The organism is Pseudomonas sp. REP124, assembly GCF_020164475.1.
Lineage (GTDB): Bacteria > Pseudomonadota > Gammaproteobacteria > Pseudomonadales > Pseudomonadaceae > Aquipseudomonas.
This window is the reverse complement of sequence record NZ_JAIQWX010000018.1, coordinates 1-56945: the sequence shown is the minus strand read 5'-3', so window position 1 is coordinate 56945 and position 56945 is coordinate 1. Positions and strand designations below refer to the sequence as shown.

Genomic DNA, 56945 nt, shown 5'->3' with positions numbered 1-56945 from the left:
AATGGCCTCTACCACCGTCAGGCATTGAGCAATGAAGACAAGGATTTCATTGGCGCCTTCAAGCCCGATGACGGACAAACCACCTACAACCTGCTCGACCAGCAAGGGCGAATCATTACCCTCGACCAATTCAGCAACGACAAGCCTCAGATCAGGATTCAGACCAGAGGTGGAAAAACCTTGAGCGTGCGGGGCAAAACCAGGGTCGGCGGCCTCGTCTGCACGGAGTCGCACCGCTCGGAGCCCCTGGATTTCCGACTTAATATCATCAGTCGCGGCGCGGCTTGATCATCTTGGCAAGGAGCCAATCATGAGCACGGATCGACAGAAATCGTTCATCGCGAACCTGAGCGTCGACGATAGACAACTGCATTTTCTCGAAGCCTTCAACGGCGGACCGGTCTATGTAGCGAAGCCCTTGTTCAGTGGAGGAGTTTTCACAGGACGGCCACCAAGAATAGATCACTCCCACTTCCTGGCACTTCGCACCCACACTTCAGCCGACCCCATTGACTTACTAACGATATATTTCAGGCATACCTCTCACGGCTATACCCTCTACATAAGAACGCCAGGACAATATTACGGAAAATGCCTTGGCAGTGATAAAGGCAAGATTGGCGCACTTCGCTCGGAAGAGTCATCAACATTTAACTTAATCAACAAAGACCACTGCCCGATCAACCTCGACTGCATTGAGGAAGATACGACAACCATCTTTCTACAAGTCAAGAACTCGGGATTGATTCACGCTCACAACGTCCATGATTCCGGACACACTTATATAGGGGACAAAGGTGGAACACCCTTGTCCTTCAAACTGAACATTCTTCAAAGAAACGCACCTTACATCAATCATCCTGACGAAGTCTGATGCGTCAGGTTTCAGCCTCCGGCGGGCAATGAGCGACGCTCTCGCCCGCCTCCGCCCTGCTCAATCCGCCGCGACTCTCGCGAACCCCTCACGGATCTTCTCTTCCGGCAAATCATCGGCGATGAACACGATCACGCTTTCCCGCGGCTCGCCTTCGGCCCATTCGGTATCCCAATCGAAACCGTACAGCTTCAGCACGCCCTGAAACACCATGCGGCGCGGTTCGCCCAGGATGTTCAACACGCCCTTGTAGCGCAGCAGCTGCTTGCCATGATCCTCCAGCAACTCGTTCATGAACTCGCTGAGCTTGTCGATATCCAGCGGCTTGTCGGTGCGCAGCACCAGGCTGGAAATGCGGTCGATGGAAGGCGCCGCACTGACCGGACGCAAGCTCACTCCGCCGCCCAGGTCGGCATTGAGATTGAAACCGCGCACATCGAGCATTTCCGCCAGATCGATCTGGCCGTGATCTACCACGCGAATGGGCGCGCGGCGGTTGATGCGGGTCAGGCGCTCGCTCAGGGCATTGAACGCCGACTCGTCCACCAGGTCGCGCTTGCTCACCAGCAAACGGTCGGCGAAACCGATCTGCGCCTGGGCGATAGTTTGGGTCAGGTGCTGCTCGGCATGCGCCGCGTCCACCAGGGTGATGATGCCATCGAGGATGTAACGCTCACGCAGCTCTTCGTCGATAAAGAAGGTTTGCGCCACCGGCGCCGGGTCGGCAAGCCCGGTGCATTCGATCACCAGACGGTCGAAGGCAATTTCACCGCTGTCCAGGCGTTCGAGCAGCAGGTACAGGGCCTTGGTCAGGTCGGTGTGGATGGTGCAGCAGACGCAGCCGTTGGACAGCGTCATCACTTGCACCGGTTCTTCGCCCAGCAACTGGGTGTCGATGCCGGCGTCGCTGAATTCGTTTTCGATCACGGCAATCTTCAGGCCGTGCTCGGCCTTGAGCAGATGGCGCAACAGCGTGGTCTTGCCGGCGCCGAGGAAGCCGCTGAGGATCGTGACCGGGATGGGAGAGGACACGGTGAATCTCCTGTCGCATGAAATTTAAAGACAAACACAAAACAAATGTGGGAGCGGGCTTGCTCGCGAAGAGGTCGTGTCAGTCGACATGAATGCTGAATGACACACCGCTTTCGCGAGCAAGCCCGCTCCCACAGGGTATTGCGTCAACCTTCGCGCTGAATCAACAGCACTTCGGCCCACCCTTGCCACCGTAACGGGCTTCCTGGCGCTCCCGGAAGAACGCCTCATAGCTCATCACCGGTTTATCCGGGTGTTTGTTTTGCATGTGCTCGACGTAGTTGTCGTAGTCGGGCATGCCGACCATCAGGCGCGCGGCCTGACCGAGGTACTTACCGAGGCGACTCAAGTCATTGAACATGCTGCACTCCTCGATCACGCATCCGGCAGTGCCTGGAATGGTGCTTCTTTATCCGTACGCTCTTTTTTACCCCAGGAGGCAATGCCGACCTTGAGTGCATAGAACAGGATGCTGAAGACCACGAACAGGAACAGTGCAGTGAGCGTAGCGTTGGTGTAAGCGTTGAAAATCACGTGCTGCATCTGCGTGATGTCCTTGGCCGGGGCGAGGATCTGGCCGTTGGCCAAAGCATCGCTGTATTTCTTGGCCAGCGACAGGAAGCCGATCGCCGGGTTGGCGTCGAACAGCTTGATGAAACCGGCCGTGGTGGTGCAGATCAGCAGCCATACCGCTGGCAGCATGGTCACCCAGACATAACGCTGGCGCTTCATTTTGATCAGGACCACGGTGCCGAGCATCAGTGCGATACCCGCCAGCATCTGGTTGGAGATACCGAACAGCGGCCACAAGGTGTTGATACCACCCAGCGGATCGATTACGCCCTGATACAGCAACCAGCCCCACATGGCCACGCAGCCAGCGGTGGCGATAAGGTTGGCGGTCCAGGATTCGGTACGTTTGAGCGCCGGTACGAATGAGCCCAGCAGATCCTGCAGCATGAAACGACCGGCACGGGTACCGGCGTCGACCGCAGTCAGGATGAACAGCGCTTCAAACAGGATCGCGAAGTGGTACCAGAACGCCATGGTGTTTTCACCAGGCAGCACACTGTGCAGGATCTGCGCGATACCGACCGCCAGGGTCGGCGCACCGCCGGCACGGGCCAGGATGGTGGTTTCACCGATGTCATGGGCCACGGCCTGCAGTGCTTCGGGGGTGATTGCAAAGCCCCAGTTGCTGACCGCCGCTGCCACCGAGGCGACATCGCTGCCGACCACTGCCGCCGGACTGTTCATGGCGAAGTACACGCCTGGCTCGATCACCGAAGCGGCGACCATCGCCATGATCGCCACGAAGGACTCCATGAGCATGCCGCCGTAACCGATGTAACGGGCGTTCACTTCGTTATCGAGCAGTTTTGGCGTGGTACCGGAAGAGATCAGCGCGTGGAAGCCGGACACGGCGCCACAGGCGATGGTGATGAACAGGAACGGGAACAGACCGCCCTTCCACACAGGGCCAGTGCCGTCGACGAACTGGGTCAGGGCCGGCATTTTCAGCTCGGGCATGGTGACCAGAATGCCGATCGCCAGGGCGACGATGGTGCCGATCTTCAGGAAGGTCGACAGGTAGTCACGCGGTGCCAGGATCAGCCAAACCGGCAACACTGCAGCAACGAAACCGTAGCCGATCAGCATCCAGGTGATCTGAATACCGGTGAAGGTAAAGGCCTTGGCCCAGACCGGGTCAGCGGCGATCTGCCCGCCCAGCCAGATCGAGCCCAGCAGCAACAGCACGCCGATGATCGAGATTTCGCCGATGCGACCCGGGCGGATGTAGCGCATGTAGATGCCCATGAACATCGCGATCGGGATGGTCGCCATCACCGTGAAAATACCCCACGGGCTTTCCGCCAGGGCTTTCACAACGATCAGCGCCAGCACCGCGAGGATGATGATCATGATCAGGAAGCAGCCGAACAGCGCGATGGTGCCGGGGATGCGGCCCATTTCTTCACGAACCATGTCGCCAAGCGAACGGCCGTTACGGCGAGTGGAGAGGAACAGAACCATGAAGTCCTGCACCGCGCCAGCCAGCACCACGCCGGCGATCAGCCAGAGCGTGCCGGGCAGATAACCCATTTGCGCCGCCAGAACCGGACCGACCAGGGGACCAGCACCCGCGATGGCCGCGAAGTGGTGACCGAAGAGGATGTGTTTGTTGGTAGGAACGTAGTCCAGACCATCATTGTTGAGCACGGCGGGGGTGGCCCGTCGCGGATCGAGTTGCATCACGTTGTTAGCGATGAACAGACTGTAGTAGCGGTACGCGACCAGATAGATGGCCACGGCAGCGACCACAATCCACAAGGCGTTGATCGCCTCGCCCCTGCGCAATGCGACTACACCCAGGGCGCACGCGCCCAGGATTGCCAGCACCAGCCAGGGTAGATGGCGTAGCGGGCTATTATTATTTTTCATTTTTTTATTCCAGCCAGAGTGGACAGAAGGACAGCCATCGGAGTTTAGCTCTCCTGACGGTAAAGGCCATACCCAACGTTGGTCTAGAGCCATGGCCTGGCTGGCAGGTTCCGACAATACGGGTCTATAGTCAGCGAACATCCAGAGGATAGCGCCATGAGCGAGCACCCTGTCGATCGTCGCCAATTCAAACGTATCGCATTCGATGCCCGGACCGAACTGAGCCAGGGGGAGTTCGTCTGGCCGGTCAAGCTGATCGACCTGTCACTCAAGGGTTTGCTGATCCAGCGGCCCGAACCCTGGCTGGGCGATCCGCAGCAGGACTTTTTCGTCGACATTCATCTGAGCGATGACGTCGACATTGAAATGGATGTGCAGTTGACCCATGAGGACCATGGTCAATTGGGCTTTGTCTGCCATCACATCAGCCTGGAATCCATCGAGCGTTTGCGGCGGTTGATCGAACTCAATCTGGGGGATCCGCAGGAGCTTGAGCGGGAATTGGGCGCTCTGATCGAAATCTGAAGGGTCTGAGTGGGACGCGTGTTATCAGCATGGGACGCAGAGCGTCCCTGACTGCATTCCCACGCGGAGCGTGGGAACGATCATGTAGAGGGGGTTATTCGAATAGCGAGTCGAGGGCTTGTTCGAGGCGCGTGACGGCGATGATCTGCAGGCCTTGTGGCGCTTCTTTCGGCGCATTGCCCTTAGGCACGATGGCGCGCTTGAAACCGTGCTTGGCGGCTTCCTTCAGGCGTTCCTGTCCGCTGGGCACCGGTCGTACTTCGCCGGACAGGCCGACTTCACCGAACACCAGCAGATCATGAGGCAAAGGCCGGTTGCGCAAACTCGACATCACCGCCGCCATCAATGCCAGGTCCGAAGCCGTCTCCAGCACCTTCACACCACCGACCACGTTGAGGAACACGTCCTGGTCATGGGTGGGAATCCCGCCATGACGGTGCAAGACCGCCAGCAACATCGCCAGACGGTTCTGATCCAGGCCCAGGGTCACCCGCCGCGGGTTGGCCAGGTGGCTGTCATCCACCAGCGCCTGCACTTCCACCAGCATCGGCCGGGTGCCTTCCCACGTCGCCATCACCACACTGCCCGGTACTTCTTCCTGAGCACGTGTCAGAAAAATCGCCGACGGGTTTGAAACCTCCTTCAACCCTTTGTCAGTCATGCCGAACACGCCCAGTTCGTTGACCGCGCCGAAACGGTTTTTCACCGCCCGCAGCAAGCGCAGGCGCCCGTCCGACTCGCCTTCGAAATACAGCACGGTATCGACCATGTGTTCCAGTACGCGTGGCCCGGCCAGCGCGCCTTCCTTGGTGACGTGGCCGACCAGGAAAATCGCCGTGCCGCTCTGCTTGGCGTAGCGCACCAGCAAGGCCGCGCTCTCGCGAACCTGGGACACGCCGCCCGGCGCCGATTGCAGTTGTTCGGTAAAAATCGTCTGGATCGAGTCGATCACCATGACCTTGGGCTTTTCCTGACGGGCCGTGGCAATAATGGTTTCGATGCAGGTTTCGGTCATGACCCGCAATTGATCCTGCGGCAGGCCCAGGCGCCGGGCGCGCATGGCTACCTGCTGCTGGGATTCTTCGCCGGTGACGTAAAGCGCCGGCATGCTCTTGGCCAGGTTGCACAGGGTTTGCAACAAAATGGTCGATTTGCCGATACCCGGATCACCGCCGATCAGCACCACCGAGCCGTCGACCAGACCGCCTCCCAGCACCCGGTCCAGTTCGCTGGATACGGTGGAGAACCGTGGAATTTCCTCGACGCTGACTTCGGCCAGGGTCTTGATCTGCGCCTGCTGGCCAGCCCAACCGGTACGTCCGCTCGGTGCCGCCGCCCCGCCGCTTTCCACCATGGTTTCGGTCAGCGTGTTCCAGGCACCGCATTCGCTGCACTGGCCGGCCCACTTGGGGAAGGTTGCGCCGCACTCGGTGCAGCCGTACATACGCTTGGCCTTGGCCATCTGAACCCCCGGCAAAAACCGCGATGATAACGCAGACCGAACAGCGCTAGCGGTTAAAGATCCAGCTTCCCTGTCGGGGATTATTTGCAGTGCGCAACTGCGCTCAGACAAACATGACCTCGTTGAAAAGCGGACTTTAAAGTTGAGAGTGCAATTTTTGTATAACCATCAGGAAACGCCAACACTCTGTAAACGTCGATCGGAATCCACGAATCCTGTACAAGACCTATAACCGATAACTCCGATCGTATAACTTCCATAAAGAGACCAATGTCAGCAATTTCGATTAATCCATACGAAATATGATCCCATTAATTAGAGTTTAGAGCCTTTACTTCAAACAAACTTATGTTTAACGAGTGAAATTGGAAATTACGTTTACTTGTTTCCCGGTTTCAATCAGCGAATGCCACGCAATTCAAATACTGCACAGAGGTTTGCCATTGAGCCCGCCAGAAAAACGCCGGGAAATCAGGTCTGTTTGCAATCGATTCAAACTTTTCAACGCTACCCCGGTCGACTGCAGGCAAGCGCTTCAGGCAGTGGTTGTGAGCAGGATGCACTTTGCTGACATACACTGCGTTCACCAATCTCATCTGTAACAAGGAAATAACCTATGGGCGTGATCAATGAGTTCAAGGCCTTCGCGGTCAAAGGCAATGTGGTCGACATGGCCGTCGGTATCATCATCGGCGCGGCTTTCGGCAAGATCGTCAGCTCGTTTGTCGGTGACGTGATCATGCCGCCGATTGGCCTGCTGATCGGTGGTGTGGACTTCAGTGACCTGGCCATTACGCTCAAGGCGGCGACCGCCGACGCCCCTGCCGTAGTGCTGGCGTACGGCAAATTCATCCAGAGCATGATCGACTTCGTAATCGTCGCGTTCGCGATCTTCATGGGCGTCAAGGCGATCAACCAACTGAAGCGCGAAGAGGCGGTCGCACCGTCTGCGCCGCCGGTTCCAAGCAAGGAAGAACAATTGCTGGGGGAAATTCGCGACCTGCTCAAGGCCCAGAACAACAGGCCCTGAAGCCTGACGCCTGATCTGTAGGAGCGAGCAAGCTCGCGAAAAACCAGAGATCACCGCGGGGTATCAGGCGCCCCGCGTTATCGTTGACGACCATCGCGAGCGTGCTCGCTCCTACAGAAATCGGGGCCCTTACCAGAAATTCTCCACAGCCACCTGCCCCGGCCGGCGGTTCAGGCTCAAGTGCATATCGCGCTGTTTGAGCAGTTTTCGCGTGTCATCGATCATCTGTGGATTGCCGCACAGCATGACCCGCGAGTGTTCCGGTGTCAGCGCCACCCCTGCCGCACGCTCCAGCTCGCCGTTCTCGATCAGCGTGGTAATCCGCCCGTTCAGCGCCCCTGGATGCTGTTCCCGCGTTACCGTGTTGATCAGTTGCAACTTGTGCGCGTGTTCCGCCAGGTACTCGCGTTGCGCCAGCTCTGCAATCAGCTCTTGATAGGCCAGCTCACGGGTTTCGCGCACGCTGTAGACCAGTATGATGCGCTCGAACTTCTCCCACACCTCGAAGTCCTGGAGGATCGAAAGAAACGGCGCGATACCGGTGCCGGTGGATAACAGCCACAGGTCACGCCCGTCGACGAAACGGTCGAGGGTCAGATAACCGAAAGCCTGGCGATCGACCAGCAACGTATCGCCGACGCCCAGCCGGCTCAGTTCGCTGGTGAACTCACCATCAGGTACGACAATGGAGAAGAACTCGAGAAACTCGTCGAAGGGTGACGACACCATGGAGTAAGCACGCCACACGGTGCTGCCGTCTGCCTTGGTCACACCCAGACGGGCAAACTGGCCAGCACGGAAACGGAAGCCCGGATCCCGGGTGGCGCGCAAAGTGAACAGACTCGGTGTCAACGGCTGGACGTCGAGCAGGGTTTGGCGAGTAAATTTCTCTTCACTGACGGTCATGTGCGGCTCCAGGGAAATCATTGCCGCAGTGTCTCGCAAAGCGCCCCCCATAAACACCGGTGATTTGTGGTGTCTTTAGCGCAGATGCCCACCATTTAACTGAAGCATTATCGCGCACGGATAATGGCAATACGGCATCACGCATCTAATCGGCAGTTTCATATTATTAACAGCATTCAATATGCGACCGCCCTAACAGTTATCGATAGAACCAGACTGTCCACTTCCCATTCGCTATCAATTCAAAAAAATCTCAACGCAATTGTGGGATTGATCCTACAATCCAAACGCAAACACTCTGGATCCAATATGGACCAATCTAATAAACAACAATTGGAGTTCCATGATGGAACGATGGAAGGAGTCGCAACTTGAACAAATATCCTCAACAACAGAACTGGGTAATGCCTTCCAGAGTTCCCTGAATTTCATCAAAAACCTCGGCTTCAAATTTTTCGCCTTTTCAACTACTTGCCCGACAAAAACGGAGCACTCCCATACTTCGCTGTACAACAATTATCCCGTTGCATGGAGCGGTGAGTACGAGGGAAAGAAACTCGTGGTGACTGATCCGGTAGTGGCTCATTGCAATGAATCCACATTGCCGGTTCTCTGGAGCGAGGATCTCTTTGGCAATGCCCCCTGGATATGGGACGCGCTGGAGCAGCAAGGCATACATCACGGTTGGTCCCAGGCGGTCCACGACGAAGATAGCGGCCTGTGCAGCATTGTCAGCGTGGCCAGAAGCCATTGCCCGATAAGCGCATGGGAGCTGTACGAGAACCTCGGTTTCACCACCTTCATCGGCCGCCATCTGCATAGCCTGGTTGCACAGACAGTGCCCAGGCAGCCGGAAAAGAGCTGCGGGACCAACTTGTCGCCGCGGGAAATCGACGTGCTGAACCTGGCGGCGGCGGGCAAGACCGCATACGAGAGCGCGCGAATTCTCAATCTCAGCGCGCGCACCGTGAATTTCCATGTCCAGGAATCCATCCGCAAACTGGGGGTCAACAACAAGGTTTCGGCCGTGATTGCGGCCGCCAAGGCGGGCTATCTCAACAGCGACGCGATGCGCTGAGGCGAAAAACCTGCGGGTAATCCGACTCAAAAAAACGTAACATCCGCGGTTCCTCCTGAGTGATGACGTGTGAGCCTTCCACGACGCAGTACACTCGGACGACCCCGCCCGCCACAACGCCCCTGGGCGCGGGATTATTCCCCTGAGCTTGATTATCCAGAGCCCGCCCCATGCCTTTGCTCGAAACACCTTTCGCCAGCCTCGACCTGATCCGCCAGCCCGAACAGCAAAATGAACCGCTGCAGGCCTTCGACGCGGCAGACGAATACCTGCTCAACCATCTGGCCGAACAGCAGCCTTCGATCGATACGCGGGTGCTGGTGCTCAACGACAGTTTTGGCGCATTGGCCGCCAGCCTGGTGGGCAAGGTGAACGTGACCAGCAGTGGCGATTCGTTCCTGGCGTTTCAGGGGCTGGAGAAGAACCTGGCCCGCAACGGCCAGGCATTCGACGCGGTGCCGGCCATTCCTGCCAGCGAAACGGCGACCGGCCCCTTTGACCGCGTGCTGATCCGGGTGCCGAAAACCCTGGCCCTGCTGGAGGAACAACTGATCCGCCTGCAAGACCAATTGGCACCCGGCGCCCAAGTGATCGCCGCCGCGATGATCAAGCACCTGCCACGCGCCGCAGGTGATCTGCTCGAACGCTACATCGGCCCGGTCCAGGCATCGCTGGCCGTGAAAAAAGCCCGCCTGCTGATTGCCACCGCCGAGGACAAAACGCCCGCCACCTCCCCTTACCCCACCCGCTATCGCCTCGACTCGCCCGCCATCGAACTGCTCAACCACGCCAACGTGTTCTGCCGCGAAGGCCTGGACATCGGCACCCGGGCCTTTCTGCCGCACCTGCCGAAAAACCTTGGCACGGCACGCGTGGCCGACCTCGGTTGCGGCAACGGCGTGCTGGCCATCGCCAGCGCCCTGCAAAACCCCGACGCCCACTACACGCTGGTGGACGAATCCTTCATGGCCGTGCAATCGGCCGCAGAAAACTGGCGTGCGGCCTTGGGCGAACGTGAAGTGATCGTCCGGCCCGGCGACGGCCTGGCCGGACAGGAACCGCAATCGCTGGACGTGGTGCTGTGCAACCCACCGTTCCACCAACAACAAGTAGTCGGCGACTTCCTCGCCTGGCGCATGTTCCAGCAGGCCCGGGAAGCGTTGGTGGTCGGTGGCGCGCTGTACATCGTCGGCAACCGTCATCTGGGTTACCACAGCAAACTGGCGCGCCTGTTTCGCGGCGTTGAACAGGTTGCAGCTACGCCTAAGTTCGTGATCCTCAAGGCCCGCAAGTAAGGCGCAGCACTCGCCGCCTGCCACGCCTCCTGTGCAGCAATGCCAGAGATCAGTGCGTGGACAGGCCCGCGGCGTTCATGAACATCCGCATCAAACTGGCCACAACGAACAACGCACCTACACTGCCGACCCAGATCAGGGCCAGCCATCCGAGCCGCTGCCACAGCGGTTTTTTTTCGGCTTCTTCAATGTCATGCAGAGAATGCTTGCCGGACATGATTCATTTCTCCAGTTAACTTGCGATGGCGCCTATAACGACGCCATCGCGAGCAGGCTCGCTCCCACAAGAGCGCGACTAGTGATAACCGTCTTCATGAGTCACCTTGCCGCGGAACACGTAGTAGCTCCAGAAGGTGTAACCCAGGATGAACGGGATGATGAACAGCGTGCCCACCAGCATGAAACCCTGGCTCTGCGGCGGCGCGGCGGCGTCCCAGATGGAAATCGACGGCGGCACGATATTCGGCCACAGGCTGATGCCCAGGCCGCTGTAGCCGAGGAAGATCAGCACCAGTGTCAGCAGAAACGGTGTGTAGTGGGCATTGCGGGCCACCGCGCGGATCAGTCCGTACAGGGTCACCAGCACCAGAATGGGCACCGGCAGGAACCAGAACAGATTCGGCAAGGTGAACCAGCGAGCGGCGATTTCAGCGTGGGCCAGCGGCGTCCAGATGCTGACGATACCGATCACCGCCAGCAGCACGAATGCCAGGGGCCGCGCCAGATCATGCATCTGCTCCTGCAACTTGCCCTCGGTTTTCATGATCAGCCAGGTGCAGCCCAGCAGCGCATAGGCCACCACCAGCGCGGCGCCGCAGAACAGGGTGAACGGTGTCAGCCAGTCCAGAGAACCACCGGCGAACTGCCGATCGACCACCGGCAAGCCATCGATGAACGCCCCCAGCGCCACGCCCTGGAAGAAGGTCGCCGCAATCGAACCACCGATGAACGCTTTGTCCCACAGATGACGTTTCTCATCCCGGGCCTTGAAGCGAAACTCAAAGGCCACGCCGCGGAAAATCAGCCCGATCAGCATGAAGATCAGCGGCAGGTACAACGCCGAAAGCACCACTGAATACGCCAGCGGAAAGGCCCCGAACAACGCCGCGCCTCCGAGCACCAGCCAGGTTTCGTTGCCGTCCCAGACCGGGGCGACGGTGTTCATCATCACGTCACGGTCGGTCTTGCCGGGAATGAACGGGAACAGGATCCCGATACCCAGATCGAAGCCGTCCATGACCACGTACATCATGATGCCGAAGATGATGATCACGGCCCAGATCAGCGGAAGATCAATACCCATGATTCAAATCTCCTTGGTCACGGTGTGGTCGGCATCGGCGTGATCGTCGGCCGCAGACAGCGGACGCGCCGGCGTGCGTTTCTGGCCGGGCCCACCGTCGTTGGTTTCCTTGCCTTCGTCGATCTTCGGCCCCTTGCGCACCAGGCGCATCATGTAGCCGAGACCGGCTCCGAACAGCGCGAAATACACCACGACAAACAGGATCAGGGTGATGCTCATCTGCATGACGCTATGATTGGACGATGCATCGGCCGTACGCATCAGGCCGTAGACGACCCACGGCTGACGGCCGATTTCCGTGGTGAACCAGCCAGCGAGAATCGCGATCAGGCCGGACGGGCCCATCCACAACGCCAGGTAGAGGAACGGACGCGAGGTGTAGAGCATGTCGCGCTTGCGCAGCCAGAGGCTCCACAGGCCGGTGAAGATCATCAGGAAACCCAGGCCGACCATGATCCGGAACGACCAGAACACGATGGTCGAATTGGGCCGGTCTTCAGGCGGGAACTCCTTGAGCGCCGGCACCTGTTTGTCCAGGGAGTGGGTCAGGATCAGGCTGCCCAGATACGGAATCTCGACGGCGAACTTGGTCCTTTCTTCCTTCATGTCTGGCCAGCCGAACAGGATCAGCGGAGTGGCTTCGTCACCCTTGTTCTCCCAATGCCCCTCGATCGCGGCGATTTTCGCCGGTTGATGCTCAAGGGTATTGAGGCCGTGGAAGTCGCCGATCACCGCCTGAATCGGCGCGACGATCAAGGCCATCCACATGGCCATCGAGAGCATTTTGCGGATCGCCGGGTTGTCCTTGCCGCGCAGCAAATGCCACGCCGCGGAAGAGCCGACGAAGAACGCCGTGGCGACGAACGCTGCCGTGGCCATGTGCATCAGGCGATAGGGGAACGAGGGGTTGAAGATTACCGCCAGCCAGTCGGTGGGGATCACCTGACCATTGACGATCTCAAAGCCCTGCGGCGTCTGCATCCAGCTGTTGGAAGCAAGAATCCAGAAGGTCGAGATCAGTGTGCCGATGGCGACCATGACCGTGGAAAAGAAGTGCAGGCCACGTCCGACCTTGTTCCAGCCGAACAGCATCACCCCCAGAAAACCTGCTTCGAGGAAGAACGCAGTGAGCACTTCATAGGTCAGCAACGGACCAGTCACGGAACCGGCGAAGTCCGAGAAGCGACTCCAGTTGGTGCCGAACTGATAGGCCATGACCAGCCCCGAGACCACGCCCATGCCGAAGTTGACGGCAAAGATTTTCGACCAGAAATGGTAGAGGTCGCGATAGGTTCCGTTGTTGGTTTTCAGCCACAGACCTTCGAGTACCGCCAGGTAACTCGCCAAGCCAATGGTGATGGCAGGGAACAGAATGTGGAACGAGATGGTGAACGCGAACTGGATTCGGGCGAGATCAAGTGCCTCTAAACCGAACATAAGTCTTCCTCTGTCAGTTAGTACGGCTGCTGGCCGGAGCCTGCATCCATGGCCCCCACGGATATGGAGTGAGGCGAATCTCTGTTTGTTCTTTTTTTATACGCATCGCTACGCAGGGAGTCTGGCCTTGCGGCCACCGGATCAAAGCCTTCGAGGGTCTTGATCTGGATCAAGCAACGTTGAAAGAGTAGTCCCATTTCAGGCGATGAACTGCGTGGTCTTTTGCCGCGTGACAAGTTGCCTCATGGCGATTGGCCAACAAAAAATCAGCAGCCCCATAAATCCCCTGTGGGAGCGGGCTTGCTCGCGAAGGCGGTGTATCAGCCGACATTGATGTTGGATGTGATGGCCTCTTCGCGAGCAAGCCCGCTCCCACAAGGGAGAACTCCATCGAGTTGGAGATCGGTGTCTAGCTAACTAAATTTCACGATCCTGCAACTTTCAGTTACAGGTTGGTGATAACCTCGCCCCTTCCCCACCTGCAGATCTGCCCTCAAATGCCCAGCCAAGAGCCTTTGCTGCTACGCCACCACCGTCCATTCCTCGCCTTCTGGTTCGCGCGGATTTTTACCGCTAGCGGCTTTCAGATGCTCACCGTGGCGATCGGCTGGAACCTCTACCAGCTGACAGGTAATGTGCTCGACCTGGGTCTGGTGGGGTTGGTGGAATTCGCGCCGCGGGTGCTGTTCATGCTGCACACCGGACACGTGGCCGACCGCTACGACCGGCGCAAGGTCGCGGCGATCTGTCAGTCCCTGCAGGCACTGATCGCCCTGTCGCTGGCCATTGGCAGCGCCACCGATCACATCACCCGGGAAATGATCTTCATCCTCGCCTTCCTGCTCGGCGGCGCCCGCTCCTTCGAGATGCCGACCACCCAGGCCCTGCTGCCAAGCATCGTGCCCAGCGGCCTGTTCCCCCGGGCCGTGGCCGCCGCGCAATCGGCTCAGCAATCGGCCACCATCGTCGCCCCAGCCCTCGGCGGTCTGCTCTATGCCTTCGGCAGCGTGTGGGTGTATGGCCCGACCGTGCTGCTGTATGTCATTGCCTGCTCGCTGATGCTCAATCTGCCGGCCCGGCAAACACCGCTGAACAAAGGCAAGGCGACCCTGGATTCACTGTTGGCCGGCATCCGTTTCATCCGCAGCCGCCCGGACATTCTCGGGGCGATTTCCCTTGATCTGTTCGCGGTGCTGCTCGGCGGCGCCACGGCGTTGCTGCCGGTGTTCGCCAAGGACATTCTGCTCACCGGCCCCTGGGGTCTGGGTCTGTTACGCTCGGCACCGGCAGTCGGGGCATTGTTAATGTCGTTGTACCTCGCCAGATTTGCCGTTGAACGCAACGTCGGACGGGTAATGTTCACCGCCGTGGGTATTTTCGGCGTGGCGACCATCGCCTTCGGCCTGTCGACCTCGTTCTGGTTCTCGCTGGCGGTACTGGTCGTGCTGGGCGCGGCCGACATGATCAGCATGGTGATCCGCGCCTCCTTCGTGCAACTGGAGACCCCCGACGAAATGCGCGGCCGGGTCAGCGCGGTAAATGGCCTGTTCATTGGCGCATCCAACCAGCTCGGCGAATTCGAATCCGGCCTCACCGCCCACTGGTTCGGCACCGTGCCGGCGGTGGTCATGGGCGGCATCGGCACGCTGGTGGTGACCGGGACCTGGATCAAACTGTTCCCGACCCTCGCCCAGCGCGATCGGATGCATGTGCCGGTGGAGGAAGTGAAGGCCTAGACCAACAACTCCCCCGCCACCACCGCTCGCGTAGCTTTGCCGCAAAGCTCTTCCACCAACGCCAGAGCAAACGCTAGCGCAGCGCCCGAGCCTTGGGCGGTGATGCAGTTGCCGTCGACCACCACCGGTTGATCGACGAAGTTGCAACCCGAGAGGTGGTGACTGGCTGAGGGCAGGCAGGTCATGCGCCGCTGACGCAGTACGCCGAAGGTTTGCAGCGCTACTGCCGGGGCTTCGGCGATGCCGGCGAACAGGCGACCGGCGGCGGCCTGGTCCTTGATCAGTTGTTCAAGGGGTTGGTGGGCGGCCAGGTGCTGTGCACCGACGTCGCCCCCGGGCAGAACGATCAGGTCGAAAGGCTGGGCCAGCAGATCGACGAGCATGGCGTCGCTGGTCAGGCGGGTGCCGCGAGCGCAGGTGAGCATGCGTCGTCCTTCGATACTCGCCACCACCACTTCCACCTTGGCGCGACGCAGTACGTCGATCAGGGTGACGGCTTGCAGGTCATCAATGCCCTCGGCGAGGGTAATCAAGGCTCTAAAGGTCATGGGCACAATCCACAGGATGATCCTTGAAGCGTAGTCAGCTTTGATTACCCCTGTTCGATGCCCGCCGTGTCAGCAAACAACACTACTTGATGTAGAGTTGCGTCGACATTGTGTTGCCCGGCGCGTTGATCGAGGTGTTACGGAAGGTGAAGGTGCCTTCCTGCTTGCCGGCCATATCGAAAATGTACAGGTTGCCGACGGTTCTTCGGCCTGAGGTGCATTCGGTCAGGTTGCCGTTGTCGTAGGCGCAGACCGGCGTGCGGGTGCCATTGAGGTCGAACCCATCCAGCCCGACCTGAGGCTGACTGCGGCCATACCCCACTTCCAGCACGTAGATCCGGATGTTCGGCCCGCTGTGATTGCAGCGTGTCTGGGTCTGGCCTTCATCGATGTTTTCAAAGCCACAACCCGGCGATTCGACTTTCAGCACTTTGACCTGGGTCAACGGCGGCGCCGGGGCCGCCAGGGCGGTTTGTGCACCCAAAAGCATGGCCAGCAGGAACAACAGACGCATTTTCATGAAGTACACACCCCCGAGAACAGGCGCGCAGTATGGCTGACTCGGGCAAAACGCAAAACATCGACGACGATCACTACCATAAGCAGCCATAACCCCACGCGACTGGTATGATGCGCGGCTTTTTCCGACCCACAGAAAAATCCCAGGCGCGTACACCCGTCTGTGCTTTGCTGTTGAGATCGATACATTCACGGCGCCGGGCGCGCCACGGGGAGCAGGCATGCTGGAAAGGCTGTTTCAACTCAAGGCACACAACACCAACGTACGCACCGAGATTCTCGCAGGCGTCACGACCTTTTTGGCCATGGCCTACATTCTGTTCGTCAACCCGAGCATCCTCGGCGAGACCGGCATGGACAAGGGCGCCGTGTTCGTCGCGACCTGCCTGGCGGCCGCCATCGGCTCCACGGTGATGGGCCTGATCGCCAACTACCCGATCGCCCTGGCACCGGGCATGGGCTTGAACGCCTTCTTTACCTACACCGTGGTCCTGCACATGGGCCACACCTGGCAAGTGGCGCTGGGTGCGGTGTTCATCTCGGCGGTGTGCTTCTTCCTGCTGTCGATCTTCCGCATCCGTGAATGGATCATCAACAGCATCCCGCTGCCGTTGCGCTCGGCGATTGCCGCCGGTATCGGCCTGTTCCTGGCCCTGATCGCCCTGCACAACGCCGGCATCGTGGTCAGCAACCCGGCGACCATGGTCGGCCTCGGTGATCTGAAACAACCGGCACCAATCCTCGCGACCCTCGGCTTTGCCCTGATCGTCGCCCTGGAAGCTCTGGCCGTGCGCGGCGCAGTGCTGATCGGCATTCTGGTAGTGACAATCATTTCCATCGTGATGGGCTTCACCCCGTTCGGTGGCGTGGTATCGATGCCACCTTCGCTGGCACCGACCTTCCTGCAACTGGACATCAAGGGCGCGCTGGACATCGGTCTGGTCAGCGTGATCTTCGCCTTCCTGTTCGTCGACCTGTTCGACAACTCCGGTACCCTGATCGGCGTCGCCAAGCGCGCCGGCCTGATGCGCAAGGACGGCCACATGCCGAAAATGGGCCGCGCCCTGATCGCCGACAGTACGGCGGCAATGGCCGGTTCCCTGCTGGGCACCTCGACCACCACCAGCTACATCGAATCCGCTGCGGGCGTGAGCGCCGGCGGCCGTACCGGTCTGACGGCCATAGTCGTCGCCATCCTGTTCCTGCTGGCGCTGTTCTTCTCGCCACTGGCCGGCAGCGTTCCGGCGTTCGCCACCGCACCGGCGCTGCTGTTCGTCGCCGTGCTGATGACATCTGGCCTCGCGGAAATAGACTGGGACGACATCACCGTGGCCGCCCCGGTCGTGATTACCGCCCTGGCCATGCCGTTCACTTATTCCATCGCCAATGGCATAGCCTTCGGCTTCATTGCCTGGACCGCCATCAAGCTGATGTCCGGTCGGGGCCGTGAGCTGAACCCGGCGCTGGTGATTCTGTCGATTCTGTTCGTGATCAAGCTGGGTTGGTTCAACGCATGACATTTGATTCAAACGCCTACGCCGTTCAGCTCGAAGAAAAGGTCACGCGCTTGCGTGACCTGCTGGCCCCGTTCGATGCGCCGCAGCCGGTCGTCTTCGATTCGCCGCTGCAAAACTTCCGCCTGCGCGCCGAGTTCCGCCTGTGGCGCGAAGCCGGCGAGCGCCATTACGCAATGTTTTCCCAGGAAGACAAACGCACGCCGATTCTGATCGAAGAGTTCCCGATCGCCAGCCTGCGCATCAACCAGTTGATGCCGCAGCTCAAGGCGGCGTGGCAGGCCAGTTCCGCCCTGAGCCACAAGCTATTCCAGGTGGAGTTCCTGACCACCCTGGCCGGCGATGCGATGATCACCCTGTGCTATCACCGCCCGCTGGACGAGCACTGGCAGGCGGCGGCCACGAAACTGGCGACCGATCTGGGCGTCAGCATCATCGGCCGCTCCAAGGGCAAACGCGAAGTCATCGGCCACGATTACGTGGTGGAAAAACTCGAAGTCGGCGGTCGCACCTTCAGCTATCGCCAGCCGGAAGGTGCGTTCACCCAGCCCAACGGCACGGTGAACCAGAAGATGCTCAACTGGGCGTACGAAGCCCTCGGCGACCGCAGCGATGACTTGCTGGAGCTGTATTGCGGCAACGGCAACTTCACCCTGCCGCTGGCCACCCGCGTGCGCAAAGTGCTGGCGACCGAAATCAGCAAGACTTCGGTCAACGCGGCACTGAGCAACCTCAGCGAAAACGCCGTGGACAATGTCACGCTGGTGCGCCTGTCCGCCGAAGAACTGACCGAAGCGCTGAACGAAGTGCGGCCGTTCCGCCGCCTGCACGGCATCGACCTGAAGAGCTACGAGTTCGGCGCCGTCTTCGTTGACCCGCCCCGCGCTGGCATGGACCCGGACACCTGCGAACTGACCCGGCGTTTCGACAACATCCTCTACATTTCCTGCAACCCGGAAACCCTGGCGGCCAACATCGCCCAACTGCACGACACCCACCGCATCACCCAATGCGCAATGTTCGACCAGTTCCCGTGGACGCATCACATGGAGTCCGGGGTGTTGCTGACCCGGCGGTAAGTGCGACCTGCCAGATGCGAAAAAGCCGTCTTGATAGACGGCTTTTTTGTGTCCGAGACAATCACCCCGGCAGATTCTTTCGATACTCAGTCGTGGTAATGCCTTTGTAGCCCCAGTTATCGGTGTCGATTTCCTCGATCACGATGTGGGTCAGTTCCGGGGGCTTGCCCAGGACGCGTTGCAGGGTTTCGGTGATTTCGGCGATGACCTGGGCTTTCTGTTCGCGGGTGACGCCGTCACGGGTGATACGTACGCTGACGAAAGGCATGCTGCTTCTCCTGCTCGGCTGGTTGAGAAAGGCTGACGGTCCACTGTATCCGCGCGAGCGCTTCTGATAAATACTGCGTTACACACTTCATTTGATCCCTGGTGTAATCAATCATGCAGCGACAATTCGACGATCTTCAATTGGGCAGCATCGAGCTGTTCTGCCTGGCCGCCGAGGCCGGCAGCTTCACCGCGGCGGCGCTGGTGGCCGGGGTGACCCCTGCGGCGGTGAGCCGCTCGGTGTCGCGTATGGAGGAACGTCTGGGCGTGCGATTGTTTGCGCGCACCACCCGCAGCGTGAAGCTGACCGACAGTGGCCGCCGCTACTACGAGGAATGCCGCCAGGCCCTGGCGCAGCTGGTGGAAGCCCAGCGTGAAGTCATGGGTCAGCAGCAGGTACCGTCCGGCACCCTGCGCATCAGTATCCCGACCACCTATGCCCATCACCGGATCCTGCCGTTGATGCCGGCCTTTCGCGCGCGTTTTCCGGCGGTGAAGGTTGAGACGCACATCAGCAACCGCAACATCGATTTCGTCGGCGAAGGCTACGACATGGCGATTCGCGTGCGGGCGATTCCGGACTCCGGCCTGATCGCCCGGCCACTGGAGGACGCGGCGCTGGTGATGATCGCCAGCCCCGAGTATCTCAAGCAGGCCGGCACGCCGCAGACCCTCGACGATTTGCAGCAGCATGAATGCATTCAGTACGAATTGCCCAGCAGCGGCCGGCGCATTGCCTGGCTGTTCAATGAAGACGGGGTTGAGCGGGAGATTCTGGCCGAGGGGAATTTCGTCTGCTCCGACGACGTTCTAGGGGGCGTGACGCTGGCGAAGCATGGGGCGGGGTTGTTTCAGACGTATCGGTTTATCGTGGAAAAGGAGTTGGCCGATGGGTCGTTGGTGGAGGTGCTCAAACCTTATGGCGGGCGCTGGCGGCCGTTTACCTTGCTCTACCCGCAGAGCCGGCACATGCCATTGAAAGTGCGCGCGTTCATCGACTTCCTTGTCGAGCATCTACCACGCTAAAACGACGATCCCTGTAGCAGCTGGCGAAGCCTGCGTACGGTTGCTACAGGATCAACGCAACTCGCTCTGTGTTCGATCACCGAACACAAATAGCCGACCGGGCACCTCTTCAATTGACCGAATTAACCATCTAGTACAATTTATCTCCACAGGCTGAATTCCTGGCCAAATGCCAAAAATAATAAGTGGAGAAACCTCGATGTCCCCCATCATTCTGGTGCTCAACGGCCCCAATCTGAACATGCTCGGCACCCGTGAACCGGCGAATTACGGCTACGAAACCCTGGCCGATATTTCAAACCTGTGCGGACGCACCGCTGAAGAGTTCGGCCTGGCGGTGGAGTTTCGCCAGACTAACCATGAAGGCGAAATGATCGACTGGATTCACGCCGCCCGCGGCCGTTGCGCCGGGATCGTGATCAACCCGGCGGCCTGGACCCACACCTCGGTGGCGATTCGCGATGCGTTGGTTGCCAGCGAACTGCCGGTGATCGAAGTCCACCTGTCCAACGTCCACGCCCGTGAGCCGTTCCGCCATCATTCCTTCGTGTCAGCCATTGCCACTGCAGTCATGGCCGGGTTCGGCAGCCACGGCTATCGCCTGGCGCTGGAGCACTTCAGCCAACGTCTGAAAGGGTGAACGTCATGAACCAGAACCAAAGCGTATTGGCCGGACTGATCGGCGCCGGCATCCAGGCCTCTCGCACACCCTCGCTGCACGAGCATGAAGGTGATGCCCAGGGCTTGCGTTACCTCTATCGCCTGATCGACCTCGATCAACTGCAACTGGACAACAACGCCCTGCCCGACCTGTTGACGGCCGCCGAACGCATGAGCTTCACCGGACTGAACATCACCTTCCCGTGCAAGCAGGCGATCATCCCGCTGCTGGATGAACTATCGCCCGAAGCTCGCGGCATCGGCGCGGTCAACACAGTGGTCCTCAAGGACGGCAAACGCATCGGCCACAACACCGACTGCCTGGGCTTTGCCGAAGGCTTTCGTCGTGGCCTGAAAGGCGTTGCCGTCGAGCGTGTGGTGCAGATGGGTGCCGGCGGTGCGGGCGCGGCGGTGGCTCACGCGCTGCTGAGCGAAGGCGTGCATCAACTGAGCATTTTCGATGTGGACACGAGCCGCGCCCAGAGCCTGGCCGACAACCTCAACCAGCATTTCGGCGAAGGTCGCGCGCTGGCCGGTCACAACCTGGCGGGCACCCTGAGCGAAGCCGACGGTCTGGTGAACACCACGCCCATGGGCATGAAAAAACTGCCGGGCATGCCGGTGCCGGTGGAATTGCTGCGTGCCGAGTTGTGGGTGGCGGAGATTGTCTATTTCCCGCTGGAAACCGAACTGCTGCGCAACGCCCGCGCCCTGGGTTGCCGCACGCTCGATGGCGGCAACATGGCGGTGTTCCAGGCGGTGAAGGCGTTTGAATTGTTCAGCGGCGTGGTGCCGGATGCGCAGCGAATGCTGGCGCACTTTCAGAGTATGAATGGCTGAAAAGCAAAAAATCGCAGCCTGCAACAGGCTGCGATCCCCTCACACTTGCAGATAACGCAGAACCGACTCGCAAATCATCTCGCGATGACGCTGCTTGATCGCTTCGTCCGGCAGATCGATCTGAAAAATCTCGCCGAAGGTATGACGGTTCGACACGCGATAGAAGCAGAACGAACTGATCAGCAAATGCACATCCAACGGATCAAGCTCGCTGCGGAACACGCCCTGCTCGGCGCCGCGACGCAGGATCTCGCCCAGTGAATCGAGGATGGTGTTGTTCATCGCCTTGATGGCATCGGACTGCTTCACATATTCGGCGTTGTGAATGTTCTCGATGCTGACGATCCGTACGAAATCGACATTGCGGTCGTGGTGATCGAAGGTGAATTCCACCAGCCGCCGAATCGCGTCCACCGGCGCCAGCTCAGCCAGGTGCAGGCGGTTTTCGGTGCTGCGGATATCGCCATAGAGCTTCTCCAGAACCTCGACGTAGAGCTGCTCCTTACTGCCGAAGTAGTAATAGATCATGCGCTTGGAAGTATGGATACGCTCGGCGATGGCATCGACGCGGGCGCCGGACAGGCCCTGCTGGACGAACTCGACGATCGCCTCTTGCAGAATGTTCTCGCGGGTTTTTTCCGGGTTGTTCTTGCGACTCTTGCGCGGTTCCACAGCTGGCTGATCGGGCGTTGCGGGGAAGTCTGAAGTCATTGTCATTGCGGGCTCACGGCCATCATGCACAAGCTGGCGATTATGAGCCGCGCCGCACGGTGAAGGAAGCCGTGCGGCAGCGGTTTGTCGAATCGATTTACGATTTTCCTACAACTTTGCCTGACGTACGGCACCACTCCGGGATTTGGCCATGGCCGCCAGACGCACCGCCACGTTCGCCGCGCCGTAACCGGCATAGCCGTTCTTGCGCTGGATGATCTCGAAGAAGAATCGCCCTTCGAACGGCTCGGTGTACACGTGGAACAGCTCGCCGCCCTGGGCATCACGGTCGTACAGCACGTTGTAGTAGGCCAGTTCGCTGAGGAACTCGTCGTCGAAATCGAAACGCGCCGCCAGGTCGTCATAGTAGTTGAGCGGAATATCCAGAAGCGGAACGCCCGCCTCTTTCGCCCGGCTGACCTGGGCGAAGATGTCGTCGCAATCGAAGGCGATGTGATGCACACCGGAACCGCGATAACTCGAAAGCGCGTGTGAGATCGCGGTGTTGCGGTTCTCGGAAATGTTCAGCGGCAAGCGTATCGAACTGTCACGGCTGCGCAGGGCGCGGCTTTTCACCAGGCCATAGGGGTCGGGCAGGACCACTTCGTCGTCGGCCTCGAAATCCAGCAGACTCTTGTAGAACAGCACCCAGCTGTCGAGGCTGTCGGCGGGTAACGCCATGGCCATGTGGTCGATGCGCTTCAAGCCACCGTTGGTCTGCGCGTCTGGCACGAGGTTGAAGTCGGTGCCGTAAACGTCAGCGTTCTGGTCCACCAGATAAATCAGGCTGCCATCCGGCGCGCGCACGGCGGCGAGCTCCAGTTCATTCGGGCCGACCAGACCGCGATAAGGCTGACCTTTATAGGCCACGGCCCGCGCCAGGGCGCTGGCACTGTCCTTGACCCGCACGGCGGTGGCGCACAGCGATGGGCCGTGAGCCTCGAAGAAACTGTGACCGAAGGAGTACGGCTCGGAATTGAGGATCAGATTGATATCGCCTTGGCGCATCAGACTGACGCTCTTGGAGCGATGCTGGCCGGCCTTGACGAAGCCCAGGCGCTCCAGCCAGTGGGACAGCTTGGCACCGAGGCTTTCGTCCACGGCGAACTCGAGAAACTCCACACCGTTGTATTCGCTGGCCTTGGGCGTCTCGAACAGAATCTCGCGATTGGCAGTTTCTCGGGCTTCCTGTTCCAGGCGCTGACGGGTTTTCTCCTCCAGGTACAGCAAGGAGCGCAAACCGTCGGCGGCGTTGGCCCGTGGCGGCGCGGCGCGGAAGCCGTCGTTGAAGATTTCCAGCGACAGCGGGCCGGTGTAGCCGCTCTTGATGATCGGCGCGAGGAAGCCCGGCAGATCGAACTCACCCTGGCCTGGGAAGCAGCGGAAATGCCGGCTCCACTCCAGCACGTCCATGGCCAGGATCGGCGCGTCGGCCATCTGCACGAAAAAGATCTTGTCGCCGGGAATCTCGGCGATCGCGCTGGGATCACCCTTGAGCGACAGGGTATGGAAGCTGTCGAGCAGCACGCCGAGGCTCGGGTGGTCGGCCTGGCGGACGATGTTCCACACCTGTTGATACGTGTTGACGTGACGACCCCAGGCCAGCGCTTCATAACCGATGCGCAAACCGCGCGCGCCCGCACGTTCGGCCAGCAGGCGCAAATCATCGACTAAAATTTGTTCATCACCCACCGAATCCGCAGAGGCGTTGCTGCACACCAGCACCAGGTCCGTGCCCAGTTCCTGCATCAGGTCGAACTTGCGTTCGGCCCGCTCCAGATTGCGCGACAGGCGGTCACGGCGGCAGCCCTCGAAGTCCCGGAACGGTTGAAACAGGGTGATGGCTATCCCGAGATCGGCGCACATCTGTTTAATTTCCCGCGGGCTGCCGTCGTAGTAGAGAAGGTCATTCTCGAAAATCTCGACGCCATCGAAGCCGGCGGCAGCAATGGCTTCGAGTTTTTCCGGCAGGGTACCGCTCAGGGATACGGTGGCAATGGAACGCTGCATGTTTCGGCTCCCGGTAGTGGAGGGAATCTTGTAAGGGTAATTATTGGCTGCAATGTAAAGCACAGCAATTTAAAGTGTACTATCCGGTTAGTTTTGTGTTCGATTATCGAACAAAATGGCCTTTCACGAATTGACGATTTTTTGTCCACTGCGCAACATCAACACCACATTGAGGCCGGATCACCAACCGCCGGTCTCAGGTAAACCGACCCAGAACACCACATAAAAATTTCAAAAAACGGGTAAAAGCTCATGTGCTCATTCAACGCCCTGCTCGCTCCAGCTACCGTCATTACGCCCTGCCTGGCGTCCATCCGAATCCTGCGCACCGCCGGCATCGCCGTGCCGCTCGCTGAATAAACCGTCAGTCGACGAACCCAGCCGATCAGTCCCGCGCCCGTCGCCCTCGATTGATCACGCGCCCTTGAAGTCCAGACGAGCCTCGCTTGTCAGTCATTGAACGGATGGCCCAGATGAACCCTACTCAAAGCTCTCGCATGGCTCCGGCCATGAGTGCCGCCACTGGCGGTATCGGTGACAAAATCCGCGCCGCCATGGCCGTCGGCAAGACCCGTTGGGGCATGCTGGCGCTGGTGTTCTTCGCCACCACCCTGAACTACATCGACCGCGCCGCCCTGGGCGTCATGCAGCCTATCCTCGCCAAGGAAATGAGCTGGACGGCGATGGACTACGCCAACATCAACTTCTGGTTCCAGGTCGGCTACGCCATCGGTTTCGTGCTGCAAGGCCGTCTGATCGACCGGGTCGGCGTCAAGCGCGTGTTCTTCTGCGCCGTGCTGCTCTGGAGCCTGGCCACCGGTGCCCACGGTCTGGCCACGTCGGCAGCCGGCTTCATGGTCTGCCGCTTCATCCTCGGCCTGACCGAAGCAGCCAACTACCCGGCCTGCGTGAAGACCACGCGCCTGTGGTTCCCGGCCGGCGAGCGCGCCGTGGCCACAGGCATCTTCAACGCCGGGACCAACGTCGGCGCGATGTTCACGCCGATGTTGCTGCCGCTGATCCTCCATGCCTGGGGCTGGCAAGCGGCGTTTCTGTGCATGGCCGCGCTGGGCGGTATCTGGCTGGTGTGCTGGGGCCTGAAGTACTTCAACCCGGAAGATCATCCAAGCGTTAAACAGTCGGAGCTGGACTACATCCAGAACGAAGTCGAACCTGCGCAGACACGCGTACCTTTCTCGAAAATCCTGCGCATGCGCGGCACCTGGGCCTTCGCCCTCGCCTACTCGATCACCGCACCCGTGTTCTGGTTCTACCTGTACTGGCTGCCACCGTTCCTCAATCAGCAATACAACCTGGGCATCAACGTGACCCAGATGGGTATTCCACTGATCATCATCTACCTCACCGCCGATTTCGGCAGTGTCGGCGGCGGGATCCTGTCCTCGTTCCTGATTGGCCGCGGCGTCAACCCGATCAAGGCGCGCTTGATGTCCATGGCACTGTTCGCCTGCTGCATCATCGGCGTGATCATCGCGGCTGGCTCCAGCAACCTGTGGGTGGCGGTGTTCGCGATTTCCCTGGCCATCGGTGCGCACCAGGCCTGGACCGCCAACATCTGGAGCCTGGTGATGGACTACACGCCCAAGCACATGATGAGTACGGTGTTCGGTTTCGGCGGCATGTGCGCCGCGATCGGCGGGATGTTCATGACCCAGTTGGTAGGCCACATCCTGACCGCCACCAACAACAACTACACCGTGCTGTTCACCCTGATTCCGGCGATGTACTTCATCGCACTGATCTGGATGTACTTCATGGCACCGCGCAAGATCCCGACCGTAGAAGAATGATGTTCCCTCGGCGCAGGCCCTTGATCGGGCCTGCGCTTTTTTTTGCCCGCGATTTGTGGGGCGTCGGGATCGAACTCAGCGGCGACTTTGCTGCCAGGCCGCCGCCAGCCCGCTGCAGCAGATCACGGCGATACCGATCACGGTGGTCAGGGTCGGTGTATGGGAGAACAGCAGCCAGCCCAACAAGCCGGCAAAGATGATCTGGCAATAGCTGAACGGTGCCAGCAAGGCCGGTGCGGCAAGGCGGAAGGCCTGGGTCAGGAACAGGTGCGCGGTCATCCCGCAGGCCCCCAGCGCCAGCATCATCGCGCCATGGCCCAGGGTCGGCACCTGCCAGAAGAACGGCACCAGCGCACTCATTACCAGGGTGTTGCACAGCCCTGCGAAAAAGTTACTGGTGGTCGGGCTGTCGACATTGCTGAGCTTGCGCGTCAGCAATTGATAGAAGCAGAAGAACAGCGCCGAGCAGAACGGCAGCAACACCGCCGGAGTGAACAGATCACCACCGGGGTGGACGATGATCAGCACCCCGCTGAAGCCGCAAATCACCGCCAGCCATTGCCCCCGCGTCACCCGCTCCTTGAGCAGCGGTACCGACAGCGCGGTGACCAGAACCGGGGCAAGGAAGTTGACCGACGTGGCTTCGGCCAGCGGGATGTACATCAGGCCCGTGGTGAAAAACAGGCTGGTGCCCAGCAGGCACAAGGCGCGAATCACCTGCAGCATAGGCCGCTTCGTACGCAGAACCGCGACCCCGGATTGCGGCAGGAAAATCCCCGCCATCAACAGGGTGTGAACCACATAACGCGCCCACACCACCATCACGATCGGATAGAACCCGGACAGGTATTTGGAGATGGCGTCGTGACTGGAGAAGAGGAAGGTTGCGACAACGATCAGCAGAATCCCTTTGAAGGGCTGATTGACGCCGGAAAGCGGGGTGCTGACAGTCATTGGGGTTCCTTTAGATACATCAAAAATCAAACGCTTCCTGTAGGAGCGAGCCTGCTCGCGATGGTCGTCAACGATGACGCTGGCAACCTGATGCCCTGCGGTGTTCTGTCGTTCATCGCGAGCAAGCTCGCTCCTACAGGGAGAGACGCGTTAGATCCGCGCCAACAATTCCCGAGTCCTGTCCAGCGCCATCTGCGCCCGATCCAACCCACTCACGCCCTGCTCCAGCAGCTGCACCGTGGGAATCTCCAGGCTCAATGGAATGTTAGACGGCAAACAACGCAACAATCCCGGCAAATCACAATCGCCCTCACCGGGAAAGCGTCGCTCGTTGCGGGCCTGACGCAAGATCTCGGCCATGTCCGCCGGCCTTGGCCCCACAACGTCACACAACTGCGCATACCGTAACCGTGACGGGGCGACCCTGGCCAGCTCTTCCAGCCTTGATCCAGAGCGGTCGAAGTGGAACGCGTCGACCAGCACTGCACCGTTTTCGCGCCCGGCGGCCTCGACAATGCGCACCGCTTGCGCAAGATCCCGCGCCTCAGTCCAGGGCATGAACTCCAGATGCGGATGCAGTCCATAAGACGCCGCCAGGTCACAGAGTTCGGCAAAGTTGTCCGTCATTCGTCGCTCGTCCGGATCGTTGCCGGCCACCAGCAGTTCACTGGCACCCAGTTCGGCACCCACCACCAGAATTCGTTCGAAATCGGCCACCACGGTTTCCGGTTTCAACCGCAGGATTTCCACATCCAGCACACCGATGCCGGTGTCCCGCAGACGCGCCAGGGTCTGGCGGCGCAAATCGCTGTCGACTACCAATGGAAAATGATGTTCCTGAGGCGTGGCCGGCACCAGGCGCAGGCCGACATGGCTGTAGCCAGCACGAGCCGCCACTTCCACCATCTCGGGCGGTGACAGTTCCAGCACAGTCAGGCTGGCCAGGGAGAAGATCCGCTCACTCATGATGCGTTCCGTTTAGGGCTGATGGCATGAACTCATCAATTTAGAACCCAGTTCCAGATTATTGTAGATACTCACTCTAAAAGTGTTCGAACAGCGCACAGTTTGAACAGTCAGCGATATCCAAATGTGGGAGCGGGCTTGCTCGCGAATGCGCAGTGTCAGTCAACATCATCACCGACTGAATCACCGCATTCGCGAGCAAGCCCGCTCCCACAGGGGATGTGTGGAAAGGCTTAGCTAAACAACTCCGAAGCCAGACTCGCCGCCGACAATTCATCGGTAAACGCCAGCAACAGCGGCGCCAACTCATGCAACCGTACCCCCGGCATCCGCGCGCTCGGCCCGGCAATGCTGAGCACCCCGATCACCCGCCCATCCGCCGGATGACGCACCACCGCCGCAATCGCCGAGGTGCCCACCGCCGAGCTTTCCTCGACACAGGCATACCCCTGCTCCCGCGCCAGGCGCAGCCGCTCGAGCAGTTCGATATTGGAGCGCGGCGCGTTCGGTCCCAGCTCCAGCGGCCGGTCCTCCACCTGTCGCTCCACCAGCGACAACGCCTCCGCATCGCTCATGCACGCCAGCCAGGCATGCCCGGAAGCGGTGTAGAACAGCGGCGCATCGCGGCCCATGTCCGGGTCGTAACGCAGGCCGGAACGGGCGCCCTGGGACTTGGCGATCCAGGTCTGCCGCTCGCCCTCGATGACGCCCAGACGCACCAGCTCGCCGGTTTCCTGGGCCAGTCGGTCGAGCACCGGCTGCACGATATCGGCGCCACTGCTCGACAGATAACGAAAGCCCATCGCCACCAGTTTGGTCGACAGGTGATAACGCAAATTCTCCGGATTCTGCCGCACATAACCCAGTCGGATCAGCTCGGCGAGCAGCCTGTGGGTGGCGCTTTTGGGGATGTCCAGCTGCTCGGCCAGGGTCTGCATCGGCAGGCCACGAGGGTCACTGGTGAGGCTTTCGAGCACACTGAAAACACGTTCGATCTGACTGCCGGCCATGGGCGTCTCCACGGAAAATTTGCCCGATTCTAGAAGACAACCGATGAATAGCGAAATCTGGAACTGACTGTCCGATAACCGCCCGCTTTAACGGTGAAGATCTTGCCCGACTCCAAAGCACTTCATATATTTTCTGGAATCAAATTCCAAAATAATTAAATTGCTGGAGCCCGAACAATGCCTGCCGAGCCGCATTTTCTCCCCGACGTTGATTGCGATGTACTGATCGTCGGCTCCGGCGCGGCCGGGTTGTCGGCAGCCGTGACGGCGGCATGGCATGGCCTGAAAGTGATCGTAGTCGAAAAAGACCCGGTGTTCGGCGGCGCCACCGCCTGGTCCGGCGGCTGGGCCTGGGTGCCATGCAATCCGTTGGCGCGACGCGCCGGGATCGTCGAGGACGTGGAATTGCCGCGCACCTACCTGCGCCACGAATTGGGCGAGCGCTTCAACGGACCGATGATCGACGCCTTCCTGGAGGCCGGCCCACGGATGGTGGCGTTCTTCGAACAACACACTTCGCTGCAATTCGCCGACGGCAATGCCATTGCCGACATCCATGGCGACACCCCCGGCGCCGGCACCGGCGGACGTTCTGTGATCGCCGCGCCCTACGACGCCAGACAGGTCGGCAGGCTGCTCAAGCGCCTGCGTAAAACCATGCGCGAAACCTCCTTCATGGGCATGCCGATCATGGCCGGCGCCGACCTTGGCGCGTTTCTCAACCTGACCCGCTCGCTGCCTGCGGCCTGGCATGTCACCAAGCGTTTTACCCGCCACCTGCTCGACCTCGCCGTCCATGGCCGGGCGATGCAACTGGTCAACGGCGTCGCGCTGGTGGCGCGTCTGGCGAAGTCCGCCGAGGACCTTGGCGTGCTGCTCTGGGAATCGGCGCCGGTCACTGATCTGCTGCGGGAAAACGACCAGGTGCGCGGCGCGGTCATCAGCACCGCCAAGGGTTCGGTACGGATCAATGCGCGCAAGGCCGTGGTGCTGGCCGCGGGTGGTTTTGCCAATGACATCGAACGGCGCAAGGCCCTGTTCCCGCGCACACCCACCGGCCGTGAGCATCTGGCACTGCCACCGCTGGCCGTGTCCGGCGATGGCCTGCGCCTGGGCGAGCGCGTCGGCGCCCACGTCGATACCGACATGCAGTCCCCCGTCGCCTGGGCCCCGGTGTCCGAAGTGCCCCACGGCGACGGCAGAATCGGCCACTTCCCGCACATCATCGAACGCGGCAAGCCCGGCATCATCGGCGTCCTGAGCAACGGCCAGCGCTTCGTCAACGAGGCCAACGGCTATTACGACTACGTCACCGCCATGGTCGCCGCCGCGCCTCAGGGCGAAGAAGTCGCCTCCTGGCTGATCTGCAATCACGCCTTTCAACGGCGATATGGCCTGGGCATCTCTCGGCCGTTTCCCGTACCGCTGTCATCCTTTGTCCGCAGCGGCTACCTGAAAACCGGCAAAACCCTGGAGGAATTGGCGCAGGCCTGCGGTATCGATCCGCAGGGTTTGAGCGCCACCGTGACGGACTACAACCGCCATGCCCGCCACGGCGAAGACCCGCAATTCGGCCGTGGCTCGACGCCGTACAACCGCAAGCAGGGGGATGCGCTGCATCAGCCGAACCCCTGCGTCGCCGTCCTCGAACAAGGGCCGTTCTACGCCGTGAAGGTCCGGCCCGGCTGCTTCGGCACCTTTGCCGGGCTCAAGGTCAATCCCCATGCCCAGGTCCTCGACGACGCTGGCCAGGTCATCGCGGGGCTGTACGCGGCCGGTGGCGACATGGCGAGCATCATGGGCGGGCACTACCCGGCCGGCGGTATCAACATCGGCCCGGCGCTGACTTTCGGCTACATCGCCGCTCGGCACATTGCGGGCGTAAGCGAAGAGGATTCGCGGAGCTGATTCCGGCTGCGTGAACCGCTACATATTTATCCCACAGCGTTTTACCAATGCAGTTATTCATGGCCCGGGCGATCCCCGCCGCAACCATGAGAGACCGCAAAAATGCTATGGAAAAAAGCCAGACCCAGCGACAACGTCAACGACACTCGGCAGGGCAAGGATGCCCGCAAGCACACAGGGAAACTTCTCGGTGCGGGGCTCGCGACCATCGCGCTGACCGGCGCCGTACTTCACTCGACGCTGAACTCCACCCCGGACGGAGACCCGCAACTGAAGTTCGTCCAGTCCGTGCTGGGCGAAACCGAAGACACCTGGGCACAGTTGTTCGCCCAAACCGGACGCCGCTACTCACCGCCCACGCTGGTGGTTTTCGATAACCACATGACCTCCGAGTGCGGCCCCGCCAGCGCACCCTTCTACTGCCCGAGCAATCAACAGGTGTACCTCGACCTGGCGCTGTTCACGAACCTGGAGCAGCGCTTTTCCGTGGTCGCGGACTTCGCCCGCGCCTACATCATCGCCCACGAAGTCGGCCATCACGTGCAGCTGGAACTGGGGCTTTCCGAGCCCTTCGAGCAAGCGTTGCGGGACCAGAAACCGGTGATTGGCGATGGTGGACTGGAAGTTCGCGCAGAGCTGCAAGCCGATTGCCTGGCCGGCGTCTGGGCGCACCATGCACAGCAGCGCCTCGACTGGCTGGAACCGGGCGATATTGAATCGGCGCTGCATGCTGCCACGGTGTTCGGTGACGACAATCTGCAACGCCAGGCAAGCGGCCAGGTTCGGCCCGAGACCTTCGCCCACGGCACCTCGGAGCAGCGGGTGAAGTGGTTCCAAACCGGTTTCGACACAGGTCGCACCGGTGCCTGCGACACCTTCAACACCGCCGACCTGTAAGAGCTGCCGCAGGCTGCGATCTTTTGATCTTGCTCTTAAAAAATCAAAAGATCGCAGCCTCGTTTCACTCGACAGCGCCTACTGGGTACGCGTCCGTCCATCATTGAACTCACCCGTTACCGAACCCACGGCGCCAGGCACTGTCTGACGACCGGACTGGCGCCGCTCCTGCACAGCAGCAACACTCATCGCACGACCAATCAGAGGATTCCCACATGCTATGGAGAAAAGGCCGGCGTAGCGACAACGTGGTCGATGCGCGAGGGGATAACGTCGGCAGTGGCGGCGGCGGGATGCGATTCGGTGGCGGCAAGGGCCTGAGCCTGACGGCCATTATTCTGATTGTCGGGATCGGCTGGATCACCGGCCAGGATCCGCTGCAGATTCTCGGCCAGCTCACCGGGCAAATGGAGCAAACGGCCCCGGCCGGCAACCAGACCCGCAAGGCGCCGCCGGCCAACGATGAAGGGGCCGAGTTCGTGCGTTCGATCCTGGGCGACACCGAAGACACCTGGCGCGAGGTTTTCCAGCAGGGCGGGCGGCAATACAAGGACCCGACCCTGGTGCTGTTCAGCAATCGCGTCAACTCGGCCTGCGGCATGGCGACCTCGGCAACCGGGCCGTTCTACTGCCCGGCGGACCAGAAGGTCTACCTGGACATGGCGTTCTTCCAGGAGATGTCGCAACGCTTTGCCGCCGCCGGCGACTTCGCCCAGGCCTACGTGATCGCGCACGAAGTCGGACACCATGTGCAGACCTTGCTCGGCGTCTCGGCGAAAATTCAGACGGCTCGCCAGCAGGGCCGGCAGATGGAAGGCGACGGTGGCTTGCTGGTCCGCCAGGAACTGCAGGCCGATTGCCTGGCCGGGGTCTGGGCCAACCATGCGCAGAAGCGCTTGAACTGGCTGGAACCGGGCGACATCGAAGAAGCACTGAACGCCGCCAATGCCATTGGCGACGATCGTTTGCAGCAACAGGGTCAGGGCCGCGTGGTGCCGGATTCGTTTACCCATGGTACGTCAGCGCAACGGGTGCGCTGGTTCAAAACCGGATTCGCCCAGGGCCAGGTTGGCCAGTGCGATACCTTTGCGACGAAAAATCTGTAGATGAATAAATGGTTGTTGGCGTTGTTGTTCACGTGTGCGAGTACCCAGGCTGCCGAGCAGGGGGTCAAGGAAATCAGTCCGGGTCGCCTGTTGTTGAGATCAGGCGAGATCGCGGTCGGGCTCAGCCCCGCCCCGGCCAAGATCGAACGTGTGCTGATTGTCGTCCACGGTCGTCCGCGCAATGCGCAGACCTACCTGCAAAGCGCGGAAAAGGCCGCCGAACTGGCCGGGCAAAGCGCGACGACCCTGGTGATCGCCCCGCAATTTCTCAATGAAACCGACGTCGCGTTGCATCCCGTCGCCGACACCGTGCTGCGCTGGCAGGGCAACGAATGGATGGCCGGCGGCGAATCCACCGCGCCGTTTCGCCTGAGTTCGTTCGAGGCCCTGGACGAAATCATCGCCCGCCTGAGTGATCGCCAGCAGTTTCCGGACGTGAAGCAGATCGTCATCGCCGGCCACTCCGGCGGCGCCCAGGTGGTCCAGCGCTACGCCCTGCTGGGCCACGATCAAGCCGCGCTTGAAGCCGCTGGTGTGCACCTGCGCTACGTGGTCGCCAACCCGTCTTCCTATGCGTATTTCGACGAACGCCGGCCGGTCGCTTTCAATCACGCCGCCTGCCCGGATTTCAACCGCTGGAAGTACGGTCTGACAGATCTGCCCGCCTATGCCGAAGGACAAAGCCCCGCGCAGTTGCAGGAAAAGTACCTCAAGCGTGACGTTGTTTATCTGTTGGGGCAGCAGGACATCGACCCGAACCATCCGGCGCTGGACAAGAGTTGTGAGGCGAAGGCGCAAGGGCCTTATCGACTGGCTCGCGGGCGGTTTTATTTCGATTATTTGAAGCGGCTGGCACCGCAGGGGTTGAACCAGCAACTGATCGAAGTGCCCGGTGTGGGGCATAACGGAGAAGGGATGTTTACTTCGCCCGAAGGGCAAAAGGCGTTGTTCGGGCAGTAGGTTTTGTAGCGTCAGGAAGGGCCTCGTCGCGAGCAAGTCGAATCGTCGCACCGCCGCTCCCACATTGGAACGCGTACACCCTGTGGGAGCGGGCTTGCTCGCGAAGACGATCAGTTAGGCGACAACGCCCTCAAGCCATGAGCATCTTGCGCAACTCAACACAATCCACCGCATGCCAATCAGTCAACTCAGGCCACGGATTATCCGGCAGATTCACCAGCACCGTCCGCGCCCCCGCCGCGCGACCGCAATCCAGATCAAAACGGTAATCCCCCACCATCACCATCTCGCTCGCCGGCACATTCCAGGCCTCTGCCAGCTTCAACAAACCACCCGGGTGCGGCTTGGGCGGTGCTTCATCGCGACCGAGCACATCCTCCACCGCGAAGCAGTCAGCCAGGCCAATGGCCTCCAGAGTGACATGGGCCAGCTCACGAGCATTGCGCGTGAGAATACCCAGCCGATAACCGCGTCCGGCCAGCTCCCGCACCAATTCGACAGCGCCGACTGCCGGCTTCGAGCCCAGCGCCAGGTCCCGCTCGTGCTCCAGCAGCCAGGCATGCTTGGCTGCGGCCTCCTCGGCCGGCAACGCCGCCAGGTGCGTGAGAATGTCGTCTTCGGGCGGAATCGACAGGGCCACGCGAATCGCCGCGAAGTCATGCACCGCGACCGTCAGGGTGCCGTCCATGTCGAACACCCAATGGCGTACGTCGGCCAGGCTCATGCCCAATCCTTGCGATGACGAATCAGGCCTTCCTGGGTGACCGAGGCCACCAGTTGCCCGGCGCGGTTGAATACGCTGCCACGGGAGAAGCCGCGGGAATTGCCGGCCCATGGGCTGTCCATCGCGTACAGCAGCCAGTCATCGGCGCGCAGGTCCTGGTGGAACCACAGCGCGTGATCGAGGCTGGCGACCTGCATATCCTTGTGCCATACCGACTTGCCGTGAGGCTGCATCGACGTCGTCAGCAGACCGAAGTCCGAGGCATAGGCCAGCAGGTATTTGTGCAGCGCGGGAGTGTCGGCCAACGCACCGTCGGCGCGGAACCAGACGTATTTGATCGGATCCGACGGCTGCGGGTTATAGGGGTCTTTTTCGGTGATCGGGCGAAACTCGATCGGTTTCGGGCAGAGCAGTTTTTCGCGCATCTTTTCCGGGATCAGGTGCGCGCGTTGCTGGGTCAATTCCAGCTCCGATGGCAGGTTTTCCGGACCGACAACCTGGGGCATCTGCGACTGGTGCTCGAACCCCTTCTCGTCGTACTGGAAGGAGGCGCTGCAAGTGAAAATCGGGTGGCCCTTCTGGATCGCCGTCACCCGGCGCGTGCTGAAACTGCCGCCATCGCGAACCCGGTCAACCTGATACACCACCGGTAACCCGGCATCCCCCGGACGCAGGAAGTAGCCATGCATCGAATGCACATGCCGGTTTTCTTCAACGGTCTGACTGGCCGCCGACAGCGACTGGCCGAGTACCTGACCACCGAACAACTGACGAAACCCCAAGTCCTGGCTGCGGCCACGGAACAGGTTTTCCTCGATTGGTTCCAGGGTCAGCAGGTCCACCAGATCTTCCAACACATGGCTCATTCAGACTCTCCTCACTCAACACAACGCCGCGCAGTTCTGGCTGCGTCGGTCGATTCAAATTGTGGCCCGGGCCAATATGAGGGCCATTGTAAACATCCGTGTCAGCTTATCCATGCAAGGTTTGCAGCCATTGCTCACGATTGATGCGATAGAGCACGTGATGGCGCAGCGGATGTCCTGGCTCCAGCTTGGGATGCTCGAAGTCATCGAGCGGGTCGTGATGCATGCCGATCGCCTGCATGACTTTCTGTGATGGCAGGTTATTGTCAGCGGTGAAAGAGACGATTTCATCCACCACCAAACGATCGAACCCGCAGCGCAGAGCGGTCCACGCCGCCTCACTGGCATAACCCAGACCCCAGTGCTGGCGCGCCAGGCGCCAGCCGATCTCGATGGCCGGGGTGAACGGTGCGTCGAAGCCGACCACGCCCAGCCCGGTAAAACCGATGAACTGGCCGGTGTCCTTGCGCTCCAGCGCCCAGAGTCCAAAACCATGTTCGGCAAAATGACCGCGCACCCGACCGATCATCGACGCGCTCTCCAGTCGGCTCAGGGGCGCGGGAAAATGGCGCATGACCTGCGGGTCGGCGCACATCGCGGCAAAATCCGGCAAGTCTTCGTCACGCCACTGACGCATCAGCAGCCGTGCGCTTTCCAGTTGCAGTATCGGTTCCATCGGTCCGCTCCCCCATTTCCATGTCGCCAGTCTACAACGCTGGTAGGATCCTTCACTCGTTCCTACCTGCCTTCATGTCAGACATTTCAGCCATGCCCCTGCCGTTGATTTACCACGAAGACTACAGCCCCGAGTTTCCGGCGGATCACCGCTTCCCTATGGACAAGTTTCGCTTGCTGCGCGATCACCTGGTGGAAAGCGGGCTGACCCGCGACGCCGACCTGCTGCGCCCGCAATTGTGCCCGCCGGAGATTCTCGCCCTCGCCCATGATCCTTCGTACATCGAACGCTACATGGGTGGCGAATTGTCTCGCGAAGATCAACGGCGCCTCGGCCTGCCCTGGAGCGAAGCCCTGGCCCGGCGCACGGTGCGGGCGGTCGGCGGTTCGCTGCTGGCGGCCGAACAGGCGCTGGAACATGGCCTGGCCTGCCATCTGGCCGGTGGCACCCACCACGCGCATTACGACCATCCGGCCGGTTTCTGCATCTTCAACGACCTGGCAGTGATCAGCCATTTCCTGCTGCAAAGCGGCCGGGTCAATCGCGTGCTGATCTTCGATTGCGATGTGCATCAGGGCGACGGCACCGCACGCATCCTGCACAACACACCGGAGGCGATCACCGTTTCCCTGCATTGCGAAAAGAATTTTCCTGCACGCAAGGCCGAAAGCGACTGGGACATTCCGCTGCCAAAAGGCATGGGCGATGCCGATTACCTGAAGGTGGTGGACGACGCGCTCAACTACCTGCTGCCGCTCTACCAGCCCGACCTGGTCCTGTACGACGCCGGCGTGGATGTGCATAAGGACGACGCCTTGGGTTACCTGAAACTCACCGACCAAGGCGTCGCTGCCCGGGATGAGAGCGTCATGCGCCACTGCCTGGGCCGCGATATTCCCGTGGTTGGCGTTATAGGCGGCGGCTACAGCAAGGACCGCAAGGCCCTGGCCCGCCGCCATGGCATCCTGCATCACAGCGCACAACGGGTCTGGGCGTCATCAGGCTGTCATTGAGTTGTGGATGCTTTACCCACAATGGCTGTGGAGCCGCCTGTGGATAACCTGAGTGAAAGGGACTACAGGCCTTGCGCACTGTGGCCTACAGACCGCTGATCATTTTTTGACCACCCCATTCTCAGCCACACCGCCACCCTCTGTGGGAGCGAGCCTGCTCGCGATAATTTCAGCATCGACACTGAGGCGACTCAAACACCGCCATCGCGAGCAGGCTCGCTCCCACAGTTTCCGTGTACTGCTAGAATGCGCGGCTATTCCGCCACACCGCAGCGTTGATCATGACCCAGCCCAACACTTCCCCTTCCCATCGAGTCGCCATCATCGGCGGCGGCCCCGCCGGTCTGATGGCGGCCGAAGTGTTGAGCCAGGCCGGCATCCTGGTCGACCTCTACGACGGCATGCCCTCGGTGGGCCGCAAGTTCCTGCTGGCCGGCGTCGGCGGAATGAACATCACCCATTCCGAAGCCTACCCCGCCTTCCTCTCCCGCTACGCCGAACGCGCCCCGCAGATCGCGCCGCTGCTGCGCGGTTTCGGCGCGGACGCCTTGTGCCAGTGGATTCACGACCTGGGCATCGAAACCTTCGTCGGCAGTTCCGGCCGGGTGTTCCCCACCGACATGAAAGCCGCGCCCCTGCTGCGCGCCTGGCTCAAGCGCCTGCGCGACAGCGGCGTAGTTATCCACACCCGCCATCGCTGGCTTGGCTGGGACGCACAGCACAACTTGCTTATCCACAGCCCCGACGGCGAGAAAACCGTTCAGGCCGACGCCACCCTGCTCTCCCTCGGCGGCGGCAGCTGGGCGCGCCTGGGTTCCGATGGCGCCTGGATGCTGGAACTGGAGAAGCGCGGCGTAGGACTGGCGCCCCTGCAGCCAAGTAATTGCGGCTTCGAGGTGCAGGCCTGGAGCGAATTGCTGGTCAGCAAATTCGCCGGTGCCCCGCTGAAAAACGTCGCCATCGGCCTCAACGACGATGTGCCGCGCCTCGGCGAATGCGTGATCACCGCTACCGGCATCGAAGGCAGCCTGATCTATGCCCTGTCGGCGCCGATCCGCGAGGCGATCAATCAACAGGGCAGCGCCACCGTGCATATCGACCTGCTGCCCGGCCGACCTGTGGATAAAATCCTCGCCGCGCTGAGCAAGCCCCGCGGCTCGCGCTCGATGTCCAAACATCTGCACAGCCAGCTCGGCATCGATGGCGTGAAGGCCGCGCTGTTGCGCGAACTGACCTCCGCCGACACCTTCGCCGACCTGGCGTCGCTGGCCCAAGCGATCAAGGCCTTGCCCCTGACCCTGGTCAAAACCCGGCCACTGGACGAAGCCATCAGCAGTGCTGGCGGTGTGTTGTTCGAGTCGATGGACGAGCGCCTGATGCTCAAGCAGGTGCCTGGGGTGTTCTGCGCGGGGGAAATGATCGACTGGGAGGCGCCGACGGGGGGCTATCTGCTGACCGCGTGCTTCGCCAGTGGGCGGGCTGCGGGGTTGGGAATCGTGGAGTGGTTGCGGCGCAAGGCTTGAAATCAGCGGTGCGCCCTTCGCGAGCAAGCCCGCTCCCACAGGGGATCTGTGTTGTTCACAAATCCAATGTGGGAGCGGGCTTGCTCGCGAAGGCGGCTTAACAGACGCCGCAGCAGATCAAGGCTTGCGCTTGCGCGGCCCAGTATTGAACACCGGCACCTTACGCACTGGCTTCACCGCAGGTTCCACCGGCGCAGCATCCCCGCTATCCACCCACTTGCCCAGATTGCGCTTGCCGCCACCACCGGAAACCTTCGGCTTCTTCGGTTTTTTCGGCTTCTTGATCACCTGACCACTGGCATCGGTGTCCGGCACCCGATGCTCAGGCTCAAACTCCGGCTCGTTCTGCCGCTTCAAAGTCTGGCGAGTCAGCATCTCGATGGCCGACAGCAGATTCACTTCATCTGCGCACACCAGCGATATCGCCTCACCGGTCGCACCAGCGCGGCCGGTACGACCGATCCGGTGAATGTAATCCTCGGCCACGATCGGCAGGTCGAAGTTGACCACCAGCGGCAAGTCCTCGATATCCAGACCACGGGCCGCAACGTCGGTAGCCACCAGGATCTGCACTTCGCCGATCTTGAAACGGTCCAGCGCACGCTGACGAGTCGCTTGCGGCTTGTCGCCGTGGATGCCGTCGGCGTTGACGCCCAGGCCCTGGAGTTTTTCCACCAGCGCGTCCACGCCATTACGGGTCTTGGCGAACACCAGCACCTGCTTCCACTTGCCCTTGCGCATCAGGTGCACGAACAGTTCCGGCTTGCGCTTCTTGTCTACCGTCACGATCCACTGCTTGACGGTGTTGGCCGCCACGTTGCGCGGGCTGACTTCGATGCTCAGCGGGTCGTTGAGCATCTGCCCGGCCAGCAGGCGAATGTCATCGGAAAAGGTGGCGGAGAACAGCAGCGTCTGGCGCTTTTTTGGCAGTGCCCGGTAGATGCTCGCCAGTTCTTCGGAGAAGCCCAGGTCGAGCATGCGGTCGGCTTCGTCCAGCACCAGGGTCTGCAGCTGATTGAATTTCAGCGCGTTCTGGCGGAACAGATCGAGCAAGCGGCCCGGAGTCGCGACCAGCAGGTCGACGCCGCCGCGCAGCTTCATCATTTGCGGGTTGATGCTGACGCCGCCGTACACCGCGTAGGTGCGCAGCGGCAGGTTTTCGGCGTACTGGCGCACGGCTTCGTGAACCTGCTCGGCCAGCTCGCGGGTCGGCACCAGAATCAGTGCGCGCACCGAGTTGGCGGCGACTTTCGGCCCTTCCATGGCCAGCAATTGCAGGAGCGGCAAGGCGAAACCGGCAGTCTTGCCGGTGCCGGTCTGGGCGGCGGCCATCAGGTCGCGACCGGCCAGCACTGCCGGAATGGCCTGCGCCTGAACCGGCGTCGGAGTCTGGTAGCCGAGCGTCTCGAGAGAGCGCAGCAAGGGTTCGATCAGGCCAAGGGTGGCGAAAGTCATGGAAGTACCGTAGGAAAATTCAGCGCGGTTGTGCGGAAACGAGTGTGCAATGCCGCGCAGTTTACCCTAATTCACGCGGGATTCTGTCGGCACCGCAGTCGGCACGACCTTCGCCACCGGTGGTACAACCGGGCGGCGCCACTGCGGCAGGCCGATCAGCACCACGGCGCTGATGATCACCAGCATCGCCAGTGCTTCTGCGATACCGATGGTCTCGCCGACAAACACGATCCCCAGCAATACCGCCACCGCCGGGTTGACGTAGGCATAGCTGGTGGCCGCGGCCGGGCGCACGTGTTTCAACAGGTACATGTAGGCGTTGAAAGCGATGATCGAACCGAAGATCGTCAGGTACGCCAGGGCGATCCAGCCTTCGATCGGCGGCACTTTATCCAGGTGCTCGCCACTGACCGCACTGCCGATCAACAACACCACGCCACCGACCAGCATTTCCACGGCACTGGCCATGGCGCCCTGGGGCAATGGCAGATGTTTGCTCCACACCGAACCGAACGCCCAGCAGGCCGCGGCCAAAATAAGCAGGGTTGCGCCCAACGGACTCGATTGCAGGTTTGAGCCGAGATTGAGCATGGCAATGCCGATCAACCCCAGCACAATCCCGGCCCATTCCAGGCGGGTATTGCGTGCACCCCAGAAGTAACCGAACAGCAGGGTAAACAGCGGCACCGTCGCCACCGCCAGCGCGGCCACTCCGGATGCCACGCCCATGTGTTCGGCAACGCTGACTCCACCGTTGCCGCCCGCCAGCAACAACACACCAATGATGCCGGCGGCTTTCCACTGCGCCCAGGTCGGCGCCGGAGCCCCGCGCCAGCGCAGAAAGCCGTACATCAGCGTGCCCGCGATCACGAAACGAATGCCGGCCAACAGCAACGGCGGCCAGGATTCAACGCCGATGCGGATCACCAGGTAAGTCGAACCCCAGATCACGTACAAGGCGAAAAAGGCAGCGATCAAGGGCAAGGGAAAGCGACGGAGGCCGGGCATGGGGCAGCTCACAGGCAGGACAGGTGAACCGCTATTCTAAAAAGGCTGGTGGCGAAAAATAAGTTACAAAACTTGTTTAATGCGTCGGTACACTTTTCAAAACACGGAGTTCATGGCAATCAACCGTGCTTTCGAAAGTCGATCACATGCCGTTGGGGCATGTCGAAACCAGCAGAAAACCCGAAAACGCCCCTAAACCCTGTGGGAGCGAGCCTGCTCGCGATGGTCGCCAACGTTAACGCGGGAAACCTGATGCCCAGCGGCGCCTGGAAGTTCATCGCGAGCGTGCTCGCTCCTACAGGAAATCAAGCCCCGCTAAAACTCGCCGACAACAGCCCCGGCATGTCCCGCAGGCGAACCCAGGGTTCTGTGCGCCAATGCAGCAACCGCAACGTTCCCCCTGCCCACTCCACCGCCCGCAGCTGCGGCGCTTGTGTCAAAGCCGGCCCTGCGCCCTCGCGCAACATCGGCACCACATGGTGGGTCAGCCAACGCCGTAGATGACGGTTCTCCGGGCAATAGTGGTAAACCAGCATCGCGTAGACGCCGGACTCGCTCAGCATCAACATTTCTGGTGCGTCTTCGCTTGCAGACAACCGCATCATCCGCCGCTGATCCGCATCCAGCTTGAGCACTTGCCTGCCGTTGATATCCAACCCCATCAGGCGGCCGATATCGCGGGCACAGAACCAGGCTTCTGCGTGCAGTAGAACGGCTCGCAGTTGAATGTGATGGCGAATGAAGGTTTGAGGAATGAAGAGAGCGTTGTGTTCAGGGGGATTCGAAATAATGTCCAGCATGACAAGTCTCCTTTGAAAGTCGGAGCTGCCGGCATCACTTGCAGATGATGGGTGGCAGCTATGCACGGGCTGCAAGACCGAGAAGGAGACCCCTCGGCAGACCCGAAGGTCTCCCGCACACAGCTACCATAAATCGATGGTCGCTAATCGAAGCGACGCGATTATAGCTGCGGCTAGTGGTCTCCTCACAATCGATCGTCGGGCTTGCAGTCCCGGTCGCTGAATTGGCAGCGACGTTCCAAGGTTAGAGATGCCACAGAAGCCGGACAAGACGGACGATTCCCAACGTTTTGCAGGACGAATCGCCTATCTGAAGACCTGGTTAAACACAAAGACGTGAATCAACACAGAACATGTAGGAGCGAGCACGCTCGCGATGGTCGTGAACGATGACTCGGGAAACCTGACACCCCGCAGCGCTTGAAAGTCCATCGCGAGCAGGCTCGCTCCCACAGGGTTTAGCGTCGGTCGCAATCCACCGCGGGCAAGCCCGCTCCCACAGATCAGACGCCCCGATGCCGCCTCAGATGCTCACCAATCTTCGCCGCCGGCACTTTCTGCAACTTGCACAGCAAATCATGGGACAACTCCCGCACCCCGTGCGTCTCCCGCAACTCACCCGCCAGATGCGCCATCAGGTTGGCCGCCATTTCGGCGTCGGCCATGGCGCGGTGGGCCTTGCCGGTGTGGGGCAGGTTGGCGAAGGTGGTGAGGGTGCCGAGTTTGTGGTTCGGCGCCGCCGGCATCAGTCGGCGAGCCAGGAGCAGTGAGCAGGCAAAATTCTGCAGGCGGGTGCGTTTGATGCGGCCCAGTTCGAAATCCCAGAACTTCTGGTCGAACGCGGCGTTGTGCGCCAGCAGCGGCGTGATGCCGACGAATTCGTTGACCTCGTTCATCACCTGTTCGGCCGAGGGCGCGGTGCGCAGCATGGCGTTGCTGATGCCGGTGAGCTGTTCGACGAAGGCCGGCACACGCACGCCGGCGTTCATCAGGCTCTGGTAACGATCGACGATCCGCCCCTGTTCGAGGATGACCACGGCGATTTCCGTGGCGCGGCAGCTGCTGCTCGGGGAGATCCCGGTGGTTTCAAAGTCGATGATTGCGATGCGTTCCAACCTTTTACAACTCCGTATAAATCAATTCTTGAGCAGCAACGCGCCTTCAATCGGCACGTAGCGGCTGGCGGCGCGGATCAGCGAGTTGGCGGTCAGGCCGGGTACGCCATAGGCCACCGCCTGCACGCCGTGCTTGCTGATGATGCGCTCGAGCAGCATGTCGAAATCCCCGTCGCCGGAGGCCAGCACCACTTCGTCGACGTGATCGGCCGCGTCCATGATGTCGAGGGTGATGCCCACGTCCCAGTCGCCCTTGGCCGAGCCGTCGCTGCGCTGGATGTAGGGCTTGAGCTTCACGGTGAAACCCAGGTTGCGCAGGATCTGCTGAAACTGCTGCTGTTTGCTGTCGCCGCGATCGATGGCGTAGGCGTAGGCCTCGACGATCTGCCCCTGTCTGCTGATTTCAGCCCACAAGGCGGCGTAATTGAAGTGACAACCGTAGGCCTGACGCACGGTGTAATAGAGGTTCTGGACATCGGCGAACACTGCGATTTTTTTCACCGGACACCTTCAAAAGAACACAGGCTGGGTCAGGCACCAGGCCCGAAAAGGCGCCCAGTATGCCAGCGCGAAGGCGGATTCCGCGAATAATCGGCCCGAAGCGCCGCAGCGCTCCGGACGAATGGTGCATCAGACGTAGGAGTCGTCGTCGCCGCCAAAGAACGATGAGCTGTCATCGTTATAGTCGGTATCGGTGAAACCGCCCTGATCGTTGCCCCAGGAATCGTTGTTGGCCATGCGCTGATCGTCGCCCCAGTCATTGTTGCCCTGGTCGTTGACCTGGGCCGGCTCTTCCTTGATCACTTCGACGATTTCCTGCGGTTGCTGATTGTGGTTGAACAGGCTGCTGATGCCTTGGGCCAGCATCACGCCACCTGCCACACCCGCAGCGGTTTTCAGGGCGCCGCCGAGGAAGCTACTGCCGGCCGCAGGAGTTTGCTGCTGAGGTGCATAGCCTTGTTGCTGGAAATTCTGCTGCGGCGCACCGAAGTTCTGCTGCGGTGGCTGCGAATTGAACGAAGAGCGCCCCGGCTCACGCCAGCCGCCACCACCGGACATCGGTGCGCTCTGGCTCGGAGCAGGCTGAGGATCGCGGGAGCCACCGCCAAAAATGCTCGACAGGAAACCACCACTTGGTGCAGGCGCCGCCGCTGTCTGCGCCCGGGCCTGCTGAAGATCGGCCTGCAACTGCTGGATCTGCTGGGCCTGCTGCTTGTTCTGTTCATCGAGGCTCTTGATCGCCGCCTCCTGAACCAGAATCGCCTGTGTCATGAAATAACCTGCCGCCGGCTGGCGGTTCAGGTGTTCCTTGATCCGCGCCTCGGCCTGGGCATCGCGCGGGGCTGCGTCCGTTTCGGCCTGTTGCAGCCGGGAAAACAGTCCATCGATCAGGGTTTGTTCTTCGCTGTTCATGGCGACCTCATAGATTGCCGGGAAAATCGTTGCCCTCACCCATTGTGGACAAGGTGCTCATCCCTAATGGAGGTTGATGCCGGATGTTTCAATGACCTTTACCGAATGTTTACGTTTGCTTCAGGCGGTACATCATCGGTTACAGTGAGTGACTGTTTTATACCGACGATGCCGACTGATGAACCCGTTCGACGTACTGCGTGACTCTCTGTATTTCTTCAAGCGCAATCTGGGCCAGATCGTCCAGCTGTGCCTGCCGCTTGTCATCATCGAAGCCTTGCTGCAACAGGTGGTCGACCACTCCACCGAGCCAGACACGATCCCCGGCATCAGCGTGATCGTGGGCCTGCTGGTGTATCCGCTGTACACCGCCGCGCTGATCCTGTTTCTCGACGCCCGCAGCCGTGGCGAATCGCCGAGCAACCGCGAGTTACTGTCCCGTTCCGCCTACCTGTGGCCGCGCTTCGCCCTGCTGACCGCCCTCAATACCCTGCTGATTCTGTTGGGCCTGTCGCTGTATTTCCTGCCGGGGATCTGGCTGATGGTCGCCCTGGCCTTCGGTGAATACCTGCTGGTGCTGCGTGGCCTGTCGCCACTGGCCGCGATGAAGGAAAGCCTGCGCCTGACCCGCGGTCATTTCATGCGCATTCTGGTGTGCATCCTGTGTGTGATGGGGCCGTTGTGGCTGCTCAAAGGCGCGACGCTGGCGGTCTATCCCGAACCGCAGAACCCGGTGATCTCGCTGCTGATCGACAGCGCCCACAGCTTCCTGCAACTGTTCACCAGCGTGGTGCTGTTCCGCCTGTTCATGCTGATCGGCGAGGTGCCGGAAAAAATCGAAGGGCCACGCTGACCTTGGGTGACCGCTCGTCAGTCGGGTATGCTCGGGGACAATTTCCGTAACGCGTTAAGCCGAGCCATGACCCGACTGCTGCGCTACACCTTGCTGGCATTGTTGATTGCGATTGTCCTGATCGGCCTGTCGATCTACAACCTCACCTGGCGCCCCGACGCCCGGGAGGTGCTGCCGGTCAGTTGCAGCACCCGGGCACCGACCCTGGCGCCCGGTCAGGCGCTGAAGGTCATGACCTGGAACGTCCAGTACCTGGCGGGCAAGCGTTACGTGTTCTGGAATGACCTGGCCCACGGCACCGACGAATCCCCCACTCCCGAAGACATGGCCTTCAGCCTCGATGAAGTGGCGCGGGTGATTCGCGACGAGCAGCCGGACGTGGTGCTGCTGCAGGAACTGGACGATGGCGCCAAAGCCAGCGATTACCAGAACCAGCTCAAACTGCTGCACGAACGGGTCGCCGACCTGTATCCGTGCAGTGTCGCCGCCTACGACTGGAAGGCCGATTTCGTCCCCGATCCGCACATCTTCGGCAGCGTTGGCCGGCAACTGGCGACCCTGAGCCGCTTTCAGATCGATCACGCCCAGCGCCTGCAATTGCCGGTGGCAAAGGCCAACTTGATCAGTCGTCAGTTCCAGCCGAAGAACGCCTTGCTGGCGGCTTATCTGCCGCTGAACGACGGCGGCCAGATGGCCGTGCTCAACACTCACCTGGACCGCGTGACGCAACCGGACGAGACCTTGCAGGCGCAGGTAACCGCTGTGGCCAAGGTGCTCGACAAGTTTGAAGGTCGAGGTACGCCGTGGCTGATCGGTGGCGATTTCAACCTGTTGCCGCTGGGGCAGTACCAGCGCCTGCCCAGCGAACAGCGCACGCCCTACTCCGCCGACAGCGCCCTGCATTTGCTGTGGGACAAGTACCCGATGATCCCCACTAACAACGAAGCCAGCGGCATCGACCGCGCCCGCTGGCTGACTCAGTATCCCAATGATCCCGGCCTGAACGGCCCGGATCGTACTGTCGATTACCTGTTCTACAGCCCGCGGATCAAGCGGGTCGAGGCGACGGTGCGGCAGGATGATACGTTGCGTATCTCCGATCATCTGCCGGTGATTGCGCGGTTCCTCCTCCCGGCAACGCCATAAACGCACAACACATAAACTGTGGGAGCGGGCTTGCCCGCGATGGGGCCAGCACATACAACATCAATGGCGCCTGACCCACCGCCATCGCGGGCAAGCCCGCTCCCACAGGTGTTTCATTGCACTCAGGATTAGTGGTCCACATCCAATCAATGGTGATCAGTTGGCCTTCCAATCATCCGGAATCACCGCAATCACATCGATCTCCATCAACCACTGCGGCTGCCCCAGCCCGGAAATCACCAGCCCCGTGGAGATCGGGAACACACCCTTGAGCCACTTGCCCACCACCTGATAAACCGGCTCGCGGTAGCGCGGGTCGATGATGTAGGTGGTGGTTTTGACGATGTGCGAAAGATCGCTCCCCGCCTCTTCCAGCAGCTGTTTGACGTTCTTCATCGCCTGCTCGGCCTGGGCCGCCGGGTCGCCCAGACCTACCAGATTGCCCTCGAAATCGGTGCCGATCTGGCCGCGGACATACACCGTGTTACCCGCCCGTACCGCCTGGCAAAGGTCGTTGTCCAGGGACTGGTTCGGATAGGTGTCCTTGGTGTTGAACATGCGAATTCGTGTGTGAGTTGGCATCGAAAATGTCCTGAAAATGAATGAATAAAAAATGACTCAGCGCTGCGACGGATCGCGGTACTGCAGGTACTGGCGCTGGGTGGCGATGTGGCCGGCGACGTGCTTGGCGTCGTGCCAGACACCCCAGATGAAGCTCGACCCGCGACGCGACAGCCACGGCAACCCGACGAAATAAACCCCCGGCTCGCTCGACACGCCGCGCTGATGGCGAGGCTTGCCCTTGTCGTCGAAGGCGTCGACTTGCAGCCAGTTGTAATCAACCGCGTAACCGGTGGCCCAGATGATCGAAGTGATGCCCGCTTCGGCCAGATCCAGCTCCAGGATCGGGTTGGTGATGCAGTCCGGATCCGGCAGGGTCCGCCGTGCTTCAGGCTCCTCCGGCAGGTCCAGGCCATTGCGCGCGATGTAGGCGTCCGCCGCATCCAGCAGCGACAGGTAGTTCTCGTCCCCAGCAGCGATGTTGCGGGCCAGGTCCTGCTGGAAGGTCACCACGCCATCGTTGAAGGATTGGGTCAAGCCCACCAGCTGCACGCCTTGCTGGGCGAGCTCGCGGAAGTCCACGGTCTGCCCGCCCCGGGCGCCGCTGACCGCAATGGTCACGTGCTCACGGCCAGGCTGCATGACTTCGGCATCCCACAGTCCCAGCACCCCCAGCCACCAGCAGAAATCGCGGTTGCGATAGGCACGAGGCGGACGGTCATGCTGGCCGACCGACAGGTAGACCTGCTTGCCCGCGCGCTGCAATTCATCGGCGATCTGCACACCGGAAGAACCGGCCCCCACCACCAGCACACCGCCTTCTGGCAGCTGCTGCGGGTTGAAGTATTGGGCCGAGTGAATCTGCGTGATCGAGCTGTCTTTCGGAGCAATCGGCGGAATCACCGGACGCTGGAACGGACCGGTCGCCGCCACCACGCGATTAGCCTCGATCACACCCTCGGAGGTTTCGATGGTGAAACCTGGACGATCAGCGTTGCGCACCACTTTCTTCACTTCGACACCGGTACGAATCGGCGCTTCGAACTTCTCGGCATAGGCTTCGAAATAGGCCGCCACCTGCTCCTTGGAGGCGAATTCATCGGGCTCGAGACCTTCGAATGCCAGGCCCGGGAAGCGGTCGTGCCAGACCGGGCCGTTGGCCACCAGCGAATCCCAGCGACCGGTGCGCCAGGCTTCAGCGATGCGGTTGCGCTCCAGCACCAGGTGCGGAACCCCAAGCTTGGTCAAGTGTTCGCTCATGGCGACGCCAGCCTGGCCGGCCCCGACAACAAGCGTATCGATTTCAATCTTGTTAGTGGTCATGCTTGTGTCCTTCAAAGAGGCGACGGTGTCGCGACGGTTTGATAATCAAGTTCCGCGCTTAAACTTTATTTGCGGGGTGTTTGTATTGTGTTCAGAGAGTGCAAATAACGAAATTATGATTTTTGTCGTTATTAACCAGAAAAAAGCTGTGCCGATTTTTCGGGCAACTATTGGCACTAAAAATAAATAACGGGCGCACGTCCGAAGACGCGAGCCCGTTAGTTGTTAAAAGCCGGCAGTGCTTAGCGTGCCGCCCAGGCGTTAAAGCGTTCTTCGAGTTCTTCGCCGTGATCAACCCAGAAGGTCGCGTCCACCAGTTGCCCTTCAGCCAGGTTGGCCTGAGCAGTGGGCAGTTGCGCCAGGGTGTCAGCCGGCAACTGCTCCAGCACGTCCTTGCGGATCGGCCCGTACGGGATCTGGGTGGAGAAGGATTTCTGCCCGCTGGCCTGGCTGGCGAACACGATGAACTTCTGCGCCAGCGTCTTGTTCGGGCTGCCTTTGACGATGGCCCAGTGATCCGGATCGTAGAGGTGACCGTTCCATGAGATCGCCAGTTTCGAGCCTTCCTTCTGCGCCACGGCGATGCGCCCGTTGTAGGCGGCGGACATCACCACATCGCCCGCGGCCAGCCATTGCGGCGGTTGTGCGCCGGCTTCCCACCACTGGATCGAAGGCTTGATCTGATCGAGTTTCTTGAACGCCCGGTCCACGCCTTCCTTGGTGTTGAGCACCTTGTAGAGGTCCTGCTGCTTCACGCCATCGGCAAGCAGCGCCACTTCCAGGGTGTACTTGGCACCCTTGCGCAGGCCGCGCTTGCCCGGAAACTGCTGCAGGTTCCACATGTCAGCCCAGGACGTCGGCGCCGCGCCCACCTTGCCCGCGTTGTAAGCCAGCACCATCGACCACACATAACTGGCCACACCGCACTCGCTGACGGCACCCGGCAGGTAGTTGCCGGCATCACCGATCAGGGCCGGATCGATCCGTTCGAACAGGCCCTCCTCGCAGCCGCGCACCAGCTCTGGGCTTTCCACCTCGACAACATCCCAGCTGACTTGGCCGACATCGACCATGGCTTTGACCTTGGACAGCTCACCGCTGTACTCGCCGACCACCACCTTGCCGGCGCCGCTGCTTTCAAAGGGTTTGAAGTAAGCCCCTTCCTGCGCCGCCTTGGTGGCACCGCCGAAGGAAATCACCGTCAGGCTCTCGGAATGAGCGATGACCGGTGCCGTGAATGCAAGTAGTGCTGAAATACCAGCAACCGCTGTAACGCTCGAAGACTTGAACATATAAAGCTCCCTCACTTTTTAATTGTGATTGGTTACTGAGGCAGTCACGACCACGCGGTCGCAAATACGCGATTTACCATCCGCGCCGGGACATCTTTTTATTCTTCAAACCGCACACAGTGAGTGCGCGGTTAATTAATCAAGTGCAATTCAACGCAATTGAAACCAGGTGGTTTTCAAATGGGTGTACTTATCGAAAGAGTGCAGTGACAAGTCACGACCAAAACCCGACTGCTTGCCGCCACCGAATGGCACGGTGACGTCCAGGGCGTCGACGGTATTGACCGACACGGTGCCCGCCTTCAAGGCGCGGGACACGCGGTGTGCGCGATTCAAATCGTCGCTCCAGACCGAGGCCGCCAGGCCATAGATGCTGTCGTTGGCCAGTTGCACCGCCTGCTCTTCGCTGTCGAAGGTGGAGATCGCCAGCACGGGCCCGAAGACCTCTTCGCGGGACAGGTGTGCGTCCTGGGCGACGTCGGCAAAAATGGTCGGCTCGATGAAGTTGTCGGAGCCGTTGAAGCTCAAGCGCCGACCACCTGTGACCAGTCGCGCGCCGTCCTGCCCGGCACGCTCGATAAAGCTCATCACCCGCGCGGCCTGGCTGGCATCGACGATGGCGCCGGCGCGGCTTGCCGGGTTCAACGGATCGCCCGGCATCCAGGCTTTGGCTTTTTCCATGAGCCGTTCGATGAACTCGTCCTTGATCGAACGCTGCACATACAGGCGCGAGTTGGCCGAGCAGACTTCGCCCTGGTTGAAGAAGATGCCGAACGCGGCTTTCTCCGCGGCCAGATCCAGATCCTGGCAGTCATCGAACACCAGGCTCGGGCTCTTGCCGCCACACTCCAGCCAGACCTGCTTGAGGTTCGACTGCGCGGAATACTGCATGAAGTATTTGCCCACCTGGGTCGAGCCGGTGAACACCAGGCAATCGACATCGGGATGCAGGCCCAGCGCCTTGCCGGCGGACTCACCCAGACCCGGCACCACGTTCAGCACGCCGGCCGGCAAGCCGGCTTCCAGCGCCAGTTCCGCCAGACGCAGGGCCGAGAACGGCGATTGCTCGGCGGGCTTGAGCACCACGCTGTTGCCGGCGGCCAGGGCCGGTGCGAGCTTCCAGGCCGCCATGTCCAACGGGAAATTCCACGGCACAACGGCAGCGATGACGCCCAGAGGTTCGCGAGTGATGGTCGCCAGCGCCGATGGCGCGGTGGGTGCGACCTGATCGTAGAGCTTGTCCAGCGCCTCGCCGTACCAGGCGAACACGTGGGCAGCGCCCGGTACGTCGATGTTGTAGGCATCCATCACCGGTTTGCCCATGTCGAGGGAATCGAGCAGGGCCAGTTCTTCGCGATGGGCCAGCATCAGCTCGGACAGGCGCAGCAGCACGCGCTTGCGTTCCACCGGTGCCATGCGTGCCCAAGGGCCTTCGTTGAAAGCACGGCGGGCACTGCGAACGGCCATGTCCACTTCGACTTCGCCACAGGCTGCAACGCGGGCCAGCAACTGGTTGGTGGCCGGGTTGATCGAGTCGAATGTCGCGCCTGAAGCGGCAGAGATCTGCCGGCCATCGATCAAGGCTTTATCGGAGAAGGTTTGCCGGGCAGCTCTCTGCTGCCAGTAGTCGAGGTCGAACACGCTACGCTCCCTTTACGACCATTTGGATGGTCGGGGTTGTTATATGGGGTTGCTATCTGATTGGGCAGATAGTGCGTCAGCCGTGCGAATCGGAAAATTAGTAAAAATATGCTCGGGACATAAGAAAAAACTTGGCAAGGGTTTGGCCAGCCCGGACCCGCCATGAGGTAAGGTTCAGCCAGGCATTCTTGCGTCAGCGAAAACAAAGAGGTGCGTGTGGCTTCCTATACCTTGCGGCAACTCAAGTACTTCGTCACCACGGTGGAAGCCGGCAGCGTCGCGGAGGCGTCGAGGCAGCTCTACATCGCGCAGCCTTCGGTGTCGACGGCGATCAAGAGCCTGGAAGAGTCGTTCAACGTCCAGTTGTTCATCCGCCACCATGCCCAGGGCGTGTCCCTGACGCCCACCGGCACGCGCTTCTACCACAAGGCGCAGGAGCTGCTGCGCATGGCCCGGGAGTTCGAACAGAATGCGCTGGCGGATAACGATACGGTGTCCGGGCAGATCGACATCGGCTGCTTCGAGACGGTCGCTCCGCTGTACCTGCCGCAGTTGATTGCCGACTTTCGCAAGCTGTACCCGGGCGTCGATATCCGCATCCGCGACGGCGAGCAGCAGGACCTGGTGCAAGGCTTGACCGCCGGCACCTTCGACGTCGCCTTCCTCTACGATCACGGGCTGGACAGCACCATCCAGACCACGCCGCTGATGCCCCCGCAAAAGCCGTACATCCTGCTGCCTGAAGGGCACCGCTTCGCTGATCAACAGTCGATTTCGTTGAGGGATCTGTGCGGCGAGCCGATGATCCTGCTCGATGTACAACCGAGTCGAACCTACTTTGTCAGCCTGTTCCACGAACTGGAGCTGACGCCGAACATCGTGTTCAGTTCGCCGTCGATCGAGATGGTGCGCGGCATGGTCGGCCAGGGCTTCGGATTCTCGATCCTGGTGACCCGGCCGCATTCGGAATGCACTTATGATGGGAAAAAGGTGGTTTCAGTCGACATCACCGAGCCAGTGACCACCTCGGGCCTGGCGTCCGCTCACCTCAAGCGCAGTCAGCTGACCAAGCCTGCGCAGTTGTTCGTGGATTTTTGTCGGGAGCAGTTGAGTCAGAAGGTTGCCCATCAAAACCAGCCCTGAACACTATTCCCCTGTAGGAGCGAGCACGCTCGCGATGGACGTCAACGATAACGCTGGCAGCCTGACACCCCGCGGTGTTTGGGAGTCCATCGCGAGCGTGCTCGCTCCTACAGGAAGCTACAACGGCGCGATAACGTCACTCAGATAATCCGCCAACCGCCCCAACATCGCATCACACCCGCGCAACTGCTCCACGGAGATGAACTCATCAGGCTTGTGCCCCTGATCCATGCTGCCAGGCCCGCACACCACCGTCGGAATCCCGGCCTGCTCGAACAGCCCACCCTCGGTACCAAAAGCCACGGTGCCGAAATCCGAAGACTGGCTAAGGATCGCCAGCAACCGCGCCGCCTCACTCTCCGGTGGCGTGGCCAAACCGGGATAGGCACTCAGCGGCCGCAACCTGATATCCGTATCCGCCTGGACTGCCCGCATCTTCGGCAACAGGTGCTGCTCGGCGTACGCCTGCAACTGGCTGGCCACCTGCTGGGCATCGAAGTTCGGCAGCGCCCTCACCTCGAAATCGAACTCGCATTCAGCCGGTACGATGTTCAATGCCCTGCCACCTTTGATCACCCCGGTTTGCACCGTGGAATACGGCGGATCGAAACGCGAGTCATGGTGATCGGGATGCGCCAGCTGCTCGCCGATGCTGCCCAACCGACCGATCAGCTGCGCGGCGTACTCGATCGCATTGACCCCATAAGGCGCGTAGGCCGAATGGCAGGCGGCACCGCGCACTTCACAACGCATCGCCAGTTTGCCCTTGTGACCGAGCACGGGTTTGAGCTCGGTGGGTTCGCCGATCAGGCAGAGTGCGGGTTTGTGCGGACGCTTCTGCAGCTCTTCGAGCATCGGCCGGACGCCCAGGCAACCCACTTCTTCATCGTAAGAAAACGCCAGATGCACCGGGACCCGAAGGGGGCGCTGCACAAAGAGCGGAACCGCCGCGAGCACCGAAGCGATGAAGCCTTTCATGTCCGCCGTGCCGCGCCCGTAGAGACGCCCATTGTTTTCGCTCAGGCGAAACGGTTCCACCGTCCAGGCTTGCCCGTCGACCGGCACCACATCGGTGTGGCCCGAAAGCACCACGCCGCCGGAGGTCTGCGGGCCAATGCTGGCGAACAGATTGGCCTTGGTGCCTTCGTCGTTGTAGAACAGCTCGCTCTGCACGCCATGCCCGGCCAGGTAATACTGGATGAAGCGAATCAGTTCCAGGTTGGAGTCGCGGCTGACCGTAGCAAAGCCGACCAGGCGCTCCAGCAGGTCGCGGCTGGAGACTTCACTCATCCCCCGGCACTCCGTAGCTCGGTGCCGCTGTCGGGTTGAGCGCGCGGGTCAGATAGTCCTGCATTTGCGATCGGTAGGCCTGCCAGAGACCGGCGAGCTGACCGATGGGATCTTCCTCGGCCCAGTCGACCCGCAAATCGATGATCGGCCAGGTGTAATCGCCCACCACTTTCAGCGCCGCGGAATGCACCGGCCCAGCCTCGCCACCGGCAGCCATGGCAGCCTGCATCGCCGCCAGCAGGCGATCCGCCAACTGCCCGGGCTCGGCCTCGAACGCCTCAACCATGGCCTCGATCACCCGTACATCGCTGAGCAGATTGCCCGCCGCCACGCACTGCTCGCCCTTCACGGCGTTGTGCACGCCCAGCGACTCCTTGCCACTGAAACAGGCAATCCGCCCGGACGCATCGATCACCGTGACCTGCCGATACTGGCTCCAGCCGTTGGCACTCAGGGCCTTGTCCAGCGCGGCCTCGGCCTCCAGATGCTGGTGCTCCAGCAGATCGAGAATCTGCGGTCCCAGCGCCGGCAGCGTGATGTTCTGCGTAGACACCGCCCCGACCCCTGCCCGCGCCCAGGGACAACGCGCGCCCACCGCAATGCTTGAAGAACTGATGGCGATGCCTAGCTGCCCGGTCTCGGGGCAACGTCCGATAATCGAGAACGTCATGACTTACTCCTGTCGTTTCCTGTGCGTGGGAATTTGTATTCTGTTCATGCACAGGGAAGGGAGAAAGCAGGTTTTTTGTGGCTATTGATGAGGAAAAAACTGGGCAGGTGATTGCCGTTATTTCGCCCCTGAAATCGCAAGATGCGTTAGAGCCCAACTGCGCAAGAAGTTGCGCAAAAAAATGTGGATAAAGCTGTGGACACCTTTCTGCACGCTATGTCGTTCGAGGCCTACAGATGAGTGCGCAAGAAGTTGCACAGCACTGCGCAACTTCTTGCGCACTTTTTGGGGTGATTTGGCGTCGAAATGTTTCAAAAATCGGCTAAAGCCTCTTCATCTACCCGGTTTCATTGGCCCTCAATATTTCTGGCACGTTCCTTGACTAGGACTCAGGCACCCACCGGGCGATTTTGCCCTCTGGGAACCCCTGAAATTTCAGCAAGGAGCACACTCATGGCAACACCCGCATACATGTCCGTTACCGGCGAAAAACAAGGCCTGATCACCGCTGGCGCCTTCACTGCCGACTCCGTGGGCAACACCTTCCAGGAAGGTCATGAAGACCAGGTCATGGTTCAGGCATTCACCCACGACGTGATCATCCCGCGTGACCCGCAATCCGGTCAGCCAACCGGCCAGCGCATTCACAAACCCGCTGTGGTCACCAAGGTCTTCGACAAGGCTTCGCCGCTGCTGCAAGCCGCGCTGACGTCCGGAGAGCGCATGACGGAAATCGAGATCCAGTGGTTCCGCACCTCCGCGCAAGGCACCCAGGAGCACTACTACACCACCAAACTGGAAGACGCGATCATCGTTGCCATCAACAACAAGATGCACAACTGCCAGGACCCGGAAAACCTGCACTACACACACCTGGAAGAAGTGCATTTCACCTACCGCAAAATCACCTGGACCCACGAAGTCTCCGGCACTTCCGGTTCCGATGACTGGCGCGTCCCCGTCGTTTAATCGCAGCTGACCGTTACAGGCATCGACCCACCTAACAGGTCGATGCCCTTCAAACCGTTCGCGTGCGCCGAGGCCTTTCAAGCCATCGGTGCACGCAGCACAGCACGAGGAACACGGAATGTTCGCACCCGCCAATCAACCCCAATTCGCCCTGACCATCGAAGGGCTTTCCAGCGACTTTCAGGTGCTGTCCCTGCGCGGTCGAGAGGCCATCAGCCAGCCGTATGCCTTCGAAGTGGAACTGGTCAGCGAGCGCTCATCGCTGGACCTCGAAACCCTGCTGCACAAACCGGCGTTCCTGCAGCTTTCCAATGGTGGCAGCGGCATTCACGGTGTGATTTACCGCGCCGCGCAAGGCGACAACGGCAAGCGTCTGACGCGCTACTCCGTGACTCTTCGCCCGCAACTGGCGTACCTGGCACACCGCATCAACCAGCGGATTTTCCAGAACCTCAGCGTGCCGAAGATCATCGGCCAGATCCTCGAAGAGCACGGCATCCTGCGCAACGTCTACCAGTTCAACCTCGGCTCGCGTTATCCCGAGCGTCCGTACTGCGTGCAATACGATGAATCGGATCTGCACTTCATTCAGCGTCTGTGCGAGGAAGAAGGTATCCACTACCACTTCTGGCACAGCGCCACCGACCACACGCTGGTCTTCGGCGATGATCAGACGGTGTTCCCGAAACTGGCGCCGGTCGCCTATCTGCAGGACTCGGGTTTGGTCGCCAGCGAACCTGTGATCAAACGCTTCAACCTGCGCCTGGAAACCCGCACCAGCCGCACCACCCGCCGCGATTACCACTTCGAAATTCCGCGCATCACCCTCGAAAGTGAAAACCGTATCGACGCGCGGCCCGACCTCGAAGACTACGACTACCCGGGGCGTTTCGTTGACCGCGAGCGGGGCCGGCACCTGGCCAAACGCGCCCTCGAACGCCATCGTAGCGACTTCCGGCTCGCCGAAGGTGAGAGCGATCAGCCGTTGCTGGTCAGCGGACACTTTCTCTCCCTGACCGAGCACCCGAACGGCAAGTGGAACGACCTTTGGCTGCTCACCGAAGTCACTCATGAAGGCGAACAGCCGCAAGTGCTGGAGGAGTCGGTGACCAGCGACTTCAGCACATTGAAGGATGGGTTAACTCAGGGCTATCGCAACCGCTTCAAGGCCACGCCGTGGGATGCACACTACCGCCCGCCACTGCGACATCCCAAACCACGGGTTCTCGGCAGCCAGACTGCCGTGGTCACCGGCCCGCAGGGCGAGGAAATCCATTGCGACGAGTACGGCCGAGTCAAGGTGCAGTTCCACTGGGACCGTGAAGGCCAGGGCGACGACAAAAGCAGCTGCTGGCTGCGCGTCTCCTCGGACTGGGCCGGGGCCCGCTACGGCGGCATCGCCATCCCGCGGATCGGCATGGAAGTGCTGGTCACCTTCCTCGAAGGCGACCCCGATCAACCCTTGATCAGCGGCTGCCTGTACCACAAGGAACATCCGGTGCCGTACCCGCTGCCGGCGAACAAGACCCGCAGCGTGTTCAAGACCCTCAGCTCGCCG

At 60.7% G+C, this 56945-nt stretch carries 55 protein-coding genes (1 of these 55 running past the window's edge); 24 read left to right on the top strand and 31 right to left on the bottom strand.

Annotation, left to right across the window (positions count from 1 at the left end; all coding sequences use genetic code 11):
* Both K9857_RS07040 and K9857_RS07035 read left to right on the top strand, forming a co-directional pair.
* On the top strand, positions 1–288 hold the 3' portion of the coding sequence (locus tag K9857_RS07040; RefSeq protein ID WP_224534170.1) for a hypothetical protein. Its footprint begins 243 nt before the window's first position; only the last 288 of its 531 coding nucleotides appear in the window; its start codon lies beyond the left edge, outside the window; its stop codon occupies positions 286–288.
* A gap of 22 nt (positions 289–310) precedes the next feature.
* A complete protein-coding gene (locus K9857_RS07035; RefSeq protein WP_224534169.1) occupies positions 311–874 on the top strand; it encodes a hypothetical protein in 564 nt (187 codons plus the stop codon).
* A 60-nt stretch (positions 875–934) separates the two neighbouring features.
* On the opposite strand, the gene yjiA is transcribed toward K9857_RS07035, so the two are convergent.
* The 3 genes from yjiA to K9857_RS07020 all read right to left on the bottom strand — a co-directional run bounded on the left by yjiA (position 935) and on the right by K9857_RS07020 (position 4348).
* Positions 935–1906 carry a GTPase gene (gene yjiA, locus K9857_RS07030; RefSeq protein ID WP_224534168.1) on the bottom strand — a complete coding sequence of 324 codons (972 nt, stop codon included), beginning with the start codon at positions 1904–1906 and terminating at the stop codon, positions 935–937.
* A gap of 163 nt (positions 1907–2069) precedes the next feature.
* Entirely contained in the window at positions 2070–2267 is a 198-nt protein-coding gene (locus K9857_RS07025; protein ID WP_077046022.1) for a YbdD/YjiX family protein, read from the bottom strand.
* 14 nt (positions 2268–2281) lie between these two features.
* Positions 2282–4348, bottom strand: a complete 2067-nt coding sequence (locus K9857_RS07020) for a carbon starvation CstA family protein (RefSeq protein WP_224534167.1) — start codon at positions 4346–4348, stop codon at positions 2282–2284.
* Between the two features lie 156 nt (positions 4349–4504).
* Here K9857_RS07020 and K9857_RS07015 point away from each other — a divergent pair, with 156 nt between their 5' ends.
* Positions 4505–4873, top strand: coding sequence for a PilZ domain-containing protein (locus K9857_RS07015; protein ID WP_224534166.1), 369 nt, complete (start codon positions 4505–4507; stop codon positions 4871–4873).
* A 94-nt stretch (positions 4874–4967) separates the two neighbouring features.
* Here K9857_RS07015 and radA read toward each other — a convergent pair whose 3' ends face one another.
* Positions 4968–6335, bottom strand: coding sequence for a DNA repair protein RadA (gene radA / locus K9857_RS07010; RefSeq protein ID WP_224534165.1), 1368 nt, complete (start codon positions 6333–6335; stop codon positions 4968–4970).
* A gap of 616 nt (positions 6336–6951) precedes the next feature.
* Between radA and mscL the strand changes: the two genes are divergently transcribed.
* Complete coding sequence (mscL, locus tag K9857_RS07005; RefSeq protein ID WP_224534164.1) at positions 6952–7365, top strand: large-conductance mechanosensitive channel protein MscL; 414 nt, start codon at positions 6952–6954, stop codon at positions 7363–7365.
* A gap of 129 nt (positions 7366–7494) precedes the next feature.
* Here mscL and K9857_RS07000 read toward each other — a convergent pair whose 3' ends face one another.
* Positions 7495–8271, bottom strand: a complete 777-nt coding sequence (locus tag K9857_RS07000) for a ferredoxin--NADP reductase (protein ID WP_224534163.1) — start codon at positions 8269–8271, stop codon at positions 7495–7497.
* Positions 8272–8617: 346 nt separating this feature from the next.
* Here K9857_RS07000 and K9857_RS06995 point away from each other — a divergent pair, with 346 nt between their 5' ends.
* On the top strand, positions 8618–9349 hold the full coding sequence (locus K9857_RS06995) for a helix-turn-helix transcriptional regulator (RefSeq protein WP_224534174.1): 732 nt from the start codon (positions 8618–8620) through the stop codon (positions 9347–9349).
* A gap of 170 nt (positions 9350–9519) precedes the next feature.
* The gene (locus tag K9857_RS06990; protein ID WP_224534162.1) at positions 9520–10644 is read left to right on the top strand and encodes a methyltransferase; all 1125 of its coding nucleotides are present in this window, start codon (positions 9520–9522) and stop codon (positions 10642–10644) included.
* Positions 10645–10693: 49 nt separating this feature from the next.
* Here K9857_RS06990 and K9857_RS06985 read toward each other — a convergent pair whose 3' ends face one another.
* The 3 genes from K9857_RS06985 to K9857_RS06975 form a co-directional block, all read right to left on the bottom strand.
* Complete coding sequence (locus tag K9857_RS06985) at positions 10694–10861, bottom strand: DUF2474 domain-containing protein (protein ID WP_224534161.1); 168 nt, start codon at positions 10859–10861, stop codon at positions 10694–10696.
* 78 nt (positions 10862–10939) lie between these two features.
* Positions 10940–11947, bottom strand: a complete 1008-nt coding sequence (gene cydB, locus K9857_RS06980; protein WP_224534160.1) for a cytochrome d ubiquinol oxidase subunit II — start codon at positions 11945–11947, stop codon at positions 10940–10942.
* 3 nt (positions 11948–11950) lie between these two features.
* On the bottom strand, positions 11951–13384 hold the full coding sequence (locus tag K9857_RS06975; RefSeq protein ID WP_224534159.1) for a cytochrome ubiquinol oxidase subunit I: 1434 nt from the start codon (positions 13382–13384) through the stop codon (positions 11951–11953).
* Between the two features lie 497 nt (positions 13385–13881).
* Here K9857_RS06975 and K9857_RS06970 point away from each other — a divergent pair, with 497 nt between their 5' ends.
* A complete protein-coding gene (locus K9857_RS06970; protein WP_224534158.1) occupies positions 13882–15120 on the top strand; it encodes an MFS transporter in 1239 nt (412 codons plus the stop codon).
* Here the strand turns inward: K9857_RS06970 and K9857_RS06965 are convergent.
* Positions 15117–15668 (bottom strand): DJ-1 family glyoxalase III, encoded by a 552-nt coding sequence (locus tag K9857_RS06965; protein ID WP_224534157.1) that lies wholly within the window; start codon positions 15666–15668, stop codon positions 15117–15119. The two genes, K9857_RS06970 and K9857_RS06965, sit on opposite strands and share 4 nt — an antisense overlap.
* An 82-nt stretch (positions 15669–15750) precedes the next feature.
* Complete coding sequence (locus tag K9857_RS06960; RefSeq protein WP_224534156.1) at positions 15751–16188, bottom strand: DUF4879 domain-containing protein; 438 nt, start codon at positions 16186–16188, stop codon at positions 15751–15753.
* 220 nt (positions 16189–16408) lie between these two features.
* On the opposite strand from K9857_RS06960, the gene K9857_RS06955 reads away from it, so the two are divergent.
* On the top strand, positions 16409–17704 hold the full coding sequence (locus K9857_RS06955) for an NCS2 family permease (protein ID WP_224534155.1): 1296 nt from the start codon (positions 16409–16411) through the stop codon (positions 17702–17704).
* Positions 17701–18780: a tRNA (uridine(54)-C5)-methyltransferase TrmA gene (trmA, locus tag K9857_RS06950; protein WP_224534154.1), complete on the top strand. Its 1080-nt coding sequence runs from the start codon at positions 17701–17703 to the stop codon at positions 18778–18780. The genes K9857_RS06955 and trmA overlap by 4 nt, the downstream gene beginning before the upstream one ends.
* A 61-nt stretch (positions 18781–18841) precedes the next feature.
* Here the strand turns inward: trmA and K9857_RS06945 are convergent, their stop codons facing one another.
* On the bottom strand, positions 18842–19048 hold the full coding sequence (locus tag K9857_RS06945; protein WP_047533558.1) for a tautomerase family protein: 207 nt from the start codon (positions 19046–19048) through the stop codon (positions 18842–18844).
* A 113-nt stretch (positions 19049–19161) separates the two neighbouring features.
* Between K9857_RS06945 and K9857_RS06940 the strand changes: the two genes are divergently transcribed.
* The 3 genes from K9857_RS06940 to K9857_RS06930 all read left to right on the top strand — a co-directional run bounded on the left by K9857_RS06940 (position 19162) and on the right by K9857_RS06930 (position 21573).
* Positions 19162–20073: a LysR family transcriptional regulator gene (locus K9857_RS06940; protein ID WP_224534153.1), complete on the top strand. Its 912-nt coding sequence runs from the start codon at positions 19162–19164 to the stop codon at positions 20071–20073.
* A gap of 199 nt (positions 20074–20272) precedes the next feature.
* A complete protein-coding gene (aroQ, locus tag K9857_RS06935; RefSeq protein WP_224534152.1) occupies positions 20273–20713 on the top strand; it encodes a type II 3-dehydroquinate dehydratase in 441 nt (146 codons plus the stop codon).
* A gap of 5 nt (positions 20714–20718) precedes the next feature.
* Positions 20719–21573 carry a shikimate dehydrogenase gene (locus K9857_RS06930; protein WP_224534151.1) on the top strand — a complete coding sequence of 285 codons (855 nt, stop codon included), beginning with the start codon at positions 20719–20721 and terminating at the stop codon, positions 21571–21573.
* A gap of 39 nt (positions 21574–21612) precedes the next feature.
* Here the strand turns inward: K9857_RS06930 and K9857_RS06925 are convergent, their stop codons facing one another.
* Together K9857_RS06925 and quiC are read right to left on the bottom strand one after the other, a co-directional pair.
* Entirely contained in the window at positions 21613–22290 is a 678-nt protein-coding gene (locus K9857_RS06925; protein WP_224534150.1) for a TetR family transcriptional regulator, read from the bottom strand.
* A 102-nt stretch (positions 22291–22392) separates the two neighbouring features.
* The gene (gene quiC / locus K9857_RS06920; protein ID WP_224534149.1) at positions 22393–24294 is read right to left on the bottom strand and encodes a 3-dehydroshikimate dehydratase QuiC; all 1902 of its coding nucleotides are present in this window, start codon (positions 24292–24294) and stop codon (positions 22393–22395) included.
* A 473-nt stretch (positions 24295–24767) separates the two neighbouring features.
* Here quiC and K9857_RS06915 point away from each other — a divergent pair, with 473 nt between their 5' ends.
* Positions 24768–26105, top strand: a complete 1338-nt coding sequence (locus K9857_RS06915) for an MFS transporter (protein WP_411961548.1) — start codon at positions 24768–24770, stop codon at positions 26103–26105.
* A 75-nt stretch (positions 26106–26180) separates the two neighbouring features.
* On the opposite strand, the gene K9857_RS06910 is transcribed toward K9857_RS06915, so the two are convergent.
* The 3 genes from K9857_RS06910 to K9857_RS06900 all read right to left on the bottom strand — a co-directional run bounded on the left by K9857_RS06910 (position 26181) and on the right by K9857_RS06900 (position 29035).
* Positions 26181–27059, bottom strand: a complete 879-nt coding sequence (locus K9857_RS06910) for a DMT family transporter (protein ID WP_224534148.1) — start codon at positions 27057–27059, stop codon at positions 26181–26183.
* A gap of 150 nt (positions 27060–27209) precedes the next feature.
* Entirely contained in the window at positions 27210–28025 is an 816-nt protein-coding gene (locus tag K9857_RS06905) for a sugar phosphate isomerase/epimerase family protein (protein ID WP_224534147.1), read from the bottom strand.
* A 233-nt stretch (positions 28026–28258) separates the two neighbouring features.
* Complete coding sequence (locus tag K9857_RS06900; RefSeq protein ID WP_224534146.1) at positions 28259–29035, bottom strand: IclR family transcriptional regulator; 777 nt, start codon at positions 29033–29035, stop codon at positions 28259–28261.
* 177 nt (positions 29036–29212) lie between these two features.
* On the opposite strand from K9857_RS06900, the gene K9857_RS06895 reads away from it, so the two are divergent.
* From K9857_RS06895 to K9857_RS06880, 4 genes are all read left to right on the top strand, one after another.
* Entirely contained in the window at positions 29213–30943 is a 1731-nt protein-coding gene (locus K9857_RS06895; RefSeq protein ID WP_224534145.1) for an FAD-dependent oxidoreductase, read from the top strand.
* 102 nt (positions 30944–31045) lie between these two features.
* Positions 31046–31840, top strand: coding sequence for a neutral zinc metallopeptidase (locus tag K9857_RS06890; RefSeq protein ID WP_224534144.1), 795 nt, complete (start codon positions 31046–31048; stop codon positions 31838–31840).
* A 215-nt stretch (positions 31841–32055) separates the two neighbouring features.
* A complete protein-coding gene (locus tag K9857_RS06885; protein WP_224534143.1) occupies positions 32056–32946 on the top strand; it encodes a neutral zinc metallopeptidase in 891 nt (296 codons plus the stop codon).
* Positions 32947–33906 (top strand): alpha/beta fold hydrolase, encoded by a 960-nt coding sequence (locus tag K9857_RS06880; RefSeq protein ID WP_224534142.1) that lies wholly within the window; start codon positions 32947–32949, stop codon positions 33904–33906.
* Positions 33907–34036: 130 nt separating this feature from the next.
* On the opposite strand, the gene K9857_RS06875 is transcribed toward K9857_RS06880, so the two are convergent.
* From K9857_RS06875 to K9857_RS06865, 3 genes are all read right to left on the bottom strand, one after another.
* Positions 34037–34630, bottom strand: a complete 594-nt coding sequence (locus K9857_RS06875; protein ID WP_224534141.1) for an HAD family hydrolase — start codon at positions 34628–34630, stop codon at positions 34037–34039.
* Positions 34627–35496, bottom strand: coding sequence for an acyl-CoA thioesterase II (gene tesB / locus K9857_RS06870; protein ID WP_224534140.1), 870 nt, complete (start codon positions 35494–35496; stop codon positions 34627–34629). Before tesB ends, K9857_RS06875 begins: the two co-directional genes overlap by 4 nt.
* Before the next feature lie 106 nt (positions 35497–35602).
* On the bottom strand, positions 35603–36172 hold the full coding sequence (locus K9857_RS06865) for a GNAT family N-acetyltransferase (protein ID WP_224534139.1): 570 nt from the start codon (positions 36170–36172) through the stop codon (positions 35603–35605).
* Positions 36173–36264: 92 nt separating this feature from the next.
* On the opposite strand from K9857_RS06865, the gene K9857_RS06860 reads away from it, so the two are divergent.
* Together K9857_RS06860 and K9857_RS06855 are read left to right on the top strand one after the other, a co-directional pair.
* On the top strand, positions 36265–37185 hold the full coding sequence (locus K9857_RS06860; RefSeq protein ID WP_224534138.1) for a histone deacetylase: 921 nt from the start codon (positions 36265–36267) through the stop codon (positions 37183–37185).
* 281 nt (positions 37186–37466) lie between these two features.
* Entirely contained in the window at positions 37467–38708 is a 1242-nt protein-coding gene (locus K9857_RS06855; RefSeq protein WP_224534137.1) for a TIGR03862 family flavoprotein, read from the top strand.
* Positions 38709–38825: 117 nt separating this feature from the next.
* On the opposite strand, the gene K9857_RS06850 is transcribed toward K9857_RS06855, so the two are convergent.
* From K9857_RS06850 to K9857_RS06825, 6 genes are all read right to left on the bottom strand, one after another.
* Complete coding sequence (locus K9857_RS06850; protein ID WP_224534136.1) at positions 38826–40163, bottom strand: DEAD/DEAH box helicase; 1338 nt, start codon at positions 40161–40163, stop codon at positions 38826–38828.
* A gap of 66 nt (positions 40164–40229) precedes the next feature.
* Positions 40230–41171: a drug/metabolite exporter YedA gene (yedA, locus tag K9857_RS06845; RefSeq protein ID WP_224534135.1), complete on the bottom strand. Its 942-nt coding sequence runs from the start codon at positions 41169–41171 to the stop codon at positions 40230–40232.
* A gap of 305 nt (positions 41172–41476) precedes the next feature.
* Positions 41477–41971: a Bro-N domain-containing protein gene (locus K9857_RS06840; protein WP_224534134.1), complete on the bottom strand. Its 495-nt coding sequence runs from the start codon at positions 41969–41971 to the stop codon at positions 41477–41479.
* A gap of 503 nt (positions 41972–42474) precedes the next feature.
* Complete coding sequence (locus K9857_RS06835) at positions 42475–43086, bottom strand: PolC-type DNA polymerase III (RefSeq protein WP_224534133.1); 612 nt, start codon at positions 43084–43086, stop codon at positions 42475–42477.
* 21 nt (positions 43087–43107) lie between these two features.
* The gene (locus tag K9857_RS06830) at positions 43108–43587 is read right to left on the bottom strand and encodes an NYN domain-containing protein (RefSeq protein ID WP_224534132.1); all 480 of its coding nucleotides are present in this window, start codon (positions 43585–43587) and stop codon (positions 43108–43110) included.
* Positions 43588–43716: 129 nt separating this feature from the next.
* The gene (locus K9857_RS06825) at positions 43717–44499 is read right to left on the bottom strand and encodes a DUF2076 domain-containing protein (RefSeq protein WP_224534131.1); all 783 of its coding nucleotides are present in this window, start codon (positions 44497–44499) and stop codon (positions 43717–43719) included.
* 178 nt (positions 44500–44677) lie between these two features.
* Here K9857_RS06825 and K9857_RS06820 point away from each other — a divergent pair, with 178 nt between their 5' ends.
* Positions 44678–45352: a YciC family protein gene (locus tag K9857_RS06820; RefSeq protein ID WP_224534130.1), complete on the top strand. Its 675-nt coding sequence runs from the start codon at positions 44678–44680 to the stop codon at positions 45350–45352.
* Positions 45353–45418: 66 nt separating this feature from the next.
* On the top strand, positions 45419–46498 hold the full coding sequence (locus K9857_RS06815) for an endonuclease/exonuclease/phosphatase family protein (protein ID WP_224534129.1): 1080 nt from the start codon (positions 45419–45421) through the stop codon (positions 46496–46498).
* 156 nt (positions 46499–46654) lie between these two features.
* On the opposite strand, the gene K9857_RS06810 is transcribed toward K9857_RS06815, so the two are convergent.
* From K9857_RS06810 to K9857_RS06795, 4 genes are all read right to left on the bottom strand, one after another.
* Positions 46655–47080, bottom strand: coding sequence for a RidA family protein (locus tag K9857_RS06810; protein ID WP_224534128.1), 426 nt, complete (start codon positions 47078–47080; stop codon positions 46655–46657).
* 36 nt (positions 47081–47116) lie between these two features.
* Positions 47117–48382: a flavin-containing monooxygenase gene (locus tag K9857_RS06805; RefSeq protein ID WP_224534127.1), complete on the bottom strand. Its 1266-nt coding sequence runs from the start codon at positions 48380–48382 to the stop codon at positions 47117–47119.
* Positions 48383–48624: 242 nt separating this feature from the next.
* On the bottom strand, positions 48625–49674 hold the full coding sequence (locus tag K9857_RS06800; protein ID WP_224534126.1) for an ABC transporter substrate-binding protein: 1050 nt from the start codon (positions 49672–49674) through the stop codon (positions 48625–48627).
* A 150-nt stretch (positions 49675–49824) separates the two neighbouring features.
* Complete coding sequence (locus K9857_RS06795; RefSeq protein WP_224534125.1) at positions 49825–51315, bottom strand: aldehyde dehydrogenase; 1491 nt, start codon at positions 51313–51315, stop codon at positions 49825–49827.
* A 216-nt stretch (positions 51316–51531) separates the two neighbouring features.
* On the opposite strand from K9857_RS06795, the gene K9857_RS06790 reads away from it, so the two are divergent.
* Entirely contained in the window at positions 51532–52458 is a 927-nt protein-coding gene (locus K9857_RS06790; RefSeq protein WP_224534124.1) for a LysR family transcriptional regulator, read from the top strand.
* A 117-nt stretch (positions 52459–52575) separates the two neighbouring features.
* Here K9857_RS06790 and argE read toward each other — a convergent pair whose 3' ends face one another.
* Positions 52576–53748 carry an acetylornithine deacetylase gene (gene argE, locus K9857_RS06785; RefSeq protein WP_224534123.1) on the bottom strand — a complete coding sequence of 391 codons (1173 nt, stop codon included), beginning with the start codon at positions 53746–53748 and terminating at the stop codon, positions 52576–52578.
* The gene (locus K9857_RS06780) at positions 53741–54418 is read right to left on the bottom strand and encodes a DUF1028 domain-containing protein (RefSeq protein WP_224534122.1); all 678 of its coding nucleotides are present in this window, start codon (positions 54416–54418) and stop codon (positions 53741–53743) included. The genes argE and K9857_RS06780 overlap by 8 nt, the downstream gene beginning before the upstream one ends.
* A gap of 453 nt (positions 54419–54871) precedes the next feature.
* Here K9857_RS06780 and K9857_RS06775 point away from each other — a divergent pair, with 453 nt between their 5' ends.
* Positions 54872–55387, top strand: coding sequence for an Hcp family type VI secretion system effector (locus tag K9857_RS06775; RefSeq protein ID WP_224534121.1), 516 nt, complete (start codon positions 54872–54874; stop codon positions 55385–55387).
* Positions 55388–55505: 118 nt separating this feature from the next.
* A partial coding sequence (locus K9857_RS06770) for a type VI secretion system tip protein VgrG (protein WP_224534120.1) occupies positions 55506–56945 on the top strand: 1440 nt, incomplete at its 3' end.

Excerpts from the sequence above, each read along its gene's own strand:
- K9857_RS06905 (WP_224534147.1), bottom strand. The coding sequence starts at position 28,025 with ATGAGTGAGCGGATCTTCTCCCTGGCCAGCCTGACTGTGCTGGAACTG.
- K9857_RS06875 (WP_224534141.1), bottom strand. The coding sequence starts at position 34,630 with ATGAGCCTGGCCGACGTACGCCATTGGGTGTTCGACATGGACGGCACC.
- K9857_RS06820 (WP_224534130.1), top strand. The coding sequence starts at position 44,678 with ATGAACCCGTTCGACGTACTGCGTGACTCTCTGTATTTCTTCAAGCGC.
- K9857_RS06915 (WP_411961548.1), top strand. The coding sequence starts at position 24,768 with ATGAACCCTACTCAAAGCTCTCGCATGGCTCCGGCCATGAGTGCCGCC.
- K9857_RS06965 (WP_224534157.1), bottom strand. The coding sequence starts at position 15,668 with ATGACCTTTAGAGCCTTGATTACCCTCGCCGAGGGCATTGATGACCTG.
- K9857_RS06865 (WP_224534139.1), bottom strand. The coding sequence starts at position 36,172 with ATGGAACCGATACTGCAACTGGAAAGCGCACGGCTGCTGATGCGTCAG.
- K9857_RS06890 (WP_224534144.1), top strand. The coding sequence starts at position 31,046 with ATGCTATGGAAAAAAGCCAGACCCAGCGACAACGTCAACGACACTCGG.
- K9857_RS06895 (WP_224534145.1), top strand. The coding sequence starts at position 29,213 with ATGCCTGCCGAGCCGCATTTTCTCCCCGACGTTGATTGCGATGTACTG.
- K9857_RS06930 (WP_224534151.1), top strand. The coding sequence starts at position 20,719 with ATGAACCAGAACCAAAGCGTATTGGCCGGACTGATCGGCGCCGGCATC.
- mscL (WP_224534164.1), top strand. The coding sequence starts at position 6,952 with ATGGGCGTGATCAATGAGTTCAAGGCCTTCGCGGTCAAAGGCAATGTG.
- K9857_RS07035 (WP_224534169.1), top strand. The coding sequence starts at position 311 with ATGAGCACGGATCGACAGAAATCGTTCATCGCGAACCTGAGCGTCGAC.
- K9857_RS06800 (WP_224534126.1), bottom strand. The coding sequence starts at position 49,674 with ATGTTCAAGTCTTCGAGCGTTACAGCGGTTGCTGGTATTTCAGCACTA.
- argE (WP_224534123.1), bottom strand. The coding sequence starts at position 53,748 with ATGAGTGAAGTCTCCAGCCGCGACCTGCTGGAGCGCCTGGTCGGCTTT.
- K9857_RS06945 (WP_047533558.1), bottom strand. The coding sequence starts at position 19,048 with ATGCCTTTCGTCAGCGTACGTATCACCCGTGACGGCGTCACCCGCGAA.
- K9857_RS06885 (WP_224534143.1), top strand. The coding sequence starts at position 32,056 with ATGCTATGGAGAAAAGGCCGGCGTAGCGACAACGTGGTCGATGCGCGA.
- K9857_RS06995 (WP_224534174.1), top strand. The coding sequence starts at position 8,618 with ATGGAACGATGGAAGGAGTCGCAACTTGAACAAATATCCTCAACAACA.
- K9857_RS06810 (WP_224534128.1), bottom strand. The coding sequence starts at position 47,080 with ATGCCAACTCACACACGAATTCGCATGTTCAACACCAAGGACACCTAT.
- aroQ (WP_224534152.1), top strand. The coding sequence starts at position 20,273 with ATGTCCCCCATCATTCTGGTGCTCAACGGCCCCAATCTGAACATGCTC.
- K9857_RS06780 (WP_224534122.1), bottom strand. The coding sequence starts at position 54,418 with ATGACGTTCTCGATTATCGGACGTTGCCCCGAGACCGGGCAGCTAGGC.
- K9857_RS07025 (WP_077046022.1), bottom strand. The coding sequence starts at position 2,267 with ATGTTCAATGACTTGAGTCGCCTCGGTAAGTACCTCGGTCAGGCCGCG.
- K9857_RS06970 (WP_224534158.1), top strand. The coding sequence starts at position 13,882 with ATGCCCAGCCAAGAGCCTTTGCTGCTACGCCACCACCGTCCATTCCTC.
- K9857_RS06985 (WP_224534161.1), bottom strand. The coding sequence starts at position 10,861 with ATGTCCGGCAAGCATTCTCTGCATGACATTGAAGAAGCCGAAAAAAAA.
- K9857_RS06855 (WP_224534137.1), top strand. The coding sequence starts at position 37,467 with ATGACCCAGCCCAACACTTCCCCTTCCCATCGAGTCGCCATCATCGGC.
- K9857_RS06900 (WP_224534146.1), bottom strand. The coding sequence starts at position 29,035 with ATGGCCGGCAGTCAGATCGAACGTGTTTTCAGTGTGCTCGAAAGCCTC.
- K9857_RS06825 (WP_224534131.1), bottom strand. The coding sequence starts at position 44,499 with ATGAACAGCGAAGAACAAACCCTGATCGATGGACTGTTTTCCCGGCTG.
- tesB (WP_224534140.1), bottom strand. The coding sequence starts at position 35,496 with ATGAGCCATGTGTTGGAAGATCTGGTGGACCTGCTGACCCTGGAACCA.
- K9857_RS07015 (WP_224534166.1), top strand. The coding sequence starts at position 4,505 with ATGAGCGAGCACCCTGTCGATCGTCGCCAATTCAAACGTATCGCATTC.
- trmA (WP_224534154.1), top strand. The coding sequence starts at position 17,701 with ATGACATTTGATTCAAACGCCTACGCCGTTCAGCTCGAAGAAAAGGTC.
- K9857_RS06910 (WP_224534148.1), bottom strand. The coding sequence starts at position 27,059 with ATGACTGTCAGCACCCCGCTTTCCGGCGTCAATCAGCCCTTCAAAGGG.
- K9857_RS06960 (WP_224534156.1), bottom strand. The coding sequence starts at position 16,188 with ATGAAAATGCGTCTGTTGTTCCTGCTGGCCATGCTTTTGGGTGCACAA.
- K9857_RS06840 (WP_224534134.1), bottom strand. The coding sequence starts at position 41,971 with ATGCTGGACATTATTTCGAATCCCCCTGAACACAACGCTCTCTTCATT.
- quiC (WP_224534149.1), bottom strand. The coding sequence starts at position 24,294 with ATGCAGCGTTCCATTGCCACCGTATCCCTGAGCGGTACCCTGCCGGAA.
- K9857_RS06955 (WP_224534155.1), top strand. The coding sequence starts at position 16,409 with ATGCTGGAAAGGCTGTTTCAACTCAAGGCACACAACACCAACGTACGC.
- K9857_RS07020 (WP_224534167.1), bottom strand. The coding sequence starts at position 4,348 with ATGAAAAATAATAATAGCCCGCTACGCCATCTACCCTGGCTGGTGCTG.
- K9857_RS06940 (WP_224534153.1), top strand. The coding sequence starts at position 19,162 with ATGCAGCGACAATTCGACGATCTTCAATTGGGCAGCATCGAGCTGTTC.
- yedA (WP_224534135.1), bottom strand. The coding sequence starts at position 41,171 with ATGCCCGGCCTCCGTCGCTTTCCCTTGCCCTTGATCGCTGCCTTTTTC.
- K9857_RS06990 (WP_224534162.1), top strand. The coding sequence starts at position 9,520 with ATGCCTTTGCTCGAAACACCTTTCGCCAGCCTCGACCTGATCCGCCAG.
- K9857_RS06850 (WP_224534136.1), bottom strand. The coding sequence starts at position 40,163 with ATGACTTTCGCCACCCTTGGCCTGATCGAACCCTTGCTGCGCTCTCTC.
- K9857_RS07000 (WP_224534163.1), bottom strand. The coding sequence starts at position 8,271 with ATGACCGTCAGTGAAGAGAAATTTACTCGCCAAACCCTGCTCGACGTC.
- K9857_RS06880 (WP_224534142.1), top strand. The coding sequence starts at position 32,947 with ATGAATAAATGGTTGTTGGCGTTGTTGTTCACGTGTGCGAGTACCCAG.
- K9857_RS06860 (WP_224534138.1), top strand. The coding sequence starts at position 36,265 with ATGCCCCTGCCGTTGATTTACCACGAAGACTACAGCCCCGAGTTTCCG.
- cydB (WP_224534160.1), bottom strand. The coding sequence starts at position 11,947 with ATGGGTATTGATCTTCCGCTGATCTGGGCCGTGATCATCATCTTCGGC.
- K9857_RS06775 (WP_224534121.1), top strand. The coding sequence starts at position 54,872 with ATGGCAACACCCGCATACATGTCCGTTACCGGCGAAAAACAAGGCCTG.
- K9857_RS06805 (WP_224534127.1), bottom strand. The coding sequence starts at position 48,382 with ATGACCACTAACAAGATTGAAATCGATACGCTTGTTGTCGGGGCCGGC.
- K9857_RS06975 (WP_224534159.1), bottom strand. The coding sequence starts at position 13,384 with ATGTTCGGTTTAGAGGCACTTGATCTCGCCCGAATCCAGTTCGCGTTC.
- K9857_RS06925 (WP_224534150.1), bottom strand. The coding sequence starts at position 22,290 with ATGACAATGACTTCAGACTTCCCCGCAACGCCCGATCAGCCAGCTGTG.
- radA (WP_224534165.1), bottom strand. The coding sequence starts at position 6,335 with ATGGCCAAGGCCAAGCGTATGTACGGCTGCACCGAGTGCGGCGCAACC.
- K9857_RS06815 (WP_224534129.1), top strand. The coding sequence starts at position 45,419 with ATGACCCGACTGCTGCGCTACACCTTGCTGGCATTGTTGATTGCGATT.